Source organism: Paraburkholderia sp. CNPSo 3076 (assembly GCF_026343935.1).
Taxonomy (GTDB): domain Bacteria; phylum Pseudomonadota; class Gammaproteobacteria; order Burkholderiales; family Burkholderiaceae; genus Paraburkholderia; species Paraburkholderia nodosa.
This window is the reverse complement of sequence record NZ_JAPMAL010000049.1, coordinates 1-47,215: the sequence shown is the minus strand read 5'-3', so window position 1 is coordinate 47,215 and position 47,215 is coordinate 1. Positions and strand designations below refer to the sequence as shown.

General features: G+C 65.4%; 46 protein-coding genes. 25 read left to right on the top strand and 21 right to left on the bottom strand.

What is annotated here, in order from left to right:
• Positions 1–477: 477 nt before the first annotated feature.
• Positions 478–1,737, bottom strand: a complete 1,260-nt coding sequence (locus M3A49_RS38005; protein WP_266233414.1) for an SGNH/GDSL hydrolase family protein — start codon at positions 1,735–1,737, stop codon at positions 478–480.
• Positions 1,738–2,003: 266 nt separating this feature from the next.
• Here M3A49_RS38005 and paaA point away from each other — a divergent pair, with 266 nt between their 5' ends.
• The 8 genes from paaA to M3A49_RS37965 all read left to right on the top strand — a co-directional run bounded on the left by paaA (position 2,004) and on the right by M3A49_RS37965 (position 8,325).
• Positions 2,004–3,002: a 1,2-phenylacetyl-CoA epoxidase subunit PaaA gene (paaA, locus tag M3A49_RS38000; RefSeq protein ID WP_266233413.1), complete on the top strand. Its 999-nt coding sequence runs from the start codon at positions 2,004–2,006 to the stop codon at positions 3,000–3,002.
• A 40-nt stretch (positions 3,003–3,042) separates the two neighbouring features.
• Complete coding sequence (gene paaB / locus M3A49_RS37995) at positions 3,043–3,327, top strand: 1,2-phenylacetyl-CoA epoxidase subunit PaaB (protein WP_112169807.1); 285 nt, start codon at positions 3,043–3,045, stop codon at positions 3,325–3,327.
• A gap of 9 nt (positions 3,328–3,336) precedes the next feature.
• Positions 3,337–4,143, top strand: coding sequence for a 1,2-phenylacetyl-CoA epoxidase subunit PaaC (paaC, locus tag M3A49_RS37990; protein ID WP_266233412.1), 807 nt, complete (start codon positions 3,337–3,339; stop codon positions 4,141–4,143).
• A 29-nt stretch (positions 4,144–4,172) separates the two neighbouring features.
• Complete coding sequence (gene paaD, locus M3A49_RS37985) at positions 4,173–4,706, top strand: 1,2-phenylacetyl-CoA epoxidase subunit PaaD (protein ID WP_266233411.1); 534 nt, start codon at positions 4,173–4,175, stop codon at positions 4,704–4,706.
• A gap of 1 nt (position 4,707) precedes the next feature.
• A complete protein-coding gene (paaE, locus tag M3A49_RS37980) occupies positions 4,708–5,796 on the top strand; it encodes a 1,2-phenylacetyl-CoA epoxidase subunit PaaE (protein WP_266233410.1) in 1,089 nt (362 codons plus the stop codon).
• A 165-nt stretch (positions 5,797–5,961) separates the two neighbouring features.
• Entirely contained in the window at positions 5,962–6,786 is an 825-nt protein-coding gene (locus M3A49_RS37975; RefSeq protein ID WP_266233409.1) for a DUF1835 domain-containing protein, read from the top strand.
• A gap of 6 nt (positions 6,787–6,792) precedes the next feature.
• Positions 6,793–7,395 carry a TetR/AcrR family transcriptional regulator gene (locus tag M3A49_RS37970; protein WP_266233407.1) on the top strand — a complete coding sequence of 201 codons (603 nt, stop codon included), beginning with the start codon at positions 6,793–6,795 and terminating at the stop codon, positions 7,393–7,395.
• Positions 7,396–7,659: 264 nt separating this feature from the next.
• Positions 7,660–8,325, top strand: coding sequence for a GNAT family N-acetyltransferase (locus M3A49_RS37965; protein WP_266233406.1), 666 nt, complete (start codon positions 7,660–7,662; stop codon positions 8,323–8,325).
• 82 nt (positions 8,326–8,407) lie between these two features.
• On the opposite strand, the gene M3A49_RS37960 is transcribed toward M3A49_RS37965, so the two are convergent.
• Positions 8,408–8,902, bottom strand: coding sequence for an Lrp/AsnC family transcriptional regulator (locus tag M3A49_RS37960; RefSeq protein WP_028203439.1), 495 nt, complete (start codon positions 8,900–8,902; stop codon positions 8,408–8,410).
• A 140-nt stretch (positions 8,903–9,042) separates the two neighbouring features.
• On the opposite strand from M3A49_RS37960, the gene hppD reads away from it, so the two are divergent.
• Entirely contained in the window at positions 9,043–10,140 is a 1,098-nt protein-coding gene (gene hppD / locus M3A49_RS37955; RefSeq protein ID WP_266233404.1) for a 4-hydroxyphenylpyruvate dioxygenase, read from the top strand.
• Positions 10,141–10,285: 145 nt separating this feature from the next.
• Here hppD and M3A49_RS37950 read toward each other — a convergent pair whose 3' ends face one another.
• Positions 10,286–10,474 carry a hypothetical protein gene (locus M3A49_RS37950; RefSeq protein WP_266233403.1) on the bottom strand — a complete coding sequence of 63 codons (189 nt, stop codon included), beginning with the start codon at positions 10,472–10,474 and terminating at the stop codon, positions 10,286–10,288.
• A gap of 405 nt (positions 10,475–10,879) precedes the next feature.
• On the opposite strand from M3A49_RS37950, the gene M3A49_RS37945 reads away from it, so the two are divergent.
• Positions 10,880–14,482, top strand: a complete 3,603-nt coding sequence (locus M3A49_RS37945) for an indolepyruvate ferredoxin oxidoreductase family protein (protein WP_266233402.1) — start codon at positions 10,880–10,882, stop codon at positions 14,480–14,482.
• 89 nt (positions 14,483–14,571) lie between these two features.
• Here the strand turns inward: M3A49_RS37945 and M3A49_RS37940 are convergent, their stop codons facing one another.
• Both M3A49_RS37940 and M3A49_RS37935 read right to left on the bottom strand, forming a co-directional pair.
• A complete protein-coding gene (locus M3A49_RS37940) occupies positions 14,572–16,857 on the bottom strand; it encodes an NADP-dependent malic enzyme (RefSeq protein WP_266233401.1) in 2,286 nt (761 codons plus the stop codon).
• Positions 16,858–17,071: 214 nt separating this feature from the next.
• Complete coding sequence (locus tag M3A49_RS37935) at positions 17,072–18,313, bottom strand: MFS transporter (protein ID WP_266233400.1); 1,242 nt, start codon at positions 18,311–18,313, stop codon at positions 17,072–17,074.
• A gap of 379 nt (positions 18,314–18,692) precedes the next feature.
• Here M3A49_RS37935 and M3A49_RS37930 point away from each other — a divergent pair, with 379 nt between their 5' ends.
• Positions 18,693–19,379: an orotate phosphoribosyltransferase gene (locus tag M3A49_RS37930; protein WP_028203433.1), complete on the top strand. Its 687-nt coding sequence runs from the start codon at positions 18,693–18,695 to the stop codon at positions 19,377–19,379.
• Positions 19,380–19,509: 130 nt separating this feature from the next.
• Here M3A49_RS37930 and M3A49_RS37925 read toward each other — a convergent pair whose 3' ends face one another.
• Positions 19,510–20,217, bottom strand: coding sequence for a response regulator (locus M3A49_RS37925; protein ID WP_266233417.1), 708 nt, complete (start codon positions 20,215–20,217; stop codon positions 19,510–19,512).
• A 267-nt stretch (positions 20,218–20,484) separates the two neighbouring features.
• On the opposite strand from M3A49_RS37925, the gene M3A49_RS37920 reads away from it, so the two are divergent.
• Positions 20,485–21,075, top strand: coding sequence for a YbhB/YbcL family Raf kinase inhibitor-like protein (locus tag M3A49_RS37920; RefSeq protein ID WP_416339093.1), 591 nt, complete (start codon positions 20,485–20,487; stop codon positions 21,073–21,075).
• A gap of 157 nt (positions 21,076–21,232) precedes the next feature.
• Entirely contained in the window at positions 21,233–22,180 is a 948-nt protein-coding gene (gene argC / locus M3A49_RS37915) for an N-acetyl-gamma-glutamyl-phosphate reductase (protein ID WP_266233399.1), read from the top strand.
• 240 nt (positions 22,181–22,420) lie between these two features.
• Here argC and M3A49_RS37910 read toward each other — a convergent pair whose 3' ends face one another.
• Positions 22,421–22,786, bottom strand: a complete 366-nt coding sequence (locus M3A49_RS37910) for a response regulator (protein WP_254356901.1) — start codon at positions 22,784–22,786, stop codon at positions 22,421–22,423.
• A gap of 253 nt (positions 22,787–23,039) precedes the next feature.
• Positions 23,040–23,912: an NAD(P)-dependent oxidoreductase gene (locus M3A49_RS37905; protein ID WP_266233398.1), complete on the bottom strand. Its 873-nt coding sequence runs from the start codon at positions 23,910–23,912 to the stop codon at positions 23,040–23,042.
• A 139-nt stretch (positions 23,913–24,051) separates the two neighbouring features.
• On the opposite strand from M3A49_RS37905, the gene M3A49_RS37900 reads away from it, so the two are divergent.
• Together M3A49_RS37900 and M3A49_RS37895 are read left to right on the top strand one after the other, a co-directional pair.
• Positions 24,052–24,870: a Mut7-C RNAse domain-containing protein gene (locus M3A49_RS37900; protein ID WP_266233397.1), complete on the top strand. Its 819-nt coding sequence runs from the start codon at positions 24,052–24,054 to the stop codon at positions 24,868–24,870.
• Positions 24,871–24,987: 117 nt separating this feature from the next.
• Positions 24,988–25,272, top strand: coding sequence for a hypothetical protein (locus M3A49_RS37895; protein WP_266233396.1), 285 nt, complete (start codon positions 24,988–24,990; stop codon positions 25,270–25,272).
• 77 nt (positions 25,273–25,349) lie between these two features.
• Here the strand turns inward: M3A49_RS37895 and M3A49_RS37890 are convergent, their stop codons facing one another.
• Positions 25,350–25,571, bottom strand: a complete 222-nt coding sequence (locus M3A49_RS37890) for a hypothetical protein (RefSeq protein WP_028203426.1) — start codon at positions 25,569–25,571, stop codon at positions 25,350–25,352.
• A gap of 424 nt (positions 25,572–25,995) precedes the next feature.
• Between M3A49_RS37890 and M3A49_RS37885 the strand changes: the two genes are divergently transcribed.
• The gene (locus tag M3A49_RS37885; protein WP_266233395.1) at positions 25,996–26,961 is read left to right on the top strand and encodes a DMT family transporter; all 966 of its coding nucleotides are present in this window, start codon (positions 25,996–25,998) and stop codon (positions 26,959–26,961) included.
• Between the two features lie 443 nt (positions 26,962–27,404).
• On the opposite strand, the gene M3A49_RS37880 is transcribed toward M3A49_RS37885, so the two are convergent.
• The 7 genes from M3A49_RS37880 to M3A49_RS37850 form a co-directional block, all read right to left on the bottom strand.
• The gene (locus M3A49_RS37880) at positions 27,405–27,560 is read right to left on the bottom strand and encodes a hypothetical protein (RefSeq protein ID WP_266233394.1); all 156 of its coding nucleotides are present in this window, start codon (positions 27,558–27,560) and stop codon (positions 27,405–27,407) included.
• A 118-nt stretch (positions 27,561–27,678) separates the two neighbouring features.
• The gene (locus M3A49_RS37875) at positions 27,679–28,446 is read right to left on the bottom strand and encodes an SIR2 family NAD-dependent protein deacylase (protein ID WP_266233393.1); all 768 of its coding nucleotides are present in this window, start codon (positions 28,444–28,446) and stop codon (positions 27,679–27,681) included.
• A gap of 269 nt (positions 28,447–28,715) precedes the next feature.
• Complete coding sequence (gene glmS, locus M3A49_RS37870) at positions 28,716–30,542, bottom strand: glutamine--fructose-6-phosphate transaminase (isomerizing) (protein WP_266233392.1); 1,827 nt, start codon at positions 30,540–30,542, stop codon at positions 28,716–28,718.
• A 71-nt stretch (positions 30,543–30,613) separates the two neighbouring features.
• Positions 30,614–31,975, bottom strand: coding sequence for a bifunctional UDP-N-acetylglucosamine diphosphorylase/glucosamine-1-phosphate N-acetyltransferase GlmU (gene glmU / locus M3A49_RS37865; RefSeq protein ID WP_266233390.1), 1,362 nt, complete (start codon positions 31,973–31,975; stop codon positions 30,614–30,616).
• A 202-nt stretch (positions 31,976–32,177) separates the two neighbouring features.
• Positions 32,178–33,149 (bottom strand): tRNA 2-thiocytidine(32) synthetase TtcA, encoded by a 972-nt coding sequence (gene ttcA, locus M3A49_RS37860; RefSeq protein ID WP_266233389.1) that lies wholly within the window; start codon positions 33,147–33,149, stop codon positions 32,178–32,180.
• A 3-nt stretch (positions 33,150–33,152) separates the two neighbouring features.
• The gene (locus M3A49_RS37855) at positions 33,153–33,548 is read right to left on the bottom strand and encodes a dihydroneopterin aldolase (protein WP_028203420.1); all 396 of its coding nucleotides are present in this window, start codon (positions 33,546–33,548) and stop codon (positions 33,153–33,155) included.
• A 203-nt stretch (positions 33,549–33,751) separates the two neighbouring features.
• Positions 33,752–34,609 carry an SDR family oxidoreductase gene (locus tag M3A49_RS37850; RefSeq protein ID WP_266233388.1) on the bottom strand — a complete coding sequence of 286 codons (858 nt, stop codon included), beginning with the start codon at positions 34,607–34,609 and terminating at the stop codon, positions 33,752–33,754.
• A 13-nt stretch (positions 34,610–34,622) separates the two neighbouring features.
• Between M3A49_RS37850 and M3A49_RS37845 the strand changes: the two genes are divergently transcribed.
• Together M3A49_RS37845 and M3A49_RS37840 are read left to right on the top strand one after the other, a co-directional pair.
• Complete coding sequence (locus M3A49_RS37845; protein WP_254356909.1) at positions 34,623–35,825, top strand: class I SAM-dependent methyltransferase; 1,203 nt, start codon at positions 34,623–34,625, stop codon at positions 35,823–35,825.
• A gap of 18 nt (positions 35,826–35,843) precedes the next feature.
• The gene (locus M3A49_RS37840; RefSeq protein ID WP_254356910.1) at positions 35,844–36,038 is read left to right on the top strand and encodes a DUF2905 domain-containing protein; all 195 of its coding nucleotides are present in this window, start codon (positions 35,844–35,846) and stop codon (positions 36,036–36,038) included.
• Between the two features lie 16 nt (positions 36,039–36,054).
• Here M3A49_RS37840 and M3A49_RS37835 read toward each other — a convergent pair whose 3' ends face one another.
• The 4 genes from M3A49_RS37835 to M3A49_RS37820 all read right to left on the bottom strand — a co-directional run bounded on the left by M3A49_RS37835 (position 36,055) and on the right by M3A49_RS37820 (position 41,076).
• Positions 36,055–37,296, bottom strand: coding sequence for a multifunctional CCA addition/repair protein (locus M3A49_RS37835; protein ID WP_266233387.1), 1,242 nt, complete (start codon positions 37,294–37,296; stop codon positions 36,055–36,057).
• Entirely contained in the window at positions 37,293–37,943 is a 651-nt protein-coding gene (locus M3A49_RS37830) for a glutathione S-transferase family protein (protein ID WP_254356912.1), read from the bottom strand. The genes M3A49_RS37835 and M3A49_RS37830 overlap by 4 nt, the downstream gene beginning before the upstream one ends.
• 54 nt (positions 37,944–37,997) lie before the next feature.
• Positions 37,998–38,954 carry a complex I NDUFA9 subunit family protein gene (locus tag M3A49_RS37825; RefSeq protein WP_028203414.1) on the bottom strand — a complete coding sequence of 319 codons (957 nt, stop codon included), beginning with the start codon at positions 38,952–38,954 and terminating at the stop codon, positions 37,998–38,000.
• 148 nt (positions 38,955–39,102) lie between these two features.
• Positions 39,103–41,076 carry a lytic transglycosylase domain-containing protein gene (locus M3A49_RS37820; RefSeq protein WP_266233386.1) on the bottom strand — a complete coding sequence of 658 codons (1,974 nt, stop codon included), beginning with the start codon at positions 41,074–41,076 and terminating at the stop codon, positions 39,103–39,105.
• A 20-nt stretch (positions 41,077–41,096) separates the two neighbouring features.
• On the opposite strand from M3A49_RS37820, the gene M3A49_RS37815 reads away from it, so the two are divergent.
• A complete protein-coding gene (locus tag M3A49_RS37815; RefSeq protein WP_375541809.1) occupies positions 41,097–41,711 on the top strand; it encodes a 5-formyltetrahydrofolate cyclo-ligase in 615 nt (204 codons plus the stop codon).
• Between the two features lie 15 nt (positions 41,712–41,726).
• On the opposite strand, the gene M3A49_RS37810 is transcribed toward M3A49_RS37815, so the two are convergent.
• Complete coding sequence (locus tag M3A49_RS37810; RefSeq protein WP_133183435.1) at positions 41,727–42,239, bottom strand: winged helix DNA-binding protein; 513 nt, start codon at positions 42,237–42,239, stop codon at positions 41,727–41,729.
• A 203-nt stretch (positions 42,240–42,442) separates the two neighbouring features.
• Between M3A49_RS37810 and pxpB the strand changes: the two genes are divergently transcribed.
• The 6 genes from pxpB to M3A49_RS37780 all read left to right on the top strand — a co-directional run.
• Positions 42,443–43,102 carry a 5-oxoprolinase subunit PxpB gene (gene pxpB / locus M3A49_RS37805; RefSeq protein ID WP_266233385.1) on the top strand — a complete coding sequence of 220 codons (660 nt, stop codon included), beginning with the start codon at positions 42,443–42,445 and terminating at the stop codon, positions 43,100–43,102.
• Entirely contained in the window at positions 43,099–44,166 is a 1,068-nt protein-coding gene (locus M3A49_RS37800) for a biotin-dependent carboxyltransferase family protein (protein ID WP_266233384.1), read from the top strand. Before pxpB ends, M3A49_RS37800 begins: the two co-directional genes overlap by 4 nt.
• Positions 44,167–44,210: 44 nt before the next feature.
• Entirely contained in the window at positions 44,211–44,966 is a 756-nt protein-coding gene (gene pxpA, locus M3A49_RS37795) for a 5-oxoprolinase subunit PxpA (RefSeq protein ID WP_266233383.1), read from the top strand.
• A 217-nt stretch (positions 44,967–45,183) separates the two neighbouring features.
• On the top strand, positions 45,184–45,927 hold the full coding sequence (locus M3A49_RS37790) for a DUF969 domain-containing protein (protein WP_254356917.1): 744 nt from the start codon (positions 45,184–45,186) through the stop codon (positions 45,925–45,927).
• Positions 45,924–46,877 (top strand): DUF979 domain-containing protein, encoded by a 954-nt coding sequence (locus tag M3A49_RS37785; protein WP_254356918.1) that lies wholly within the window; start codon positions 45,924–45,926, stop codon positions 46,875–46,877. The genes M3A49_RS37790 and M3A49_RS37785 overlap by 4 nt, the downstream gene beginning before the upstream one ends.
• 133 nt (positions 46,878–47,010) lie before the next feature.
• The coding region (locus M3A49_RS37780) for a transposase domain-containing protein (protein ID WP_266233415.1) at positions 47,011–47,215 on the top strand (205 nt) is incomplete at its 3' end.

Sequence of the window (47,215 nt, the reverse complement as noted above, 5' to 3'; positions counted from 1 at the left end):
TCTTCAGTTCAATACCTGTTACTGTTTTCGGTCTCTCTCGAGACCGGTCGCTCACTCAAAGCTGACAGGTATCTGAATAAATTCAAAAACCTGACTTACTTTAGTGTGAGACTCTTGATACTTTTGCTGCTCCCGATATCGCTCCGAAGAACCACATCAGGCCGCCACCGCATCAAGCGCCCACACTTATCGGCTGTAAATTTTTAAAGATCGATCGCGAAAGCGCCGTTAAAAACACCTAACTACCGGCTTCTTTCTGCGTTGCTGCGTCAGCAGCAGAGAAACGAGATTATGAAGAATCTTTTTCGCTTCGTCAACCCCTTTTTTTCGCTCACCGCTTAAAAAAGCTGCCGACTCCTGCGCCCGCCGGTTTCCGCGGCGGCCTTCGCTGCCCTGATGTCAGAGACATCGAACTGCGAAGGGGGCGAATCTTATCGCCCCCGCCGGCGCCGTGCAAGGGGGTGACGAAAATATTCCTCACTTCCGGGTAAGGACCTCCAGCGGCACCGCATTCGCCATCGCCGCGTAGCCGGCATCGCTTGGGTGGATGTGGTCGCCGCTGTCATAGCCGTAACGCAGTCGCGCGGGATCCGCCGGGTCCCGCAGCGCCTCGTCGAAATCGACCACGCCGTCGAACGCCCCGCTCGTCCGGATCCACTGGTTCACCGCCGTGCGGATCGCCTCGCGCTCCGGCGGCAGCGAAGCCGGCGTGAGCGTTGCGCCGAAAATGCGTACGCCGCGTCCGTGCGCCTGCGCGATCACACGGCGGTAGCCCGCAATCAGGTCGTTCGCGTCCACGTGCGTATGAGGAAAGTCGCAGTCGAGGCCCGATCGGGCCGGCATCGCCTGGAAGTTGATGTCATTGATGCCGATGAGCAGCACCACAGTCTTCACGCCCGGGTGGCCGAGCGCGTCGCGGCCAAAGCGCCGCTCGAGCGCCTCGCCGTAGCAAGGCGAATCGCTCAGCAGCCGGTTGCCGCTAATCCCGAGATCGATCACGGCGAGATCCGTGCGCGGCGACTGCGCGATGCGGCGCGCCAACGCGTCCGGCCAGCGACGGTTCTGATTGAGCGAGGAACGCATGCCATCGGTAATGGAATCGCCGATCGCCGCAACCGTCGACGCCCCCGGCGCCTCGACCGCGAGCCCCGTCACCCACGCGTACTGCGTAAAGCGCTGGGTGAACGCACCAATCGACGGATCCGTGACGTGATTGCCCGGACGCGAGACGTAATTCACCTGACTCGCCACGCGGTGCCACGCGATCATCTTTTGCTCGGGTCCCATATAGGAACTGATGGCGTAGGGTGCGTGCGCCTTCAGATCGATCTGCACCGGATCGCTATCGAGCGCAGCACCGGGAGGCACCGACACCGTCGGCCGCCCGCCGAAGGTCACATGCGCCATACCCGCCTCGCTCGCCGCCGCGCCGCCCGCAGACGGCGCAATCGCCATCGCCTCTATCACGAGCGGCGTGCGCCCGTAGAGGTTGCTCACACGCACCCGCGCAACCTTGCCGCCCAGCGTCGGGTACACGATCTGCCGAACGGTACGCCCGGCGACCTCGGGCGCGCGGTACAGCGCCGGGAGCGCGTCGCGCTCGGGAATCGACTGCAGGGCCGTCGCCCAGCTCGTGACCCAGGGGCCCGGGGCTTGATCCGCGAACGCCGGAGACGCGGCGCCAAGTGAAATGAACACTGCGGCCGCAGCCGCGAGGGGAGCAAAAGAAATCTTCATCCGTGAACGAGTGCGCAGGCAAAGGCGCATTGTGCCCCATGGCCCGGTGCACAGCCTTCCATCCGCCTGACAGTCCAGCGCACTAACCTACGCAAAATCCCACGCACACGCCGCCCACGCGCACAAATCCCAGGCAATCCCGCTGCCGCCCCACTAAAACTCAACCGGAGGTCCGAATTTCTTTGCCCTACGTCAAAAAATTCATTTACCGACCGGTCGGTTGGTTTATACTGCGCGACATACCCAACTTCGACGAGAGCGTCTCCATGTACACGCAATCCCTCGACATCCCCGGCAACGTTGCTCCGCTCGACGCGGACGCAACCTCGCCGGAGCAGGCGCAGTTCGACGCCATCATGGCCGCCGACGGCAAGATCGAGCCGCAGGACTGGATGCCCGAAGCCTATCGCAAGACGCTCGTGCGCCAGATCTCGCAGCATGCGCACTCCGAAGTCGTCGGCATGCTGCCGGAAGGCAACTGGATCTCGCGTGCGCCGAGCCTCAAGCGCAAGGCGATCCTGCTCGCCAAGGTGCAGGACGAAGCGGGCCACGGCCTCTATCTCTATAGCGCGGCGGAAACGCTCGGCGTTTCGCGCGACCAGCTCGTCGACGCCTTGCATGCCGGCAAGGCCAAGTATTCGAGCATCTTCAATTACCCGACGCCCACGTGGGCCGACGTCGGCGTGATCGGCTGGCTCGTGGACGGCGCGGCGATCATGAACCAGATTCCGCTGTGCCGCTGCACGTACGGCCCGTACGCGCGCGCCATGATCCGCATCTGCAAGGAAGAGTCGTTCCACCAGCGCCAGGGCTTCGACGCCCTGCTCGCCATGATGAGCGGCACCGACGCGCAGCGCGAACTCGTCCAGCAAGCTGTGAACCGCTGGTGGTGGCCCGTGCTGATGATGTTCGGCCCGGGCGACGCCGATTCGGTCCACAGCAACCAGTCGGCCAAGTGGGGCATCAAGCGCATTTCGAACGACGATCTGCGCCAGAAGTTCGTCGATGCGACGGTCGAGCAGGCGAAGGTGCTGGGCGTCACGCTCCCCGACCCGGATCTGAAATGGAACGACGCGCGCGGCCACTACGACTACGGCACGATCGACTGGGAAGAATTCTGGCGCGTCGTGAACGGCGACGGGCCATGCAACCGCGAGCGCCTCGGCACGCGCGTGAAGGCGCACAACGAAGGCGCGTGGGTGCGCGAAGCCGCCCTCGCCCATGCCGAAAAGCAGCGCCAACGCGCCGAGAAGCACGCAGCTTGAGCACACCTCATATATGAATCAGGAAGGAAGGAGATCCACGATGAACAAGGAATGGCCGATCTGGGAAGTGTTCGTGCGTAGCAAGCAGGGTCTCGACCACAAGCACTGTGGCAGCCTGCACGCCTGCGACGCCTCGATGGCGCTGCGCATGGCGCGCGACGTCTACACGCGCCGCCAGGAAGGCGTGAGCATCTGGGTGGTGCCGTCGTCGGCAATCACGGCATCGGATCCGAACGAAAAGGCCGAGCTCTTCGAGCCGGCCGGCGACAAGATCTATCGCCACCCGACGTTCTACACGCTGCCCGACGAAGTCAACCACATGTAAGAGCGCAACATGACGACGCCCACGCCTGAACAACTCGCGTACGTGCTGCGCCTCGCCGATACGGCGCTGATCCTCGGTCAGCGCAATACGGAATGGTGCGGTCACGGCCCGATCCTCGAAGAAGACATCGCGCTCGCCAACATGAGCCTGGACCTGATCGGTCAGGCGCGCCTGCTCTACACGCATGCCGCCACGCTCGAAAGGGCCCTCACCGGCCGCGAGCGCACCGAGGACGACTACGCCTACTTCCGCGCCGAGCGCGAGTTCGCGAACTACACGCTCGCAGAGCTGCCGCATTTCGGCCCGCTCGCCGGCACGACGCATTCGGCCAACGACTACGCCGTGACGATCGTGCGCAACTTCCTCTACGCCACGCTGATGGAGCACCTGTGGACCGCGCTGCTGCGCTCCGCCGACCCGCAGCTGGCCGCGATCGCCGAGCGCTCGATCAAGGAAACGCGCTACCACGTGCACCATGCGCGCGAGTGGCTGATCCGTTTCGGCGACGGCACCGATGAGTCGCACAGCCGCGCCCAGGCCGCGCTCGACTGGCTGATGCCGTACACGCGGGAATTCTTCAGCACCGACGCCGTGGAAGCGGCTGTGGCCGAAGCCGGCGTCGCACCGCTCACGGCGCAGTTCGAAGCCGCGTGGCGCGCCGACGTGGAAGCCGCGCTCGAGGAAGCCACGCTCACGCTGCCCGCGCAGGTGTTCCACATCACGACCGGCAAGCACGGTGAACACTCGGAGCACATGGGTTTCGTGCTGGCCGAGATGCAGAGCCTCGCGCGCCAGCACCCGGACGCGCGCTGGTAAGCACCCCCGCAGGAACAGAGGAAGTCACGATGCAAGCAACGGCAGATCACGCGCTCGAACGCGCCTGGGAAGTGCTGGAATCGGTGCCCGATCCGGAGATTCCAGTCGTGTCGATCCGCGAACTGGGCATTCTGCGCGACGTGCGCCGCGCCGATGACGGCCAGATCGAAGTGGTCATCACGCCCACCTACTCCGGCTGCCCGGCGATGTCGCAGATCGCGGAGGACGTCGCGCACGCGCTCGACGCCGCCGCGCTCGCGCCCTACCGCATCGCGACGACCCTGACGCCCGCGTGGACCACCGACTGGATCACCGACGAAGCGCGCGAGAAGTTGCGCGCCTATGGCATCGCGCCGCCCACGGGCAACTGCGGGTCCGCGCCTCAATCGGCCGAACAGCCGATCACCTTCATCGCGAAACCGACGCCGTTGCCCGCGCCCGCCTGCCCGCACTGTGGCTCGCAGCACACCGAGCGCCTCGCGCAGTTCGGCTCGACTGCGTGCAAGGCGCTTTACCGCTGCATCGACTGCCGCGAACCCTTCGACTACTTCAAACCGTACTGATATGGCCACTCCGCAATTCCATTCGCTGCGCATCCGCGAAGTGCGGCCCGAAACCGCGGACGCGGTCTCTGTCGCTTTCGAAGTCCCGCCCGAGCTGCGCGATGCGTTTCGCTTCACCCAGGGGCAGTTTGTCACGCTCAAGACGCACATCGACGGCGAGGAAACGCGCCGTTCGTACTCGATCTGCGTGGGCGTGACCGACTACGACCGCGATGGCGAGCTGCGCATCGGCATCAAGCGCGTGCGCGGCGGGCGTTTTTCGAACTTCGCATTCGAGCAGCTCGCGCCCGGCCACGAGATCGACGTGATGACGCCCGATGGCCGCTTCTTCACGCACCTGAACGCCGAGCACGGCAAGCACTACGTCGCGTTCTCGGGCGGCTCGGGCATCACGCCCGTGCTCGCGATCATCAAGACGACGCTCGAAACGGAACCGCGCAGTGCGTTTACGCTCGTGTATGGCAACCGCAGCGTCGACGCGATCATGTTCGCCGAAGAGCTTGAGGACCTGAAGAACCGCTTCATGAGCCGCTTCCGCCTCTACCACGTGCTCTCGGACGACCTGCAGGACGTCGAGCTCTTCAACGGCGTGCTCGATCAGGCCAAGTGCGCGGCGTTCCTCGAAACGCTGGTGCCCGCCGACGAGATCGACGAAGCCTTCATCTGCGGCCCCGGCCCGATGATGGACGCCGCCGAAGCCGCGTTCAAGGACGCGGGCGTGCCGCCGCAAAAGGTGCACGTGGAGCGCTTCGGCTCGCCGCTGCCGCAGGCGGGCGTGCCGAACATCGAGATCACCGAAAACACGCCGGCCGCCGACCTCGAGATCGTCATCGACGGCAAGAAGCGCAAAATGCGCCTGCCGTACGAGGGCGTGAGCCTGCTCGACGTCGGCCTGAAGGCGGGTCTGGCGCTGCCTTACGCGTGCAAGGGCGGCGTGTGCTGCACCTGCCGCGCCAAGGTGCTCGACGGCGAGGTGAAGATGGACAAGAACTACACGCTCGAGGAGCAGGAGGTGAAGGACGGCTTCGTGCTCACCTGCCAGTGTCATCCGGTGAGCGAGCGCGTGGTCGTGAGTTTCGACGAACGTTAAGGCGTTAGAGCAACAGCACGCTTTCGGCCTGCAGGCGATCCGCTTACACTAGGGGCCGCCCGTCGGTGTTGCAGCGCAGCGCTGCGACACCCGCGGGCGGTTCCTTTTGTTATTAGCGTGCTTTCGGGCTTACAGGGCGTTCAGCGTGAACGCAACGAGTTGTCGATGACCACGATTCACCTCATTTACGGCGAGCCGGCCGTGACGGCGCTACGTCAGGCTCTCGAAGCGGCAGGCCGTCCGGACCGCGTGATCGCCCTGCGCGATGATCTGACGGTAGGCCCATTGCGCGACATCGACGTGGCGGACGACCCAGGCGTGGCGCAACGCGCCGCCTTCTGGGAGCGCCTGAGCGATGCGCCGCCCGCCCTCACCCACGACGACTGCGCGGCGCTCAATGCGCTCGAAGCCGACGACTCCCACGTGGTGATCTGGCACACGCACGACGCCGCGCATCAACTCGCGCTGCGGCGCGTCTGCTACCGCTTGCGCGACGTCCCGCAGCGCCTGAACGAAGTGCGCCTGACCGCCGACGAAATTTCGGGCCCGAACGCTGCAACCTGCATCGAGGCGCACTTGCCCGACGCCGCGCCGATCTCGGTGCTGCGCATCACGCGTCTCGCGCTGGAGTGGCAGGAAGCGAAGTTCGCCAACGGCGAGACGCGCCGCTGGCGCGACAACACGTTTACGAGCGGCACATGGAGCGACCTCGACGCCATGATCCTCGACGTGCTCGACGCCCATGAAGACCGTCCGGCGGGCGCATCCTGGCTCGCCAGCGACGTGCTCGGCGCAGCGCTCACGCGTGGCGGCGCGGGCTTCACGGTTGGCGAGCCGGTCGTGCTTTGGCGCCTGCGCGAACTGTGCGCGGCTGAAGAACTGCGCCTGCGCGACGACATGTGCGCCGCCTGCGCCCCGCTCGCCGCTGCCGCGCGCGCCGCGCGTCCGGCGCTGCCGCAAACCGCCGCGCACCTTTCCCTCCCCCGCTGATTTCCTATGGCACGCACCCGAGCGCCCGACCACGAAACCCAACGCGACCAGATCCTCGAACTAGCCGCCGCCAAATTCGCGCAGACGAGCTACCCGAGCACCTCGATGTCGGATCTCGCGGCCGCCAGCGGCACCTCGAAGGCGCGGCTCTATCACTATTACGAGAGCAAGGAAGCGATCCTCTTCGATCTGCTCGATCGCTACACCAAGCGGCTCATGCTGATCATCGCCGAGGTGGAAGGCGCGAGCCAGCGGCGCGGTCACGACGAGCGCGAGTGCTTCGCGGAGCTGATTCGCGCGTTTCTCGCCGAGTACGAAACCTCGCACAGCCGCCACGTGGCGCTCCTGAACGACGTCAAATACCTCGTGGACGCCCAGCGCGAGATCATCCTGAACCGCCAGCGCGACGTGGTCGCCGCCTTTACGCGCCAGCTCGCGCGCGCGTACCCCGGCCAGGTCACGAGCGAAAACCAGACGGCGCTGACGATGATGGTGTTCGGCATGATCAACTGGACGTTTACGTGGCTCAAGCCCGGTGGCCGCATGGGCTATCGCGACTTCGCCGAACAGGTGATCGCCATGGTCGATCACGGTCTGAAGGGCGCCTGAAGATTGCCTGGACGGTGCTGCGGGTGGTAGAAATATTCGGGCCATATTGCTGCAGTGCGACATGATGCGTCGAGACAACAGTTGACACGTCAAACGACCCGATCAGAATAAATGTTAATAATCAATCACTTGCGCTCATATTTTTATTAATTAGGCGCAACACTCAAATTTGCACTCCGGGTTTTCCCTAGAGTGCACCCAGGGTTTCCGCTAGAATGCGTTTTGCGCTGCATCATGCGGCATGCATTTTAAGGAGAACCCACCATGAACCCGCTTTCGACCCACGCCAACGTGCCGATCATATCGTCCGTTCGTCCGCTGACGTCCGGTCATGCGCCCGTCATGGTGCGAGTGCTCACCTCGGCAGACCGCGAACGCCTGCTCGCGCACTTTCTCTCGCTCGACAACGATGACCGCCTGCTGCGCTTCGGCCAGGCCGCGCCGGACCACGTGATCGAAAAGTACGTGCGCTCGATGGACTTTACGCGCGACACCGTGTTCGGCGTGTTCGACCATCAGCTGCAACTCGTGGGCGTCGGCCATCTGGCCTACCTGCCGGCGGACGGCAACGGCCGCACGGCCGAGTTCGGCGTGTCCGTGCTGGAAAGCGCGCGCGGCCAGGGCATCGGCTCGAAGCTGTTCGAGCGCGCCGCCATCCGCAGCCGCAACACGCACGTCACCACGCTCTACATGCACTGCCTGTCGCGCAACTCGACGATGATGCACATCGCGAAGAAGTCGGGCATGAAGATCGAGTACGCCTACGGCGAAGCCGACGCCTACCTCTCGCTCGAGCCCGCCGACCAAAGCAGCATCATCGCCGAAATGCTCCAGGAACAAGCCGCCGTGTTCGACTACGCTCTCAAGCGTCAGGCGCGCCAGGCCAGCAAGCTGATGGAATCGATCCTGCCGCAGGCTGTCGCGGCGTGACTCCTGCCCTTCGGGACAGACTGATGCACTGAAAGAGCGGCTTCGGCCGCTTTTTTTGCGTCTGCTGCACGGCACCGCGCAGTCAGCGGATCGGCAAAGCCGTCGTTTCCTTGAACGTGTCGAGCGAAAAGCTGGACTTCACGTCGATCACCGAAGGATGGTGCAGCAACTGGTCCTGCACGAAGCGCGAGAAGTGCGCCATATCCTCCACCTGCACGCGCAGCAGGAAATCCATGTCGCCCGTCATCGCGTGGCAGGCCACCACCTCCGGCCAGGTCTGCACCGCCGCACGAAACAGCTCGGCGTGCGTCACGCCTTCGCGCCCCGCCGCCGTCGGCCCACGCTTTTCCAGCCGCACGTTCACGTAGGCGAGCAGGTCGAGCCCCAGCTTCTGCGCATCGAGCAGCGCCACGTAGCTGCGAATCACGCCGCTTTCCTCCAGCCGCCGGATGCGCCGCAAACACGGGCTCGGCGAGAGGTTCACGCGCTCGGCGATCTCCTGGTTCGAGAGCCGGCCATTCTCCTGAAGGATCGCCAGAATGCGCCTGTCGATTGCGTCCAATTCGATGCTTGCCATTTTCTGCCTTCCGAACATTCATTCAAGGCAGTTTATAGCGCAGATCGACGGCAACGCGACCCAACTCGCAAGTTTTCTCCCAATCCAGCGGACTACACTGTCCAACACGAAATCTGATCTACATCAGCCAGGAGACAACCATGCAGGTCCCCCACTGGGAGAACCCCGTCGGCACCGACGGCTTCGAATTCATCGAATACACCGCGCCGGACCCCAAGGCGCTCGGCAAACTGTTCGAACGCATGGGCTTCACGGCCATCGCGCGCCATCGCCATAAGGACGTGACGCTCTACCGTCAGGGCGACATCAACTTCATCGTCAACGGCGAACCCGATTCGTTCGCCCAGCGCTTTGCGCGCCTGCACGGCCCGTCGATCTGCGCGATCGCCTTCCGTGTGCAGGATGCCGCCAAGGCCTACAAGCACGCGCTCGAACTCGGCGCGTGGGGCTTCGACAACAAGACCGGCCCGATGGAGCTGAACATTCCGGCCATCAAGGGCATTGGCGACTCGCTGATCTATTTCGTCGACCGCTGGCGCGGCAAGAACGGCGCGGCGCCGGGCAGCATTGGCGACATCAGCATCTATGACGTCGACTTCGAGCCGATCGCGGGCGCCGAGCAGAACCCGGTCGGCCACGGCCTCACCTATATCGACCACCTCACGCACAACGTCCACCGCGGGCGCATGAACGAGTGGGCCGAGTTCTACGAACGCCTCTTCAACTTCCGCGAAATCCGCTACTTCGATATCGAAGGCAAGGTCACCGGCGTGAAGTCGAAGGCGATGACCTCGCCCTGCGGCAAGATCCGCATCCCGATCAACGAGGAAGGCGGCGAGACGGCGGGCCAGATCCAGGAATACCTCGACGCCTATCACGGCGAAGGCATCCAGCACATCGCGCTCGGCACGAACGACATTTACCGCACCGTGGATGGCCTGCGCGCCAGGGAAATTGCGCTGCTCGACACGATCGAAACGTACTACGAGCTCGTGAACCGCCGCATTCCGGGCCACACCGAGCCGCTGGAAGAACTGAAGAAGCGCAAGATCCTGATCGACGGCATGCCCGAAGACCTGCTGCTGCAGATCTTCACGGAGAACCAGATCGGCCCGATCTTCTTCGAGATCATCCAGCGCAAGGGCAACCAGGGCTTCGGCGAGGGCAACTTCAAGGCGCTGTTCGAGTCGATCGAGCTCGACCAGATCCGCCGCGGCGTAGTGCAGGACAAGGCATGACGCACCCGCGCCGATAATTTCGGCCAATGTCAAACAAAAAGGGCGAAGATCACACGATCTTCGCCCTTTTTGACTTTTGAATCCGGCGCCGCACACCCCGGCGCCGGATTCGGGTGAATGGAATGCTGCCCGGATCAGCGCGGCATCAGGATTTGCGTTCGGCCTTCGCGACCGGCATGGCGTTCGTGTCAGCCTTCATGCTCAGCGTGTACTGGGCGCATCGGGTCGTCGCATTCTCGCCGCTCTTCGTGCTGGCGTTCGAATGCAGCGGCGCGCTCATGGCAAAGAACGCGGCCGAGACCGTCAGGAAGGTCTGGATATGTCGATTATTCATGCTGGACTCCTTTTTTCAGACTGCCTGTTGCAGTAGTGCCCCTTTAATAAGCGTTAACTGCGAGGGACGCTGCGCGGTTCGCACAGGTGAGGGAGTTAGACAGGATATTCAAGTCCGGTTCCCAGGAAGTGCAAGTTTTACACGTTGTTACTCCTCTGAAGAATTCGATACATCCGTTATTACACGGGGGTTTCAGGCCGCTTGCGCGACACGGCGCCACAGGCCCGAAAGATGCAGCGCAATGCGGCGCGGCGCCCCGAACCTCGCAGCGACGGGTTTATCCGAGTGCTACTATCGAAAGAAAGAGGCCAATATGGCGACCCCGGCCGAAGCATTCACAAGATGCCGAGGCCCTGAAGTTCTGGCGATCCCACAACGGATTGGTTGGATGGAGGAAGACACATAATGAATGCCCCGCTAGACGCAGGTCAGCGCGCTTCGCTCGAAGCCGCACTCGCTTCCGTCACGCTCGACGATAAATACACCCTCGAACGCGGCCGCGCGTACATGAGCGGCATCCAGGCGCTGGTCCGCCTGCCGATGCTGCAGCAGGAACGCGACAAGGCCGCCGGTCTCAATACCGCGGGGTTCATCTCAGGCTATCGTGGCTCGCCGCTCGGCGGTCTCGATCAGTCCCTCTGGAAGGCGAAGCAGCATCTCGCCGCGCATCAGATCGTTTTTCAGCCAGGTGTGAACGAAGACCTCGCCGCGACCGCCGTTTGGGGTTCGCAGCAGGTGAACCTGTACCCGTCCGCGAAATACGACGGCGTGTTTTCGATGTGGTACGGCAAGGGACCGGGCGTCGACCGCAGTGGCGACGTGTTCAAGCACGGTAATTCCGCCGGCTCGTCGCCGCACGGCGGCGTGCTCGTGCTCGCCGGCGACGACCATGCGGCCAAGTCGTCCACGCTCGCGCACCAGTCGGAGCACGTCTTCAAGGCCTGCGGACTACCGGTGCTGTTCCCCTCGAACGTCCAGGAATATCTCGACTTCGGCCTGCATGGCTGGGCGATGAGCCGTTACTCGGGCCTCTGGGTCGCGATGAAATGCGTGACCGACGTGGTGGAATCGTCGGCTTCGGTCGAGCTCGACCCGCATCGCACGAACATCATCCTCCCCGAAGACTTCGCGATGCCCGAGGGTGGCCTGAACATCCGCTGGCCCGATCCGCCGCTCGTGCAGGAAGCGCGTCTGCTCGACTACAAGTGGTACGCGGGGCTCGCCTACGTGCGCGCCAACAAGCTCGACCGTGTCGAGATCGATTCGCCGCATGCGCGCTTTGGCATCATCACGGGCGGCAAGGCATATCTGGATGTGCGCCAGGCGCTCACCGACCTCGGCCTCGACGACGAAACCTGCTCGCGCATCGGTATCCGGCTCTACAAGGTCGGCTGCGTGTGGCCGCTCGAAGCGCAGGGCGCGCACGCCTTCGCGCGCGGCCTCGAAGAGATTCTCGTGGTCGAGGAAAAGCGCCAGATTCTCGAATACGCGATCAAGGAAGAGCTGTACAACTGGCCCGACGCCCAGCGTCCGCGCGTGTACGGCAAGTTCGACGAAAAGGATGGCGCGGGCGGCGAATGGTCGGTGCCGATGGGCAACTGGCTCCTGCCCGCGCACTACGAGCTATCGCCCGCGATCATCGCGAGAGCCATCTCCACGCGGCTCGACAAGTTCGAATTGCCCTCGGACGTGCGCGCGCGTATCGCCGCGCGCATGAGCGTGATCGAGGCCAAGGAAAAGGCGCTCGCGAAGCCGCGCGTGCAGGCGGAGCGCAAGCCGTGGTTCTGCTCGGGCTGCCCGCACAACACGTCGACGAACGTGCCCGAAGGCTCGCGCGCGATGGCCGGCATCGGCTGCCACTACATGACCGTGTGGATGGACCGCAACACGAGCACCTTCAGCCAGATGGGCGGCGAAGGCGTGGCGTGGGTCGGCCAGGCGCCGTTCACGAACGACAAGCACGTGTTCGCCAACCTCGGCGACGGCACCTACTTCCACTCGGGCCTGCTCGCCATCCGCGCGGCGATCGCCTCGAAGGCGAACATCACTTACAAGATTCTCTACAACGATGCGGTCGCGATGACGGGCGGCCAGCCTGTCGACGGCACGCTCACCGTGCCGCAGATCACGCATCAGGTCGCCGCCGAAGGCGCGGCGAAGATCGCAATCGTCACCGACGAACCCGGGAAGTACGAAGGTGAACCCGCCACGAAGCTCGCGCCGGGCGTGACGATCCACCACCGCGACCAGCTCGATGCGATCCAGCGCGAACTGCGCGAGATTCCCGGCACGACGATCCTGATCTACGACCAGACCTGCGCCACCGAAAAGCGCCGCCGCCGCAAGCGCGGCACGTATCCGGACCCGGCGAAGCGCGTGGTCATCAACGAGGCTGTGTGCGAAGGCTGCGGCGATTGCTCGGTGCAGTCGAATTGCCTGAGCGTCGAGCCGCTCGATACGGAATACGGCACGAAGCGCCAGATCAACCAGTCCACCTGCAACAAGGACTTCTCGTGCCTGAAGGGCTTCTGCCCGAGCTTCGTGACGGTGGAAGGCGGCCAGCTGCGCAAGCCGAAGGCGAGCAGCGTCGCGAACGAAGCGATGCCCGCCGTCCCGACGCCCGACGTGCCCGCCATCGGCCGGCCCTACGGCGTGCTCGTGACGGGCGTGGGCGGCACCGGCGTGGTGACGATCGGCGCGCTGCTCGGCATGGCCGCGCACCTGGAAGCCAAGGGCGTGACCGTGCTCGACGTGACCGGTCTCGCGCAAAAAGGCGGCGCGGTGATGAGCCACGTGCAGATCGCCAACCGTCCCGGCGACATCCACGCCACGCGCATCGCCATGGGCGAGGCGAACCTCGTGATCGGCTGCGACGCCATCGTGACGGCCGGCGACGACTGCATCTCGCGCATGCAGGAAGGCATGTCGCACGTAGTGCTCAACAGCGCGCCCACGCCGACCGCCGAGTTCATCAAGAATCCGCAGTGGCAGTTCCCGGGCTCCAACACCGAGGCTGACGTGCGCGCCGCAGCGGGCACGGACAACGTCGCGACCGTCGATGCGAACCGCTACGCGCTCGCGCTGCTCGGCGACGCGATCTACACGAACCCGTTCGTGCTCGGCTACGCGTGGCAAAAGGGCTGGCTGCCGCTCACGCACGAGTCGCTCGTGCGCGCGATCGAGTTGAACGCGGTGCAGGTCGAGAAGAATCTCGCGGCGTTCGAATGGGGCCGCCGCGTGGCGCACGATCGCGCCGCCGTGGATCAGCTCGTGAAGAAGCCGATGCCCGAGCAGAACGCAGACTCTGCCGGCGCGAAGATCGTCTCGCTGCATACGCCCAGGGCGCTCGATACGCTCATCGAAAAGCGCGCGCAGTTTCTCGCCGCGTATCAGAACGCGGCATACGCGCGGCGCTATCGCGCGTTCGTCGAAAGCGTGCGCGAGGCCGAAGCAAAGCTCGAGCACGTCGACGGCCAGTCTCCGCTCACCGAAGCCGTGGCGAAGAACCTGCACAAGCTGATGGCGTACAAGGACGAATACGAGGTCGCGCGCCTCTACGCGGACCCGGCGTTCATCGAGAAGATCAAGGCGAGCTTCGAAGGCGACTGGAAGGTGAACTTCCATCTCGCGCCGCCCTCGTTCGCGAAGCATGACGACAAAGGCCAGTTGGTGAAGAAGCAGTATGGCCCGCGCATGCTCACGGCCATGCGCATGCTCGCGAAGTTCAGGTTCCTGCGCGGCTCGGCGCTCGACCCGTTCGGCCGCACCGAGGAACGCCGTCACGAACGCGCATTGATCGGCGAGTACGAAACGCTGATGCGCGAAGTGACCGGCGGTTTGAGCGAGGCGAATCTGCCGCTCGCGCTGGAACTCGCGAACCTGCCCGACGCGATTCGCGGTTACGGCCACATCAAGGAGAACAACCTGAAGGCCACGCGCGCGAAGTGGGCCACGTTGCTCGCGAAGTGGCGCTCGCCGGAAAACAGCGCGGCGCGGCACGCGGCTTGACGCTCACCTGATTTGAGGCGAGAAAAACAAAGGGCGCTCCGTGCAACACGGAGCGCCCTTTTCACGTCAGGCGATTAGCCAAAGCGTGCTTACCTTGCCGCCGCCTTCGCCACGTTCGCGTTAGCCGAAGCCACCGCCGTCATGTTGATGATGCGTCGCACGGTGGCCGCCGGCGTGAGGATGTGAACCGGCTTCGACGCGCCCAGCAGGAACGGGCCGACCGTCACGCCTTCGCCGCCAATCACCTTCAGCAGGTTGTACGCGATGTTGGCCGCCTCCACGTTCGGCATGATCAGCAGGTTCGCTTCGCCCGTGAGCGTCGTGCCCGGGAACGACTGCTTGCGGATCAGCTCGGAGAGCGCCGCGTCGCCGTGCATTTCGCCGTCCACTTCGAGCTGCGGATCGCGCTCGGCGATCAGCTCGCGCGCGGCCTGCATGCGCTGCGACGTCGACGAACGCACGCTGCCGAAGTTCGACGAAGACAGCAGCGCGACCTTCGGCGTGATGCCGAACTTCTCGATTTCGCGCGCGGCGAGGACCGTCATGTCGGCGAGCTGCTCGGCGCTCGGCACTTCGTTCACGTAGGTGTCGCTGATGAAGATGTTGCGGCCCGGCAGCATCAGCAGGTTCATCGCGGCGTAGTTCTCGGCTTCCTTCGCCTTGCCGAACACCTGGTCGATGAACTTGAGGTGATAGTCGAAGCTGTTCAGCAGGCCGCAGATCATGCCGTCGGCGTCGCCCAGATGCACGAGGATCGCGCCGATCAGCGTGTTGAACTTGCGCACCGAAGCCTTCGCCACGTCGGGCGTGATGCCCTGACGCGCGCCGAGTTCGTGGTACGCCTGCCAGCTCTTCTGGAAGCGCGGATCGTCTTCGGGATCGACGATCTCGAAGTCGGTGCCCGGACGCAGTTTCGAGCCCATCTTCTTCAGGCGCATTTCCACGACCGACGGACGGCCCACGATGATCGGCCTGGCGATCTTCTCGGTCAGCACGAACTGCGCGGCGCGCAGCACGCGCTCGTCTTCGCCCTCGGCGAACACGATGCGCGCGCAGTTGGCCTTCGCCGCCGCGAACACCGGGCGCATCACCATGCCCGAGCGGTAGACCGTCGCGCCAAGCTGCTCGCGGTAGGCTTCCATGTCCTGGATCGGGCGCGTGGCCACGCCCGAATCCATCGCGGCCTGCGCCACGGCCGGCGCGATCTTGATGATGAGGCGCGGATCGAACGGCTTCGGAATCAGGTACTCCGGGCCGAATTCGAGCGTGTGGCCTTCATAGGCCTTCGCCACTTCGTCGCCCTGATCAGTTTCCTCGGCGAGTTCCGCGATCGCGCGCACGCACGCGAGCTTCATCTCTTCGGTGATGGTCGTCGCGCCCACGTCCAGCGCGCCGCGGAAGATAAACGGGAAGCACAGCACGTTGTTGACCTGGTTCGGATAGTCCGAACGGCCCGTGGCGATGATTGCGTCCGGACGCACCTTCTTCGCGTCTTCCGGACGGATTTCCGGCTCCGGGTTGGCGAGCGCGAGGATCAGCGGCTTGTCGCCCATCTCCTTGACCATTTCGGGCTTGAGCACGCCTGCGCTCGAGCAGCCGAGGAACACGTCGGCGGCCTTGATCGCATCGCCGAGCGTGCGCGCTTCGGTGTTGGCGGCGTAACGCGCCTTCGACGGATCGAGATTGCCACGGCCTTCGTAGATCACGCCCTTCGAGTCGGTGACGAGGATGTTCTCTTTCTTCAGACCGAGCTTCACGAGCAGGTCCAGACACGCAATCGCCGCCGCGCCCGCGCCCGAGCACACGAGCTTCACGCTGCCGAGATCCTTGCCAACGACCTTCAGGCCGTTGAGGATCGCCGCCGACGCGATAATGGCCGTGCCGTGCTGGTCGTCGTGGAAGACCGGGATCTTCATGCGCTCACGCAGCTTCTGCTCGATGTAGAAGCACTCGGGCGCCTTGATGTCTTCGAGGTTGATGCCGCCGAGCGTCGGCTCGAGCATGGCGATGGCGTCGACCAGCTTGTCCGGGTCCAGCTCGTCGAGTTCGATGTCGAACACGTCGATGCCGGCGAACTTCTTGAAGAGACAACCCTTGCCTTCCATCACCGGCTTGGCCGCGAGCGGGCCGATGTTGCCGAGGCCGAGCACGGCCGTGCCGTTCGTCACGACGCCGACGAGGTTGGCGCGCGAGGTGTACTTCTGTGCATCGAGCGGCTCTTCGTGAATCGCCATGCATGCAGCGGCAACGCCGGGCGAATAGGCAAGCGAAAGATCGAGCTGGTTCGAGAGCGGTTTGGTCGGTGTGACCGAGATCTTGCCGGGCCTCGGATTCTGGTGATACGCGAGCGCGCTTTGCTTCAGTTGTTCATCCATTTTCAGGCCTGCCTGGACGTGAGAGACGTGAGAGAGAGAATCTTTTATGGTCGTAGGCCCGCCGGTTCGCACGGCACGAGCGTTCCAGCAGGGCCGATTAGTGTACACCTGGCGCCGTTCGCGTCCACGTGGGTCAAAGACTGATACCGGGAATTCGCGCGGCCGATAGTGCGGGATAGCGCGGCGGCGCTTTCGTCTGACCGATGCAAGTTGCTTATTCGAGCGCCGCGCCGCGGCGCTCGGGAATCAGGAAGAGCGTGGCGAAGATGTCGAGCACGTAGATGGCGGCGAGCATGCCGAGCGCCGCCGTGAAGGAATAGCGCGCGGCCAGTGCGCCTACGGCGAGCGGCCCGAAGCCGCCCACGGCGCGGCCGATGTTGAACAGCACGTTCTGCGCGGTGGCGCGCGCCGCGGTGGGATACAACTCGGAGATGAGCGCGCCATAGCCGCCGATCATGCCGTTGACGAACACGCCCATCGCCGCACCGCCGATCAACAGCGCGAACGGCGTGGAAAGCTGCGCGTAGACGAACACCATGACCACGGCGCCCGCCTGATAGAACAGGAACGTGGGCCGGCGGCCGAACCGGTCGGCCGCGATGCCGAAAAGCCAGATGCCGAGCGCCATGCCGGCAACCGTCGCGGCGGTCCACAGCCCCGACTTCGTGAGCGAATAGCCGAAGGACTTCGAAAGGTACGCGGGCAACCAGATCACCAGCCCGTAGTAGCCGAAGTTCTGCACCGAGCACAGCACGGCCACGCCGAGGCTCGCGCGCGCGGTGCGCGCATCGGCCACGAGCATGCGCAGGGCGCGGGGGCGCTCGGCCCTGGCGGCGGCGGCCGTGCGTCGCGCATGCGCGACGAAAAGCTCGGGCTCCTCCACGCGCCGCCGCACCACGAACGAAACGACCGCCGGCAGCAGCCCAATGGCGAACATGCCGCGCCAGCCGATCAGCGGGAGCAACAGCGGCGTGAGCAACGCCGCGGCCAGCACGCCCAGCTGCCAGCCGAGCCCGACGTACGACGACGCCCGCGCGCGCAGCTGCGCCGGCCACGCCTCGGCAACGAGCGCCATGCCGATGCCGAACTCGCCGCCCAGCCCGATGCCCGCGATCGTACGGTAGACGAGCAAGTCGCCGTAGCCGCGCGCCAGCGCGCACAGGCCGGTGAAGACGGCGAACAGCAGAATGGTCCACGTGAGCACGCGCACGCGACCGTAGCGGTCGCTCAACAGCCCGAACACGATACCGCCCGCCACCGCACCGACGAGCGTCCATGTAACAAGCGCACCCGCCTGCGCGCCAGAGAGATGCAAATCGGCGCTGATCGCGGGCAGCATGAAGCCGAGCATCAGCAGATCGAAGCCGTCCATGGCGTAGCCGAGCACCGAAGCGACGAGCGCACGCAGGGCGTGGCCGCGCGTGGCGGCGGCTGGGTTAGTAGAAACGGCGGTCATGTCGGCAATCCTGAGGAACGTGCGCGCACGGGGAGCGCAAACCGGCGTGAGTGTAAAGGCGTGGCCGGGCCGTCACAACCGCGACGCCAGCCGCGCGAAGCACAGCACAGCCAGCGTTCGCGCCCCACATCGCTGCCGGCGCTTGCCCGTGCGACTCGTCGGCGATCGTCAAGTCGGGTAAAATACCGGCCTACGCGCGCAAGAGAAGCCGTCCGGACCGGGCGAGTCGCCTTGACCCCATGCAGTGAGCAAGGTCAGGCGACCCACGCCTTTCGGGCCGCGCACCGCAGGCGCCGAAGCCACGCTTCGGGGCCACCGTGCCAGCGCCACCGGGCCCCGCGCCCACCCTCCTCCCGCACTCATATCCAAGGATTCGCCCATGACAGGCTACGATCGCCAGACGATCTCGGACGCAACCGCGAAAATGCTGCTCGAAGTGAAGGCCGTGCACTTCAACGCCGAAAAGCCCTTCATCTTCACTTCCGGCTGGGCGAGCCCGGTCTATATCGACTGCCGCAAGCTGATCTCGTATCCGCGCGTGCGCCGCGGCCTGATGGAAATGGCCGAAGCCACGATCCTGCGCGACGTCGGCTACGAGCAGATCGACGCCGTGGCCGGCGGCGAAACCGCGGGTATCCCGTTCGCGGCATGGCTCTCCGACCGCCTGATGGTGCCCATGCAGTACGTGCGCAAGAAGCCGAAGGGTTTCGGCCGCAACGCGCAGATCGAGGGCCTGCTCACCGAAGGCCAGCGCGTGCTGCTCGTCGAAGACCTGACCACCGACAGCCGCAGCAAGATCAACTTCATCAACGCGCTGCGCACGGCCGGCGCGCAGGTGAACCACTGCTTCGTGCTGTTCCACTACAACATCTTCAAGGAAAGCGTCTCGGTCCTGAAGGACATCGACGTCGACCTGCACGCGCTCGCCACGTGGTGGGACGTGCTGCGCGTCGCCAAGGAATCGGGCTACTTCGAAACGAAGACGCTCGACGAAGTCGAGAAATTCCTGCACGCACCGGCCGAGTGGTCGGCTGCGCACGGCGGCGCGACGTCGGCACCGCAGTAAGCACACGAGCCGCAAGCGCGCGTGCGCGTGCGCATGGCAAAAAGGCCATCTGCCTCCAGGGCAGATGGCCTTTTTTTCTGGCCGGTGTATAGGCGTAAAGCGGGTGTCGACCGGGTGTCGAGCGGCAGGATCAACGCGCCGTTTCTGCCTCGCCGCCCGCTTCGGGCACATCGGGCGTATACGAGGAGAGATTGAGCAAGCCATTGCTCTGCGCGTACTGGAAAAGTTCGGAGTCTCGCTCGAGTCCGAGCTTGCGCATCGCCGTGTTCTTCTGAGTACTAATAGTCTTAATACTGCGGTTCAGCTTCTCGGATATTTCTTTAATCGTCATGCCCGAAACAAAGAGTCGTACGACTTCGAGTTCCCGCTTTGAGAGAATCACTTCATCGGTTTTCCCGCCGCTGTTGATGCGCAATTGATCGAGCGCAATCTTCACCTGTGGGCTCATATATTCGAGATTGCGGTTCACATGCTGCACCGCGAGGCCGATGTGGCTCAGGTCGTCGGATTTGTGCACCACCGCGAACACGCCGAGTTCGCCGAGGCGTTTGAGCAGCGCGGGATTTTCGAGCATGGTGAGGACAACGATGGGAACGTTCGGGAAGTTGCGCCTCAGGTAGCCGATGAGCGGCAAACCGTCGCCGTACTGGCCGCCCGGCATGGCAAGGTCAGTCACCAGCACGTCGCAGGGACCTGTTTGCAACGCCTTGACGAGTTCGGTGGACTGGCGGGCGCGGCCAACGACCTGGATCCCGGGAAAGTTGAGCAGTGCATGTTCCGCACCAAACAAGATCACCGGATGATCGTCGGCGACTACGACCCTGATTGGTTGCTGCATTAGCCCTCCGTGTAGGCAAACCTGCTTATTCTCCCGCGCGGCCAGTTCACATTTCGCTTGTTGTTTCTGGCCTCCGACGGCGCTAGTTGCCCGAGCAGGAGAATATACGACTATAGCGGAATCCTTCTGCACGCCTGGTACGCGCGCAGGCGAAAGCTCGCTCGCTTATACCGCTATATTGGATCAAATCCGGACCAGGGAACAATTCAAAACTTTCCTTCAGGACAACGTGGCCCAAATTTCACAAACGTGCAGGAGAACTCGCTGATGCGTACTCCCTATGACTTTCAGCCTCGTTGCATGCGGCGTGCATCCCTATGCGCGGCCTTGGCGATGGCGAGTGTTGTGGCAACAACCGACTTGGCCTGCGCAGGCGAAAAATTCACGGTATCGAGCGCCGATTTCAGCGATGGCGGAAAAGTCGGTCCGCGCCAGATCTTCAACGATGCGGGCTGCAATGGGCCGAACCAGTCACCCAGTTTGACCTGGCGCAATGCTCCGGCGGCCACGCGCAGTTTTGCCATTACGATCTTCGATCGCGACGCGCCAGGACGCGGCTGGTGGCACTGGGCCGTGGCGAATATTCCGGCAGGCGTCACGAGCCTGCCGGAGAACGCCAGCGCCGCGGGCGCGCTGCGCAAGCTCGGCGCGATCGAGGCGCGCAACGACTTCAACATCGACGGCTATGGAGGACCGTGCCCGCCGCCGGGCAATCCCCATCGCTACGTCGTCACCGTGTACGCGCTGAACGTCGCTACGCTCCCGCTCGCGCAAGGCCGCCCTGCGGCGCTGTTCGATCGCGAGATCAGCGGCTCGACGCTCGGAAGCGCACAGATCACTGTGACCTACGGCCGCTGACCGGGGGCGGTCGTGCGGCGAGCGCCTGAGCCCTTACGGGTAAGCCCCGATTTTTTCCGGACGTGTTCACACGCGCGTCCACATGACGTCTTAAAATACCGTTCCAGCACCGCCCTGGGTGATGGCGCCCCAATCCCCCGCGTTCAGAGAGACTGAGATGAGCACGAAAGTTTTTGTCGACGGACAGGAAGGCACGACCGGCCTGAAGATTTTTGAATACCTGTCGCCGCGCACCGACGTCGAGATCCTGCGTATCGACGATGCGAAGCGCAAGGACGTCGAGGAACGCCGCCGTCTCATCAACGCTTCGGACGTGACGTTCCTGTGCCTGCCCGACGTCGCCTCGCGCGAGTCGGCCTCGCTCGTCGAAAACGATCGCACCGTGCTGATCGACGCGAGCACGGCGTTCCGCACCCAGGCCGACTGGGCCTATGGCCTGCCCGAGCTGACCAGAGCCCAACGCGACAAGGTGCGCAAGTCGAAGCGCATCGCGGTGCCCGGCTGTCACGCTTCGGCGTTCATTCTCGCCATGCGTCCGCTCGTCGAAGCTGGCCTCGTTGCGCCGGATTTCGCCGCGCACAGCTACTCGCTCACGGGCTACAGCGGCGGCGGCAAGAAGATGATTGCGGAGTACGAAGCGGGCGGCAACGCGAAGCTCGCGAGCCCGCGTCCGTACGCGCTCGGCCTCACGCACAAGCATTTGCCGGAAATGGCGGTGCACGGCGGCCTGAAGTCGGCGCCGGTGTTCACGCCGATCGTCGGGCCGTTCTACAAGGGCCTCGCGGTCACGACCTATTTTTCGCCGAAGCAGCTCACGCGCGGCGCCAAGCCGCAAGACGTGCAGGCGCTCTTCGCCGAGTACTACGCGGGCGAGCCGTTCGTGCGCGTGGCGCCGTTCAACGCCGATGAGAACCTCGACGCCGGCATGTTCGACGTTCAGGCGAACAACGACACGAACCGTGTCGACCTGTTCGTGTTCGGCAACGACGAGCAGTTCGTCACCGTTGCCCGCCTCGACAACCTGGGCAAGGGCGCCTCGGGCGCGGCGATCCAGTGCATGAATCTCGCGATTGGCGCGGCTGAAAATACCGGCCTGCATGCCTGAAGCGGACTCGCATCGCAAACAAAAAAACCGGCTCGCTGAGCCGGTTTTTTTACGCCCTTCGTCCTTGCCATGCGCCGATGCGAAACATACAGACGAAAAAAAGCCCGCCAATAGTTGGCGGGCTGAATCCATATCAGAGGAGACATGGAGGAGACAAGAAGCAGTATATCGACTAGCGTGATGCAATGCAACATGTAAAGTAGTGCGCACCCTGAATGTTGCGCCACAACAACATGCTCGTCATTGTCCTGTCATCGATAGGATGAACATCAGCTGATCGAGCCCCACGGGCCGCACGAGATGCACGTCGAAGCCCGCCGCAAGCGCCTCGCCGCGGTGGCGCGATTCGCCCCAGCCGGCAAGCGCGATCAGGAGCGGCACGCGCTCGCCGCCGACCGCACGCAATTGCCGCACGATCGTTCCGGGCTCGTCCTGCGCGAGCGAAAGCGCCACGATCGCCACGTCGGGCGCGCCGCGCGCGGCAAGATCGCGTGCCTCGTCGAGCGTGCGGGCCACAGATACGCCGTAGCCGAGATCGGTCAGCAAGGTACTCAGCCCGTCCAGCGACTTCTCGTCGTTATCGGCGATCAGGATGCGCGTCTCCATCCGCCGTTCTCCTACCCTGAAAATTGGCCTTGCAGCCGGATCTCCCGTTGGATCCGGTGCGTGCCCTGTCGTCGTCGTCGGTTCCCCGTCCCCACATCGCGGGCGGCGCCGCCAATCCGGCCGCCATCCATCGAGATGCGTCACATTGTGCTCAGCCGTCCCCCGGGTCTTTGTGCGTCACCGAGCGGTCGTCTGAAGATTTTGATCGCAAAACACCCCCGAACGTTCGCCGCGCCTCATTGCGCCCCAGTACTCAGCCGCGGCCCGCGCGCCGCGCGGCCACCTTGCCGAGCACGGCGAAATCGGACTCGCCGTCGCCGTGCGCCACCGCTTCGAGCAGGCTGTCGCGCAGCACGCTCGCGAGCGGCATCGGCGTCGCGGCGGCGTCCGCCGCGGCCAGCGCGAGCCGCACGTCCTTCAGACCGAGGCGCGCCTTGAAGAGCGCCGGCTCGTAGCGCCGCTGCGCGATCATGCCGCCGTAGCCCGCATACACCGGACCCGGAAACGGGCCGCCCGTCACGACCTCGAGGAAGTCGCTCATCGCGACGCCGTAGCCGTCGAGCAGCGCGGCCGCCTCGCCGAGCGACTCGACGGCCGCAGCCAGCATGAAGTTCGCGGCGAGTTTCATCACGTTCGCCTGCTGCGGCACGGCGCCGACGCGCCATGTTTTCTGGCCGATCACGTCGAACAGCGGCTGCACGCGGTCGATCGCCTCCGAAGCCCCTGCCGCCATGATCGTGAGTTTCGCCGCCTGCGCGGCGTCCGGGCGCCCGAGCACCGGCGCCGCCACGTAGTGCAGGCCACGCCCGGCATGGGCCTGCGCAAGCGCTTCGGCCAGTGCGACGGAAATGGTCGCCATGTTCACGTGCACGAGGCCTTGTGGCGCATGGTCGAGCAGCGTTGCGTCGATGACCTCGCGCAGCGCGGCGTCGTCGGCGAGCATCGAGAGCACGGCGTCGCCGGCGAAGGCCTCGCCCGGCGTGCCGACGATGCGCGCGCCCGCGTCGGCAAGCGCCTGCGCCTTCGCGGCGGTGCGGTTCCACACGCGCACCGTGTGGGCCGCCTTCAGCAGATTGCCGACTATCGCGCCGCCCATTTCGCCAAGACCGATAAATCCAATGTCCATCGCTGCTCCTTCCATGAAAAACGAGGGGAAACCCACGGCAAAGGTGCAGTACAGCACAAGACGGGCCGCGCTGCAGGCCGGCTCTCACGCCGCGCGAACGCCCGCGCGCACTCCGGCAGGCGGTGCGATACTGCTTTGCATGGTCACCGCCACCTTCCGTTTTTACGAGGAGCTGAACGACTTTCTTGCGCGGCCGCTGCGCCGGCGTGCGTTCAGTTGCGCCTGCGCGCGCAACGCCACGGCGAAACACATGATCGAAGCGCTCGGCGTGCCGCACACGGAAGTCGAGCTGATCCTCGTGAATGGCGAATCGGTGGGTTTCGACCATCCGCTCGCGGACGGCGACCGCGTGGCCGTCTACCCGAAGTTCGAGGCGCTCGACATCCGGCCGCTGCTGCGCGTGCGCGACGCGCCGCTGCGCGAACTGCGCTTCGTCGCCGACGCGCATCTGGGCGGCCTCGCGCAACTCCTGCGGCTGGCCGGTTTCGATACGCTCTACGACAACCACTTCCCCGACGACGAGATCGAGGCGCTCGCCGCCGCCGAGCACCGCATCGTCCTCACGCGCGACCGCGAACTGCTCAAGCGGCGCAGCATCACGCACGGCTGCTACGTGCGCGCGCTCAAGCCGCGCGCCCAGGTCCACGAGATTTTCGAGCGGCTCGACCTCGCGGCGAGTGCGCGGCCGTTCCGGCTCTGCCTCATGTGCAACGCGCCGCTGCGGCCGATCGAGCGCGCCGCGGTGCGCGAGCGCGTGCCCGCCGGCGTCTACGACCGGCAGACGCGCTTCGTGACCTGCGACGTCTGCCAGCGGGTGTTCTGGGAAGGCTCGCACTGGCAGCGTATGCGCACGCTGATCGACGGCCTCACGCGCCCCACGGACGAAGCGCACGCGGCACACAACCGGCACGAGCACCACAACGGCCATGAGGGGCCGGACCGCGGCGGCGTAGCGTAGTGGTATTCACGGGTACTCGATGCGGCTCAATGGCGCTCAAGAGGCAAGTCGCCGCGATGGACGCACGCGGGCGTTTGCGTACAATGCGCGCCACCGCCCAACACCGGAGCAAGACATATGACCATGAAGAAAACCGACCTTGAGAAGAACAAGGCGCTGAAACTGATGCAAGCGACGCACAAGAGCGGGCCCGACCGTTTCGGCAAGGGTTCGGCGCAACCGCCGCTGGACCGCCGCGAACAGCGCAAGCTGGATCAGGCGCAAGGGCTCGTGCCGTTCGCGTGCAAGCTCAACGCCGATCTCGTCGAGAAGTTGAAGGCTCGCGGCGAGAGTCACCCGGGCGGCGTGAACGGCCTGCTCTCGGAATTGCTGGAAGCCGGGCTCGCACGCGACGCGTCCTGAGCGCTTACCCGCGGCGCGCGCGCAAAAAAAAAAGCCAGAGCAGTTGCTCTGGCTTTTTTTATGGGCTGAAGGGCGTTTTAGTTTGCCTGGCCCTTGTCTGCCGTACCGGCGGCCGATGCGCCTTCCGACACAGCGGCGCGCTTGCCGTGGTGCTTGAGTTGCTTATGTTGCTTCTTGGCCTTTGCCGGCGCGCTGGCTGCCGGTGCGGTTGCAGCGGGAGCCGAAGCGTCTTGTGCGAATGCCGAAGCCGTAACCAGTGCGAACGATGCTGCGATGAGCGAGGCGAGAATCTTTTTCATCTGTTGTTCCCCAAACCTGACAAATAATGACCGGCACGTTGTGAATTAGAACAGCGTGAAACCGCGAAACGATCCGCTTGCCGATCTGGGCGGGCGTTTCGCGCGAAGCAGTATTACGCAGCGTAGGGCGTTTGTCATCCGCTAATGCCCGGGTGTATTTTCCGGGAGACAATTCCCTTTCAATTCGGATACGATCGGCATTTACGCGTTCGTTTTCCGGAAGTTCGTTGTTTTTTCACGTAATACGCTGAATTGGCCTGCCTCGAGCGAATTCGGGCCAGATTGACACCCAATTCAGATGCAATCGCGAAAAAAGGGGCAACCGCCCCTTGCGCAACAGGACACCAGGCGGTACATCGCGCGCCGCGCGCGCCAACCGTCGAAAACGCTGTCGCGCCCGTTCCCCGCGAAAAGAGATCTCCGCTTGCAATCCGCCTCCCGCCGCCACCTGCGCGCCAATCTGCTGATGCTGACCGCCGCCCTCATCTGGGGCTCGGCGTTCGTCGCCCAGCGCCTGAGCCTCGACGCCATCGGCCCGTTCCTGTTCACCGGCCTGCGCTTCCTGCTGGGCGCCGGTGTCGTCTCGGTCTTTCTGCTTGCACGCCGCCGCGCCAGCCGGCGCGCCGCCGCCGACAGCGGCAACGCGGCGGCCCCGGCGCTGTTCAATGGCGCGCTGCTGCGCTCGGGCACCGTGCTCGGCGTCGTGCTGGCCGTCGCCATCTCGCTTCAGCAGATCGGGCTCGGCTACACGAAGATCGCCAACGCCGGCTTCATCAGTTCGCTCTATGTCGTGATCGTGCCGATGCTCGGCGTGCTGCTGCGCCATCGCACGGGCATCGGCACATGGGTCGGCGCCGCGCTCGCTGCGGCTGGGCTCTACTTCCTCAGCATCAACGAGCACTTCTCGGTGATGTACGGCGACTGGTACCAGCTCGGCTGCGCGCTCGTGATCTCGATCCAGGTGATGCTCGTGGGCCACTACGCGCCGCGTCACGACCCGCTCGCGCTTTCGATCGTGCAGTTCGTCGCCTGCGGCGTGGTATGCCTCGCGATCGGGCTCGCGTGCGAACCGCTGCGCGCGGCCGACATCGTGCGCGCCGCGCCCACCATCCTCTACGGCGGCGCGCTTTCGGTAGGCATCGGTTATACGCTGCAGGTCGTCGCGCAGCGCGATGCCGCGCCTGCGCACGCCGCCGTGATCTTCAGTATGGAAGGCGTGTTTGCCGCGCTCGCGGGCTGGGCCGCACTCGGCGAAACGCTCACGTCGCGCGCACTCGCCGGCTGCGCGCTCATGCTCGCCGGCCTGCTCGCCTGCCAACTGTTGCCGGCCTGGCAAGCGCGCATGCATGCGAAGCAACGCACCGCCGCGCAATCTGCCGAAACGGTGTAAAAGCGCGCCATGATTTTCTGGCGTTGACATCGCGCTCCGCACTGTTTCGACAAATGGCGTCGCTCTCGAGCGGCGCCATTTTTTTTCGTGTGGATAACGCGTGATTGCGCCGCGCCGAACCAGGTTATCCACGCCGACCTCTGGACAACCTGGGGATGACCTGGCGAACGACCTGTGGACCACTTCTTGATAACCACACACCTGGCGTTGCGGCCTGAAAAGTTATCCCAATAGCTCGCAAGGCGTACAAGCTTTGTCCGCATGGCTATCCGTTTTGCATCGGTATGAGCCAGCAGGCAATTTTCGTGTTGTCCACAGTTAATGCCGGGACTTGTTAACTGTTACTACTTATAAATATAAATACTGAAAAGACAATGGGGAAACACGCACCGCTCGCTGCGCTCGCGTGCTGCGCATTCGCGCAAAGTCATTCCATGCTGTGTTTAATCGCGCGTGAGAACACCGTAGACGAATCGCGGCACGCCGAGCAACGCTGTGCGCTGATCGGCCAGCATCGCACCTGCCGTGCCGGTCTCGACGCTCACGAGCACGAGCGAGCGCGACTTCAGATAACCGACGATCTGCTTCGCGATGTTCATGACGGCAACGAATGAATCAGGAAAAAAGCCAGTGTCGCACGCATGCGCAATGAACAAGGGCGGCCCTCCCGAGGAGGCACGCCCTTGCCGAATGCATCGAGTGAGGACACCGTGGGGGCTAGTCGCCCGCCATCATCCGCTCGATCGTCGGCTCGAGATCGAGCAGACCGATGGTCGCGGGCTTGGCCTCGACGACGCCGAAGCATTCCGTGCGCCGCGGCGCCGGATCGACGAGGAAATTGCGCGCGTGATGCCCGCAACGCGCGGGCGGCAGAAGCCGCTCGGGCGGGATCACCTCGAAGGCCGTCCCCACGGCGATGAAGAGATCGTCAGGCGTCATGTCGCTCTGAATGCGCCAGAGCGTCTCGTACTCGGGCGCGGCCTCGTTGAAGAACACCACGCCGGGCTTCACACCGTCCACCTGCCCGCACGACGGACAGGCGGCTTGCGGATCGAGCGCGCGGCTGGACACGGGAAACCGGTAGTCGCAGTCGGTGCACAGCAGCGAAATCATGTCGCCGTGCAGATGCGTCACCTGGCGCGCGCCGGCCTGCTCGAGCATGTCGTCGATGTTCTGCGTGACGAGATGCACGCGCTCCGTGCCCCAGGCGTCCTGCCACTCTGCGAGCCGTTCGTGGGCGGCGTTCGGGCGGGCGTCGGCGCATTCGGCGATGCGCTGGTTGTAGAAACGGAACACCGCGGGCCGGTTGCGGCGCCACGTGAGGTAATTGCAGACCTCGTCGATGCTCGCATGGGACCAGATGCCGTCGCCGGTGCGGAACGTCGAAATGCCGCTTTCCGCAGACAGCCCTGCGCCGGAAAACACGAACAGGCGGGGGAGTCTGCCGGACTGCCCCGGTTGCCGGGATTGCGCCACGTTTGCCACTTTCGCCTCCTTGATCGAACGGCGACATTATGACCGTCCAGCGGCGTTTCGGCAGAGGTTCGCCATGGCCAACAGGCACAGGGTCCCGACGAGCGCGTTGCGCGCCCTCAGAGGCGGCGCAACGCTTGTGGCCACCCCAGCCCACGCACCGAACCGCGGCAGCCGCCTGAGCGGCCTCTGAACGCCTTCTGCTGCGATCGACCCAACAAAAAGGGGATGCCACAATGGCATCCCCTTTTTCAACCGGCGCGATCAGCGCGCGAACAACTTCACTCCACCGTCACCGACTTCGCGAGATTGCGCGGCTTGTCCACATCGGTGCCGCGCACGCACGCCGTGTGATACGCGAGCAGTTGCAGCGGCACGACGTGCAGGATCGGCGAAAGCAGCCCGTAGTGTTCCGGCATGCGGATCACGTGGATGCCGTCTTCGCTCGTGATGTGCGTATCGGCATCGGCGAATACGTACAGCTGGCCGCCGCGCGCGCGCACTTCCTGCATGTTCGACTTGAGCTTCTCGAGCAGCGCGTCGTTGGGCGCCACCGTCACCACGGGCATCGCCTCGGTCACGAGCGCGAGCGGCCCGTGCTTGAGTTCGCCGGCCGGATACGCCTCGGCGTGGATGTACGAGATTTCCTTGAGCTTGAGCGCGCCTTCGAGCGCGATCGGGTAATGCAGCCCGCGCCCGAGGAACAAGGCGTTTTCCTTGCGCGCGAATTCTTCGGACCACGCGATGATCTGCGGCTCCAGCGCGAGCACGCCGTTGAGCGCGGCCGGCAGGTGGCGCAGCAGTTTCAGGTGCGCGGTTTCCTGTTCGGCACTCACATGGCCGCGCAGCTTGCCGAGCGTGACGGCGAGAATGAAGAGGCCGACGAGCTGCGTGGTGAACGCCTTCGTCGACGCCACGCCGATCTCGCGCCCTGCGTGCGTGAGGAACTTGAGTGCGGTGAGCCGCACCATCGCGCTCGTCGCCACGTTGCACACCGCGAGCGTGTGCGCCATGCCGAGCGACTGCGCATGCTTGAGCGCGGCGAGCGTGTCGGCGGTTTCGCCCGACTGCGAGATCGTCACGACGAGCGCGCGCGGATTCGGCACCGACTCGCGATAGCGGTATTCGCTCGCGATCTCGACATCGGTGCGGATCTTCGCCACGGATTCGAGCCAGTACTTAGCCGTGAGGCCTGCGTAGTAGCTCGTGCCGCACGCGAGAATCAGGATGCTGTCGATGCCCTTGAACACCTCGCCCGCGTTCGCGCCGAAGAGTTCGGGCGTGAAGGCGTCGGTGGCGGGAATCGTGTCGGAGATCGCGCGCGGCTGCTCGAAGATCTCCTTCTGCATGTAGTGGCGATACGGGCCGAGATCGACCGCGCCGCCGTAGGCGCCATAGGCCTGCACGTCGCGCACTTCGCGCGTGACGAGGTTGCCGGCGCGATCGGCGATGCGCACGCCTTCCAGCGTGATCTCGCACACATCGCCCTCTTCCAGATAGCTGATGTGCCCGGCGCTGCCGGCGATGGCGAGCCCGTCCGACGCAATGAAGTTCTCACCCTTGCCATAGCCCACCACGAGCGGCGAACCGGCGCGCGCGCCGACCACCGTATGCGGCTGGCTCTTGTGCACCACGCCGATCGCATACGCGCCCGCGAGTTGCTGCACGGCCGCGCGCACGGCGGCGAACAGGTCGCCTTGATACAGGCTGTGGATCAGATGGGCGATGACTTCGGTGTCGGTCTGCGAGACGAACTCGTAGCCCTTCGCGCGCAGCATGTCGCGCAGCGACTCATAGTTCTCGATGATGCCGTTGTGCACGATCGCGAGCGTGTCGCGCGAGAAGATCGGGTGCGCGTTGTTCAACGTGGGCGCGCCGTGCGTGGCCCAGCGCGTGTGCGCGATACCGGTCACGCCTTCGAAGTGCGCCTCGCGCACCTGCTCGTCGAGCTCGGCCACGCGCGCGACGCTGCGCACGCGCTGCGGGCCGTCGGCCGTCACGACGGCCACGCCGCACGAGTCGTAGCCGCGATATTCGAGCCGCCGCAGTCCTTCGATCAGGACGGGAACGATGTTACGAAGCGCTACCGCGCCGACGATGCCGCACATGGATTCGATCCTTTGCAATGAGAGGCGTGGGCGCCGCGCGTCTTCGCACAGCGGCGCCGGGTTTCAACCGTTCAGTTCTTTTTCTTCACCGGCCGAACGTAGCCGGTTTTCGCGATCTGCGTCTTCTCGTTGAGCACCAGCGTGGCTTCCGGCACGTCCTTCCACACCGTCGTGCCCGCCGCGATGGTCACGCCGCGGCCCACGCGCACGGGCGCGACGAGCTGCGTATCCGAACCCACGAACACGTTGTCCTCGATGATCGTGCGGTGCTTGTTCGCGCCGTCGTAATTGCAGGTGATGGTGCCCGCGCCGATGTTCACGCCTGCGCCGACATCCGCATCGCCCACATAGCTCAGGTGATTCGCCTTCGAGCCCACGCCGATGTTCGCGTTCTTCACCTCGACGAAGTTGCCCACGTGCACGTCGTCAGCCAGCTTCGCGCCGGGACGCAGACGCGCATACGGCCCGAGCACCGCGTTCGCGCCGACCGCCGCGTTTTCGATATGCGTGTAGGCGTCCACGCGTGTACCCGCGCCGATCGACGCGCTGCGAATTACACAGTTCGGGCCCACGCTCACGTTGTCCGCCAGCGTCACCTCGCCTTCGAATACGCAGTTCACGTCGATGAACACGTCGCGCCCGCAGTGAAGCGAGCCGCGCACGTCGATGCGCGCCGGGTCCGCGAGCGTCACACCCGCCACGAGCAGCGCCTCGGCCACCGTGCGCTGATGCACGCGCTCGAGTTCGGCGAGCTGCTGCTTGCTGTTCACGCCGAGCGTTTCCCATTCGTCGTCGGGCTGTGCGGTCACGGCCGGATGACCGGCGGCGATCGCGGCTTCCACCACGTCGGTGAGGTAATACTCGCCCTGTGCGTTGTCGTTCTTCAGCGCGGCGAGCCAGCCCGCGAGCGGCGCGGTCGGCGTCACGACGATGCCCGTGTTGATCTCGGCGATCTTGCGCTGCGCTTCGTTCGCGTCCTTCTGCTCGACGATGCGCTCGACCTTGCCTGCCGCGTCGCGCACGATGCGGCCGTAACCGGTCGGATCGTCGAGCGTGACGGTGAGGATGCCGTAGCCGTTCGCGCCAGCGGTGTCGATGAGACGCCTGAGCGTCGACACGCGCGTGAGCGGCACGTCGCCGTAGAGCACGAGCGTGGGCACGTTCGCGTCGAGCAGCGGCAGCGCCTGGGCGAGCGCGTGGCCCGTGCCGAGCTGCTGCGCCTGCAGCGCGAACTGGACGTCGGGCGCGCCGACGGCTTCGCGCACGGCCTCGCCGCCATGGCCGACCACGACGACGAGCCGGGTGGGCGACAGCGTGCGGGCAGTATCGATGACGTGCGAGAGGAGCGGCTTGCCAGCGAGCGGATGGAGCACTTTCGGCAGCGCGGAATGCATGCGTTTGCCCATGCCTGCCGCGAGGATCACGATGTTCATTGCATCAGTGACTGGATGAGGAATGAAGCGGCTGATTTTAGCATGCGGGATATCCCCGACACGCCGGCCGGCCGGGCTCTCGTGCCCCGAAAAACACTGTTTTACAACTGCTTCTCTCCGGATCGGCAGCCAGATGTAAAAAACGCTCCGATGCGGGGTCGGAGCGTTTGAGTCGAACCACAGGGATGACCTGGAGGGCAGCTCAAAGATCGTCGAACGGCGTGAACTTGATTGCCGTGCCGTCCGCGGGAGCCGGGTCGGTGGAACACGGTTCTTCGTCGAACGCGATGTCGCCGGCCGGATCGGCCACGCCCGTCGCGCGCAGGTCCGCGAAGTTGAACAGGTTCGCGTCCATGAGGTGCGACGGCACGACGTTGCCGAGCGCGTTGAACATGTTCTCGACGCGGCCCGGGAAGCGCTTGTCCCACTCGCGGATCAGCGCCTTCATCTCCGCGCGTTTCAGGTTCGGCTGGCTGCCGCACAGGTTGCACGGAATGATCGGGAATTCGCGCAGCACCGCGTACTTCTCGAGATCGGTTTCTTTCACGTAGGCAAGCGGCCGGATCACGACGTTCTTGCCGTCGTCCGACTGCAGCTTGGGCGGCATGCCCTTGAGCTTGCCGCCGTAGAACAGGTTCAGCAAGAGCGTCTGGAGAATGTCGTCGCGATGATGGCCGAGCGCGATCTTGGTCGCGCCCAGCTCGCCCGCCACGCGGTACAGGATGCCGCGGCGCAGGCGCGAACACAGCGAGCAGGTCGTCTTGCCCTCGGGCACGAGGCGCTTGACGATGCTGTATGTGTCCTGGTTCTCGATGTGGTACGGCACACCCACGCGGTCGAGATATTCGGGCAGCACGTGCTCCGGGAAGCCCGGCTGCTTCTGGTCGAGGTTCACGGCCACGATGTCGAAGTCGATCGGCGCGCGCTCGCGCAGGCGCAGCAGCACGTCGAGCATCGCATAACTGTCCTTGCCGCCCGACAGGCAGACCATGACCTTGTCGCCGTTCTCGATCATGTTGTAGTCGCCGATCGCCTGGCCGACCTGACGCACGATGCGCTTGAACAGCTTGTTGTTCTCGTAGGCTTCCTTCTGCTCGCGGCGCGTGAGCACCTGGCGGCCCGTCTCTTCGGTCGCGGCGTCCTCGCCGACGCTTAGCGTTTCGGGGGCGTTCATGAATCAGTCCTCTTTGATGCGAAAGACCTCGACGCCCACCGCGTCGCAGTCCGGATAAACGTCGGGCTTCTCGGTCGAGACGCGCACTGCGCGCACGAGTTCGTGCGAAAGCAGCGCCGCGGCGAGATCGTCGCAGAGCGTCTCCTGCAGATGGATATGACCCTTGCCCACGCGTTCGGCAACGGTCGAGCGCATGAAGTCGTAGTCCACGACTTCGCGCAGCTTGTCCTCTTGCGGCGTGGTCGAAGCAAGCGGCACGAACAGGTCGACATTGATGACGACGCGCTGTTCGCCGCGCTTCTCGAAGTCATGCACGCCGATGTTGATGTGCACTTCGTAGTCGCGCAGGAAAAGCCGGCGGCAATCGGCGAGCCGGGGGTGAAGCAAAACGGTGGACATACAGGTTCCAGTCGATAAAAGCGTACGTTCTCTCGCACGTATGCCGGCGCGGCGCGCCCGGCGGGTCGTTCAGCCGGTCTGCAAAACCGCTCGTGCGCGGCGGCTTGCGTTCCTTTGTCTTCGTCAGCACCGCTCGCTCGCCGTTCTGCGCGCAGCGGGCTATGCATTTAGTTGCAAATTTAGATGCAACCCACGTTTGGGCGTCAGCCGCCCGTCAAAAACATCACGTCGCGTGGCAGCGGCACGAGGTGCTGCCCGCCGTCCACGACGAGCGTCGTGCCGGTCACACCGGCCGCCCGCGCGAGATACAGCGCGGCTTCCACGAGATCGGCGGGCCGCGACGCGCGCTTGAGCGGCGTGACCTGGTGCGCGGCGGCGAAGCTCTCCGGCGTCTGGTCGCCCGACTGCAGCGTGAGGCCGGGCGCGAGCCCCACCACGCGCACCTTCGGCGCGAGCGCCTGGGCGAGCGCGACGGTGGCGTTCTGCAACGCGGCCTTCGTCAGCGTGTACGACAGATAGTCGGGATTCATGTTGTACAGCTTCTGGTCGAGCACATTGATCACACACGTGCGCAGCGTCTCGTCGTCCGCCGCCGCCTCGGGTGTTGTCTCGTACAGCATGCGCGAGAGCACGAGCGGCGCGCCCACGTTGATCGCCATCATTTGCAGCAGCTTCGTGTAACCCACATCCTGCGCGGTGTCCTCGTCGAAGCGCGAGGCATTGTTGAGCACGCACGCGGGGCGACCGAGCGCCGCTGTGCAGTCCGGCACGAGCCGCGCCACCTGGGCTTCGTCGCCGAGGTCGGCGTGCAGCGCCACGGCCCGGCGGCCCAGCGCCGCGATCTGCGCGACGACTTCGTCGGCGGCTTCGCGCGACTCGCCGTAATGCACCGCGACGTCCCAGCCGCGCGCCGCAAAGCCGAGCGAGAACTCGCGGCCAATGCGGCGTGCTCCGCCCGTCACCAGCACAACGGGCGTAGGGGCGCCAGAATCGGGGCGCGATCCTTCGCCGGATGCGCTCAGGTCGGCGTCAGCCGGGCGGATGCCGGGAGTTGCGCTCATTTACAATGCCGGGATGAATCCGAAAGCTCACGAACCCGATAGTTTACCTGTTCCCGAGCCGATCGCGCTCGCGCAGTCCGAGGCGCTCGCGGCCACGTTGCGCGCCGAGATCGCCGCGGCGGGCGGCTGGCTCCCATTCGACCGCTACATGGAGCGCGCACTCTACGCGCCGGGACTCGGCTACTACGGCGGCGGCGCACGCAAATTCGGCCTCTTCGCCGATGACGGCAGCGACTTCGTGACCGCGCCCGAGCTTTCGCCGCTGTTTGCCGCGACGCTCGGGCGCGCCGTGTGCGAAGCGCTCGCCGCCAGCCGCACGCGCCGCCTGATGGAGTTCGGCGCGGGCACGGGCCGCCTCGCGGCGGGCGTGATGCTCGCACTCGACGCCGCAGGCGTTGCGTTCGACTCCTACGCCATCGTCGATCTGTCGGGCGAACTGCGCGAACGCCAGCGCAAGACCATCGCGCAGCTCGCGCCGGCGCTCCTCAATCGTGTGACGTGGCTCGATGCGCTGCCCGCGCAGTTCGAAGGGGTCGTGATCGGCAACGAGGTGCTCGACGCCATGCCGGTGCGCCTGTTCTCGCGCAAGGACGCCGTCTGGCACGAGCGCGGCGTGAGCGCAAACGCTGAAGGCGCTTTCGTCTTTTCCGATCAGCCGGCGAACTCAGGGCGCGACGCCAACTGGCCCGAAAGCGCGCTCGCGGGCGTGGAAGGCAGCGAAGACTACGTGACCGAAACGCACGAAGCCGCACTCGCGTTCACGCGCACCGTTTGCGCGATGCTCCAGCGCGGCGCGGCGTTCTTCATCGACTATGGCTTTCCGCGCCACGAGTACTACCATGCGCAGCGCGCGCAGGGCACGCTGATGTGCCACTACCGGCACCGCGCGCATGGCGACCCGTTCCTCTATCCCGGTTTGCAGGACATCACCGCGCACGTGGAATTCTCGGGCATTGCCGAAGCGGGCGTCGAAGCGGGCGCGGACCTGCTCGGCTACACCACGCAGGCGCGCTTTCTGATGAACGCGGGTATTACCGAAGTGCTGAGCGAGATCGATCCGCGCGACGCACAGCGCTTCCTGCCCGCCGCGAACGCGGTGCAGAAACTCGTTTCGGAAAGTGAGATGGGCGAGCTGTTCAAGGTGATCGCGTTTTCGCGCGGCATCGACGAGACCATCGCGGCGTTCGCCCGCGGCGACCGCAGCCACACACTCTGACGCTCACGCCACGCGACCATGATCCGCTGGTTTCTCACCACCTTCATCGCCGTGGCGATTCTCTCGAGCGCCCAACCGTGGCTCAAAAAGCTTGGCATCGGGCGCCTGCCCGGCGACATCACGCTGCGCATTTTCGGCCGCGAGTATCCGCTGCCCTTCATGTCGACGCTCGTGCTTTCGATGGCGCTTTCGTTTCTCGTGCGCGCGCTCTGAGCGCGCACTCAACGGCTCAAGCCGTCGCGAGCGCGCCTTCCACCGCCGCCACGCGCGCCTCGTGCACGGCTTCCTTGATCTTCTCGGCGCCGCCGCGTTCGATCGAGCGCGCAATCGCCCCCGCATCCACGCCGCGCGCGGCCACGAGCGCCAGACGCAGGCGCTCCGCCTGCGGATAAGGCGCGTTCTCCCAGTTCAGCCGCCCGCGTAAATCTGCCTCGCAGGACTGCAGCGCCTCGGCAAAACGCGCGGGTTTGCGCAGCGCGTCGCAACGTTCGAGCATGCGCACGAGCGCCGCCGCGCCCATCTCCATCACGCGATGCACGTTGCCGTGCTCGCGTGCGACCAGCACCGCCAGCTCGCGACAGTCGTTGGGCACGCGCAGGCGATCGCACAGCGGTTTGAGCAGATCGACGCTGCGCCCTTCGTGGCCGATGTGACGCGGCAGCACGTCCTCGGGCGTCGTGCCCTTGCCGAGATCGTGGGTGAGCGCCGCGAAGCGCACCGGCAGCGTGTAGCCCTGCGCGGCCGCATGGTCGATCACCATCATCACGTGCACGCCCGTATCGATTTCCGGGTGATAGTCCGCGCGCTGCGGCACGCCCCACAGCACGTCGACCTCGGGCAGCACCCGCGCGAGCGCGCCGCAATCGCGCAGCACCTCGAACATGCGCGAAGGCTTCGCTTCCATGAGACCGCGGGCGATTTCCTGCCATACGCGTTCGGGCACGAGTGAATCGACTTCGCCCGACGCGACCATCGCGCGCATGAGTTCGAGCGTTTCGGGCGCGACGGTGAAATCGGCGAAACGCGCCGCAAAGCGCGCGATGCGCAGAATGCGCACGGGGTCTTCGAGAAACGCGTCGCTTACGTGGCGAAACACGCGCGCTTCGAGATCGCGCGCGCCGCCGAACGGATCGACGACCGCTCCCGTGAGCACGCCGCCCGGCTGCACTTCGCGCGCCATCGCGTTGATGGTGAGATCGCGCCGCGCGAGGTCTTCCTCCAGCGTCACGTCGGGCGCGTAGAAGAACTGGAAGCCGTGATAGCCCGCCGCCGTCTTGCGCTCGGTGCGCGCAAGCGCGTACTCCTCTTGCGTTTCGGGATGCAGAAAGACCGGAAAGTCCTTGCCCACCGGACGATAGCCCTGCGCGGCCATCTGCTCGGGCGTCGCGCCCACCACGACATAGTCGCGGTCGCGCACGGGCAGCCCGAGCATCTCGTCGCGGATCGCGCCGCCTACGACATAGATCTTCATTCGTCGTCGCGTTCGTCGTCGGCGACGATGTGCGTTTCGCGGCGCGCCGCTTCGACCCACTCGGCCACCGCGGGCAGTGCGCTCACGCGCTGCGCGTACGCCGCCGCTTCGGGCGAGAGCTTCGGCTGGTAGCTGTTGAAGCGCATGACGACCGGCGCGTACATCGCGTCGGCAATGCTGAATTCGCCGAACAGGAACGGGCCGCCGCTCGCGGCCAGGCACTCGCGCCAGAGCGCGTCGATGCGCGCGACGTCGGCGAGCGCGCCAGGCGTCGCGCCTGCACCCGGCTTCACCTTGCGGATGTTCATCGGCATGTGGTTGCGCACTTCGCCGAAGCCCGCATGCATCTCCGCGCTCACGCTGCGCGCGCGGGCGCGCGCGTTCGCGTCGCGCGGCCACAGCGCGTGCTGCGGGAAGCGCTCGGCGAGGGTCTCGGCAATCGCGAGCGAATCCCACACGGCGAAGCCGTCGTCGCCAACGAGGCACGGTACCTTGCCCGAGGCCGAGAACGCCAGGATCGAGGACTTGGTGGCCGGCTCGTCGAGCTCGATCAGCACTTCCTCGAACGCGATGCCGAAGTGCTTGAGTAGCACCCACGGGCGCATCGACCACGACGAATAGTTCTTGTCTCCGATTACGAGCTTCATTGTTCCAATGACCGTTGTGAGTTGAAAGAGCGCCGGCTGATAGTCCGCGTTCGGCTATCGACCGGCATGGGCGCGAAAGATGTTCAACCGCGAACGCAGCGACGCGTCGGCGAGATAGAGCGGCGCGATCGTCTCGATGCTCGCGGGCTCGATATCGAGCTCGGGTGCGAGCGGCCCGGTCAGCACGCTGTCCACCTTCATCGAATCGAGATTATCGCGCGTGAGCACCGGCACGCCCGGCGCCATCTCGAACGACAGCGCCTGCAGGCGCCCAAACGCGTCGGGCAGCCGCATGATGCGTGCGTGGCGGCCCACCACGTCGCCGCAATACTGCAGCAACTGTTCGAGCGTGTAGACCGTCGGGCCGCCGAGTTCGTAAGTGTGCCCGCTCGCGGCGTCGAGATCGAGCACGTTGACGATCGCCTTCGACACATCGCCCACGAACACCGGCTGGAACTTCGCGTCGGGCATGGCGAGCGGAATCATCGGAAAGAGCCGCTGCAGGAGCGCGAAACGGTTCAGGAAGGTGTCCTCGGGACCGAACACGACGGAAGGCCGGAAGATGGTCGTGGCGAGCGCCGTGGCCGCGTGCACGGCTTTCTCGCCGTCGCCCTTCGAGCGCAGGTACATGCTCGGCCCGCGCGGGTCGGCGCCGATGGCGCTGATGTGGATAAGGCGATGCACGCCCTTGCCCTCGCAGGCGGCGACGATCTTCGTCGGCAAGTCGACGTGCAGCTTCGCGAAGCCCGGGCCGTAGGGATCGCCGCGCCCGCCGTTGAGCGTGCCGACGAGATTGATGACCGCGTCCGCATTTTCGACGAAGGCCGCGAGCGCGACCGGATCGGACACATCGGCCTCGATCACGTCGACGGGCAGCAGGGTGAGATGGCGGGCGTTGTAGCGGCGGCGGGTGGCGACGCGCACGTCCTTGCCCGCCTCGACGAGCGCGTTGACGAGATGGCTGCCGATGAATCCCGAACCGCCGATGACCGCAATGGCTTGATGTCTCATCTTCGACCTCCTCGGGCAGACGGCGCCGCCGCGTACGAGGTCCGGTTCGTCCCGCAGCGCGCCAGCCCGAAGACGGAGCACGCAGCGTGCCGTCATGCCGCGCGCGTTTCCGTATGAAGGGAAGCGGCGCGGCGTAACGGCCCGGCGCTTACGGCGAGATATAGCCGAGACGCGCCTTCAGCGATTGCGGACGGCCCTCGAACAGCGCCGCATAGTAGACCGTGTTCGACAACACGTTTTTCACGTAATCGCGGGTTTCCTGGAACGGAATGGTTTCCGCGAAGATGGCGCCCTCGACGCCGCCCTGCAAAGTCTGGCGCCATGCGCGCGGGCGGCCCGGCCCGGCGTTGTAGCCCGCGGTGGCGAGCACAGCGGAGCCGTCGAACTGATTGTAGATCATCGACAAATAGTTCGTTCCGAGCAGGATATTGGTGTCGAGATCGTTGAGCTGGTCGCGCGACAGGGGCCCGAGGCCGATTTTCTTCGCCACCATCTGCGCCGTGGCCGGCATGATCTGCATGAGACCGCTCGCGCCCACGCCCGATTTCGCGTTGAGAATGAAACGCGATTCCTGGCGAATCAGGCCGTAGGCCCATTCGACATCGAGGCCGTTGGTTTGCGCGTCGCGCTCCACGACGTCGCGGAACGGCGCGAGATAGCGCAGCGAGAAGTCGTGCTCCGTTTGCGTGCGGTCGGCCGTGTTGACGGTGCGGTCGAGCAGCTGGATGCGCTTCGCGTATTCGGCGACGGCGAGCAGCTGCCGATCGCTCATGCCGCGCAGCGGCCAGTTCCATTCGCGATTGCCTTCGAGCCGCAGATTCAGCGCGTAGAAGCGCTGCGCGAGCGCGAAGCCCGGTGTTTGCGCAGCCTGGGCGATTTCGGCGTCGCTCACCGTGGTCTTCGGCGGGATGGTGATCTTCTGGCCGAGTTCTTCGGTGGCGAGCTGGCCGTAGAAGTTATAGCCCTGCGAGATCGACGCGAATTCCTGGTTCGCCTGCCCCGTTTCGCCGGCCTGCTTGAGCGCGCGTGCGTGCCAGTAGACCCACGACGGCTGCGCGCGCAGCGCGGCCGGCATCTGTTCGATCGACCAGCGCACCATGGTCCAGTCGCCGCCCAGCAGCGCGGCGCGCGTACGCCATTCGTAAGCCGGGCTCGAGAGCGGCGCGTTGGCCGAGAGGCGATACCAGTCGAGTGCGGCGGGCAGACGCTTCAGTGCGCCCTGATAGCCGATCGTGCCCCAGCCGATCGCCCGCTCCGGCGACGCGAGCTGCGGTGCGACGGTGGCGAACGTGGCCGCGGCCATGGCCGGGTCGTTGCGCGCCATCGCGGTGATGGCCAGCAGCGCGAGCTGATGCGACTGCGGATCGCCGGAAACGCCTTGCGCGAGCGTGAGCGGCGGCGTGCTCACGGCCTGGCTGAACGCGGTCGGATCGGGACGCTGCGAAAGGCCGTCGAGCAGCTTGGCGCCGGTCGAGGTCTGGTTCTGCTCGTAGGAAAGGCGAATCTGCTGCCAGACGTCGTCGCTCGAGAACTGACCTTTGATGGCAAGCGCGGTGATGAGATCGACGCAGCCGTCGCCGTAATAGCGCGGCTCGGTGAGCAGCGCGCGCGCGTCATTCGCGACGTTCTCGCCGCGCGCCGCACGCGACTCCAGCGCGTAGCACTTCACCTGAGTGTCGTCGTTGAGCACGAAGCGCGCATATTGCTGGTCGAAGTTCGCCCAGTCGTGGCGCGCGCCGAGCACGGTCAGAAAGTCGTTGCGCATGCGGTCGGCGATTGCCTGGCCGTCGTAGCGCTGCAGGAACGACAGCACCGGCGCGTCAGGCGCGTCGATGCGCGCGTGGCCCTGCGAATCGAACAGCTGCGGCTTGAGCTGGAAGTATTCGAGATACGACGGCGCCGGGTAATCGGGAATCATCGCCGCGAGTTGCGCGGCGCGCGCGGGATCGTTGTTGCGCGCGGCTTCGCGAAGCTGGATGAAAGTCTGATCGTCGCTGGAAAGGACTGCGCCTACGGGCAGTGCGACGGGGCGCACGGCGTCCGCCGTGCTGCATGCTACGAGTGCCGCTGCAGTCAGTGCGAGACCGACCGCGCGATATACTCGGACAAGGCGTTTGGACATCGTTATTTCTGGAGCGCGAGGTGAACCCAAGCATAGCACGCAACCCTCACACGGAATCCAAAAAGGACTGGCGTGCAAGGCTGCTTCCTCGGCGCATTGAGGCGGCTTCCGACGTGGCAATCGGTGCGTCACTCGCGGCTCGTCTCGATGCGCTCGTCGCGCAATTTTTGCCGCGTTCGATCGGGTTCTATTGGCCCTTGCGCGGCGAGTTCGATGCGCGCGCCTGGATCACCGCCTGGCTCGCCGCCGATGCGTCACGCCGCGCCGCCCTGCCCGCTATTCCCGAACGCCACACGCCGCTCGTCTTTCACGCCTGGACGCCCGAGGCACCAATGCGCGAAGGCCATCACGGAATCCTCGAGCCGCAAGCGCAGGAACGGATCGTGCCCGATCTTCTCTTCGTGCCCTGCGTGGGTTTCGATCGCGACGGCTATCGCCTCGGCTACGGCGGCGGCTACTACGACCGCACGCTGGCCGCCTGGCCAGGCGAGGCGTTGCCCATCACGGTTGGCATTGCGTATGAAGCGTGCCGCATCGACGACGGCGTGCTCGCGCGCGAGGCGCACGACCTGCCGCTCGACGCCGTGGTGACCGAAGCCGCCACGCATCTTTGCCAACGTTCACGCGAGCGCTGAAAGCGCCTTAGCCGCTCAAAGCGAAGCCGCCGCGCGCGCGGCCGTGTCATAGAGCCCCGACGCATTGCGCATGAGTTGCGCGGCGTCGCCGATCTGCTGGTTCGTGAGGCCGCTTTCCTTGAGCGTCGCAATGAGGCAGCTCTCGCGCACGTCGCGGTAGCGCAGGCACAGCGCATGGCCTTCCGGCGTAACCGAAAAGAAGACTTCCTTGCCGGTCTTTTCGCTTTTTACATACCCTCTGGAGACGAGCTTCTTCAACGCATACGTGGCCACGTGGGTGTCCTCGATGTTGAGCACGAAGCAGATATCCGCGAGCTTTTTGCGCCGCTCGCGATGGCCGACGTGATGGAGCAGCGACACCTCGATCGGCGTCATGTCCTTCACGCCCGCCGCCGACATGCAGCGCACCATCCAGCGGTTGAACGCGTTGCTCGCCATGATGAGCGCGTACTCGAACTCGGAAAGCTCGGCGCTCGACTCGGAGACGAGATGTTCGGACGAAACGATCTTGGTCGGCTGGCGCGACATGGCAGATAACCCGGTAGTCGGTGTTCGAAAAGGCAAAGCGGCGTGGCGTGAGTGTAATTGCAGTGTACTTTCGGTGCGCCTGGCGAAAACGCTTATTGATAAATTGTAGATAATTTATCGACAATGTACGCTAGGAAGGAAGGCACCGGCCGTCCGGTGCGCCCATTTTCGACCGGTCGAACCCGTCCCCTCATCGATCCAACATGCCGAATTCTGACCCTCGCATTTTTCCTCTCGGTGACGAAGCGCTCGTCTGTGAAGCGCCGCCGCCCGCCACGCTCGAGGTCCAGCGCCGCGTCTGGGCCGTCGCTGCGCTCGCGCGCGGCTGGGCGCCGGTGCGCGAGGTGGTGCCCGGCATGAACAACCTGACGATCACCTTCGATCCGCTCGCAGCCGACGCCGCGGCGCTCGCCGGCGCGCTGCGCAACGCCTGGCGCGACGCCGAAGACGCGAGCGCAGCAGGCAGCGAAGTCGAGATACCGGTGGTCTATGGCGGCGCAGACGGCCCCGATCTCGAAGCCGTCGCGCAGCACTGCGCGCTCGCCGCCGCCGACGTCGCCGCGCGCCATGCCGCGGGCGTCTACACGGTGTTCTTTCTCGGCTTTCAACCCGGCTTCGCCTATCTCGGCGGTCTCGAACCCGCGCTGCACACGCCGCGCCGCCGCGAGCCGCGCATTGCCGTCCCGGCCGGATCGGTGGGCATCGGCGGGGAGCAGACGGGCATTTATCCGGCCGCCTCGCCAGGCGGCTGGCAACTGATCGGCCGCACCGCTGCGAAGCTCTTCGACGCTTCGCGCAATCCGCCTTCGCTGCTCATGCCAGGCGACCGCGTGCGTTTCACCATCGCGGAGCTCCACGCATGATCGAAGTATTACGCGCGGGCCTGCTCACCACGGTCCAGGATCTCGGCCGCCCCGGCTACCGGCATCTGGGCGTCGCCACCGGCGGCGCGCTCGATGCGCTCGCGCTCGAAGTGGGCAACCGCCTCGTCGGCAACCGCCCCGACGCCGCCGGCGTGGAAATCACCTTCGGCCCCGTCGCGCTGCGCTTTGCGCGCGCCACGCGCGTCGCCATTACCGGCACGGACTTCGGCGCGACGCTCGGCGGCCGCCCGGTCTGGTCGTGGTGGAGCCTGCCCGTGGCCGCCGGCGAGGAACTCGTGCTGAACGGCGCGAAGCGCGGCATGCGCGCCTATGTGTGCGTGGCCGGCGGCATTGACGTCCTGCCCATGCTCGGCTCGCGCAGCACCGACCTCGCGGCGGGCTTCGGCGGCCTCGCGGGCCGCGCGCTCAAAGACGGCGACCGTCTCGCCACGGGCGCCTCGTTCGCGCCGGGCCGCGAGCGCGCCGCGCTCGACCCGGGCGCGCCGGCCTTCGGCGTGAAGGCGCCCGTGTGGTGCAACTTCGCGCTCGCGGACGAGCCGCATCACCGGCGCGGACGCCATCCGGACGGCATGGCGTGGGCCGTGCCCGTGCGCGTGCTGCGCGGCCCCGAGTACGACAGCTTCACCCCCGAGGCGCAGCGCGCGCTGTGGTCCGACGAATGGCAGATCACGCCCAACAGCAACCGCATGGGCTTCCGGCTCACGGGCACGCCGCTCGCGCGCGCGAACAGCGCGGACCTGCTCTCGCACGCCGTCCTGCCCGGCACGATCCAGGTGCCGCCGAGCGGCCAGCCCATCGTGCTGATGGCCGACGCGCAGACCACGGGCGGCTACCCGAAGATCGGCTCCGTGATTCGCGCCGACTGGTGGAAGCTCGCCCAGGTGCGGCTCACCGGGGGCGTGCGTTTCGTGGAAGCGACGCCGGCCGCCGCGCGTGCGGCGCTGGAAGAGGAACGGGCGTATTTGCGGCAGATCGACACCGCGATCGCCATGCACGACGAACGCCTTGCGAGCCGCCGCGCGAACGCGGCCGCGAGCGCGTGATTTTCAAGCACCATCGGTAAGACGAGCAGCAAGAGGAACACATCATGACCACCATCGATCTGAACGCCGATCTCGGCGAAGGCTGCGGCTCCGACGAGGCGCTGCTCGACCTCGTGAGCTCCGCCAACATCGCGTGCGGCTGGCACGCGGGCGGCGCCAACGCCATGCGCGAATGCGTGCGCTGGGCCGTGGAAAAAGGCGTGTCGATCGGCGCGCATCCGAGCTTCAACGACCCCGAGAACTTCGGCCGCAAGGAAATGAACCTGCCGCCCGAGGAAATCTACGCGGGCGTGCTGTATCAACTCGGCGCGCTCTCCGCGATCGCCCAGGCCGAAGGCGGACGCATCGCCCACGTGAAGCCGCACGGCGCGCTCTACAACCAGGCCGCGCGCGACCCGCAGATCGCCGAGGCCATCGTCTGCGCCGTGCACGACTTCGATCCGTCCGTGACGGTGTTCGCGCTCGCGGGCAGCGGCCTTGTGACGGCTGCGCGCGAAGCGGGGCTCGTGGCGATCGAGGAAGTGTTCGCCGACCGCGGCTATCGCGCGGACGGCTCGCTCGTGCCGCGCAGCGAGCCGGGCGCATTGCTCGACGACGAAGACACCGTGCTCGCGCGCACGCTCGCGATGATCCGCGAGCAGCGCGTGCAGGCCGTGAACGGCGCCTGGGTGCCGCTCAACGCGCAGACCATTTGCCTGCACGGCGACGGCCCGCACGCGCTCGCGTTCGCGCGGCGCATCCGCACGGCGCTCGACGACGCAGGCATCGGCGTGCGCGCGGCGGGGGCCGGCGAAGCCTGACGCACGCGTTTGAATGCAGCAAAGCGCGCGGCATGCGCCGCGCGCCGCTCGAGCCGTATCACCGAAGGTTTTCACAAGGCAGTCTCTCGGCAGCGCAAGCTTGCCAAGCGTAGTTGTACCCAGCAGGTTCGCAGTTGTACGAATGGCCATCAGAGCCGCGAAGTCAACGCCGCTATCCGTGGCAATCAACGACAAGCCAATACGTTTGGAGATCCACATGCAGAGCACCGTCAACTTATGGCCGCTGATCGGCGTGGCCGTCATCATCGCCGGCTTCCTGTTACGCTTCAATCCGATGCTGATCGTCGCCGCGGCGGCCGTCGTCACCGGTTTCGCCGCGGGCTTTCCGGTCGCGAAGATTCTCGCCGCCATCGGCACCGGCTTCATCAAGACCCGCAACATTCCGCTCATCATCCTGTTGCCGCTCGCCGTGATCGGGCTGCTGGAGCGCCACGGCCTGCGTGAGCGAGCGCAGATCTGGATCGGCAGCATCAAGGCGGCCACCGCCGGGCGTCTGCTCATCGTCTATCTGCTCGTGCGCGAACTGACCGCCGCCGTCGGCTTGACGGGCCTCGGCGGCCATCCGCAGATGGTGCGCCCGCTCATCGCGCCGATGGCCGAGGGCGCCACCGAAAACCGCTTCGGCAAGCTCTCCGACGCCGTGCGCTACAAGCTGCGCGCCTACTCGGCCGCGACCGACAACGTGGGCCTCTTCTTCGGCGAGGACATCTTCGTCGCGTTCGGCGCGATCGTGCTGATGGTCACGCTGCTCAAGGAAGCGGGCGTTTCGGTCGAGCCGATCCATGTGGCGTTCTGGGGCATTCCCACGGCGATCTGCGCGTTTCTGATTCACGGCGCGCGGCTCTGGCTGCTCGACCGCAAGCTCGAACGCGAACTGGGCGGCACGCGCGGCGCGATCGACACCAAGGGTGCAGACCGTGCGCAGGGAGACGAAGCATGACGCTCACCCTCAACTGGCTCTTCTGGCTGCTCGGCATCGTGCTGCTGATCGTCGGCGGCATGATCGTGATGGACCGCGAGCATCCGCGCCGCTTCACGGCGGGCGGCTTCTGGCTGCTCTACGCGCTCATCTTTCTCGTCGGCGACCTGCTGCCCGCCGAAGTCGTGGGCGTGCTGGTGCTCGCCATGGCGCTCATCGCGGGTCTCGGCGGCGTGACGGCCGCCAAGCCCAAGGTGCTTGCGCTCGAAACGCGTATTGCCAGCGCCAAGCGGCTCGGCAACAAGCTTTTCGTGCCCGCGCTCACCATTCCCGTCATTACCGTTGTGCTCACGCTCGCGGCCAGCCATCTCGTATTCGGTGGCAAGGCGCTCATCGACCCGAAGAACGTCACGCTGATCGGCTTCGGCATCGGCTGCGTGATCGCGCTCGTCATCGCCTGCATCATCACGCGCGATAGCGTCGGCCAGTCGATGAAGGAAACGCGCCGCCTCGTCGATGCGCTCTCGTGGGCCGCCGTCCTGCCGCAGATGCTCGGCATGCTCGGCCTCGTGTTCTCGGACGCGGGCGTGGGCAAGGCCGTGGCGCACGTGACGACGTCGTACATCAACATGGACGTGCGCTTCGTCGCCGTAGTGGTCTATTGCGTGGGCATGGCGCTCTTCACGATCATCATGGGCAACGGCTTCGCCGCGTTTCCGGTGATGACCGGCGGCGTGGGCGTGCCGGTGCTGGTGGGCGTGTTCCACGTCAATCCGGCGATGATGGCCGCCATCGGCATGTTCTCGGGCTACTGCGGCACGCTGATGACGCCGATGGCCGCGAACTTCAACATGGTGCCCGCGGCGCTGCTGGAGCTGCCCGACAAGAACGCGGTGATACGCGTGCAGGTGCCCACGGCGCTGGGCATCCTCGCGGCGAATATCGTGCTGCTGAATGTGTTCGGGTTTTGACCCGCGTACGCATGCGGTTGCAAAAAAAGCCGGCGAAAGCCGTAATGCCGTTCAGTTAAGCAACTGAACGGCATTTTTGTTTGTGGCGAGCGCCTGTTGTAAACAGGGCGCGACGGTGTTAACTTTCGTCGCCATGCTGGTTGACGACCTTCCTCTTCTTGTCGATGCGCACCCGCCGTTCGAATGGGATCGGCTGGGCCAGCATCTGCCATATGAATGGATTGAACAGGCAGTTCAGGCCAGCGGCAGCGCCAGCATCCGGCGGCGCCGCCTGCCAGCGCAGCAGGTGGTGTGGCTGGTGATCGCGCTGGCGCTGTACCGGCATCAGTCGGTCAGTG

Bases quoted from the DNA above. Each gene is read 5' to 3' on its own strand.
- M3A49_RS38005 (WP_266233414.1), bottom strand. From the start codon at position 1,737: ATGAAGATTTCTTTTGCTCCCCTCGCGGCTGCGGCCGCAGTGTTCATT.
- paaA (WP_266233413.1), top strand. From the start codon at position 2,004: ATGTACACGCAATCCCTCGACATCCCCGGCAACGTTGCTCCGCTCGAC.
- paaB (WP_112169807.1), top strand. From the start codon at position 3,043: ATGAACAAGGAATGGCCGATCTGGGAAGTGTTCGTGCGTAGCAAGCAG.
- paaC (WP_266233412.1), top strand. From the start codon at position 3,337: ATGACGACGCCCACGCCTGAACAACTCGCGTACGTGCTGCGCCTCGCC.
- paaD (WP_266233411.1), top strand. From the start codon at position 4,173: ATGCAAGCAACGGCAGATCACGCGCTCGAACGCGCCTGGGAAGTGCTG.
- paaE (WP_266233410.1), top strand. From the start codon at position 4,708: ATGGCCACTCCGCAATTCCATTCGCTGCGCATCCGCGAAGTGCGGCCC.
- M3A49_RS37975 (WP_266233409.1), top strand. From the start codon at position 5,962: ATGACCACGATTCACCTCATTTACGGCGAGCCGGCCGTGACGGCGCTA.
- M3A49_RS37970 (WP_266233407.1), top strand. From the start codon at position 6,793: ATGGCACGCACCCGAGCGCCCGACCACGAAACCCAACGCGACCAGATC.
- M3A49_RS37965 (WP_266233406.1), top strand. From the start codon at position 7,660: ATGAACCCGCTTTCGACCCACGCCAACGTGCCGATCATATCGTCCGTT.
- M3A49_RS37960 (WP_028203439.1), bottom strand. From the start codon at position 8,902: ATGGCAAGCATCGAATTGGACGCAATCGACAGGCGCATTCTGGCGATC.
- hppD (WP_266233404.1), top strand. From the start codon at position 9,043: ATGCAGGTCCCCCACTGGGAGAACCCCGTCGGCACCGACGGCTTCGAA.
- M3A49_RS37950 (WP_266233403.1), bottom strand. From the start codon at position 10,474: ATGAATAATCGACATATCCAGACCTTCCTGACGGTCTCGGCCGCGTTC.
- M3A49_RS37945 (WP_266233402.1), top strand. From the start codon at position 10,880: ATGAATGCCCCGCTAGACGCAGGTCAGCGCGCTTCGCTCGAAGCCGCA.
- M3A49_RS37940 (WP_266233401.1), bottom strand. From the start codon at position 16,857: ATGGATGAACAACTGAAGCAAAGCGCGCTCGCGTATCACCAGAATCCG.
- M3A49_RS37935 (WP_266233400.1), bottom strand. From the start codon at position 18,313: ATGACCGCCGTTTCTACTAACCCAGCCGCCGCCACGCGCGGCCACGCC.
- M3A49_RS37930 (WP_028203433.1), top strand. From the start codon at position 18,693: ATGACAGGCTACGATCGCCAGACGATCTCGGACGCAACCGCGAAAATG.
- M3A49_RS37925 (WP_266233417.1), bottom strand. From the start codon at position 20,217: ATGCAGCAACCAATCAGGGTCGTAGTCGCCGACGATCATCCGGTGATC.
- M3A49_RS37920 (WP_416339093.1), top strand. From the start codon at position 20,485: ATGCGTACTCCCTATGACTTTCAGCCTCGTTGCATGCGGCGTGCATCC.
- argC (WP_266233399.1), top strand. From the start codon at position 21,233: ATGAGCACGAAAGTTTTTGTCGACGGACAGGAAGGCACGACCGGCCTG.
- M3A49_RS37910 (WP_254356901.1), bottom strand. From the start codon at position 22,786: ATGGAGACGCGCATCCTGATCGCCGATAACGACGAGAAGTCGCTGGAC.
- M3A49_RS37905 (WP_266233398.1), bottom strand. From the start codon at position 23,912: ATGGACATTGGATTTATCGGTCTTGGCGAAATGGGCGGCGCGATAGTC.
- M3A49_RS37900 (WP_266233397.1), top strand. From the start codon at position 24,052: ATGGTCACCGCCACCTTCCGTTTTTACGAGGAGCTGAACGACTTTCTT.
- M3A49_RS37895 (WP_266233396.1), top strand. From the start codon at position 24,988: ATGACCATGAAGAAAACCGACCTTGAGAAGAACAAGGCGCTGAAACTG.
- M3A49_RS37890 (WP_028203426.1), bottom strand. From the start codon at position 25,571: ATGAAAAAGATTCTCGCCTCGCTCATCGCAGCATCGTTCGCACTGGTT.
- M3A49_RS37880 (WP_266233394.1), bottom strand. From the start codon at position 27,560: ATGAACATCGCGAAGCAGATCGTCGGTTATCTGAAGTCGCGCTCGCTC.
- glmS (WP_266233392.1), bottom strand. From the start codon at position 30,542: ATGTGCGGCATCGTCGGCGCGGTAGCGCTTCGTAACATCGTTCCCGTC.
- glmU (WP_266233390.1), bottom strand. From the start codon at position 31,975: ATGAACATCGTGATCCTCGCGGCAGGCATGGGCAAACGCATGCATTCC.
- ttcA (WP_266233389.1), bottom strand. From the start codon at position 33,149: ATGAACGCCCCCGAAACGCTAAGCGTCGGCGAGGACGCCGCGACCGAA.
- M3A49_RS37855 (WP_028203420.1), bottom strand. From the start codon at position 33,548: ATGTCCACCGTTTTGCTTCACCCCCGGCTCGCCGATTGCCGCCGGCTT.
- M3A49_RS37850 (WP_266233388.1), bottom strand. From the start codon at position 34,609: ATGAGCGCAACTCCCGGCATCCGCCCGGCTGACGCCGACCTGAGCGCA.
- M3A49_RS37845 (WP_254356909.1), top strand. From the start codon at position 34,623: ATGAATCCGAAAGCTCACGAACCCGATAGTTTACCTGTTCCCGAGCCG.
- M3A49_RS37840 (WP_254356910.1), top strand. From the start codon at position 35,844: ATGATCCGCTGGTTTCTCACCACCTTCATCGCCGTGGCGATTCTCTCG.
- M3A49_RS37835 (WP_266233387.1), bottom strand. From the start codon at position 37,296: ATGAAGATCTATGTCGTAGGCGGCGCGATCCGCGACGAGATGCTCGGG.
- M3A49_RS37830 (WP_254356912.1), bottom strand. From the start codon at position 37,943: ATGAAGCTCGTAATCGGAGACAAGAACTATTCGTCGTGGTCGATGCGC.
- M3A49_RS37825 (WP_028203414.1), bottom strand. From the start codon at position 38,954: ATGAGACATCAAGCCATTGCGGTCATCGGCGGTTCGGGATTCATCGGC.
- M3A49_RS37820 (WP_266233386.1), bottom strand. From the start codon at position 41,076: ATGTCCAAACGCCTTGTCCGAGTATATCGCGCGGTCGGTCTCGCACTG.
- M3A49_RS37810 (WP_133183435.1), bottom strand. From the start codon at position 42,239: ATGTCGCGCCAGCCGACCAAGATCGTTTCGTCCGAACATCTCGTCTCC.
- pxpB (WP_266233385.1), top strand. From the start codon at position 42,443: ATGCCGAATTCTGACCCTCGCATTTTTCCTCTCGGTGACGAAGCGCTC.
- M3A49_RS37800 (WP_266233384.1), top strand. From the start codon at position 43,099: ATGATCGAAGTATTACGCGCGGGCCTGCTCACCACGGTCCAGGATCTC.
- pxpA (WP_266233383.1), top strand. From the start codon at position 44,211: ATGACCACCATCGATCTGAACGCCGATCTCGGCGAAGGCTGCGGCTCC.
- M3A49_RS37790 (WP_254356917.1), top strand. From the start codon at position 45,184: ATGCAGAGCACCGTCAACTTATGGCCGCTGATCGGCGTGGCCGTCATC.
- M3A49_RS37785 (WP_254356918.1), top strand. From the start codon at position 45,924: ATGACGCTCACCCTCAACTGGCTCTTCTGGCTGCTCGGCATCGTGCTG.